The organism is Allobaculum sp. JKK-2023 (genome assembly GCF_034745455.1).
Taxonomy (GTDB): Bacteria; Bacillota_I; Bacilli_A; order Erysipelotrichales; family Erysipelotrichaceae; genus Allobaculum.
The window spans coordinates 1384117-1441787 of the sequence record NZ_JAYERV010000003.1; the positions used below are offsets into that span (position 1 = coordinate 1384117).

General features: G+C 44.9%; 47 protein-coding genes and 1 pseudogene (2 of these 48 only partly in view). 10 read left to right on the forward strand and 38 right to left on the reverse strand.

All coding sequences use genetic code 11. The features are described 5' to 3' along the window. Window positions 1-677 carry the 5' portion of a transaldolase family protein gene (locus U4956_RS05625; protein ID WP_323089580.1) on the reverse strand. The gene continues 7 nt to the left of window position 1, outside the view, so 677 of the gene's 684 nt are visible here — the first part of the coding sequence; the start codon lies at window positions 675-677; its stop codon lies off the left edge, out of view. A gap of 261 nt (window positions 678-938) precedes the next feature. On the opposite strand from U4956_RS05625, the gene U4956_RS05630 reads away from it, so the two are divergent. After that, complete coding sequence (locus U4956_RS05630) at window positions 939-1688, forward strand: DeoR/GlpR family DNA-binding transcription regulator (RefSeq protein WP_323089581.1); 750 nt, start codon at window positions 939-941, stop codon at window positions 1686-1688. A 299-nt stretch (window positions 1689-1987) separates the two neighbouring features. On the opposite strand, the gene U4956_RS05635 is transcribed toward U4956_RS05630, so the two are convergent. Next, window positions 1988-2890, reverse strand: coding sequence for a glycyl-radical enzyme activating protein (locus tag U4956_RS05635; protein ID WP_323089582.1), 903 nt, complete (start codon window positions 2888-2890; stop codon window positions 1988-1990). A 300-nt stretch (window positions 2891-3190) separates the two neighbouring features. On the opposite strand from U4956_RS05635, the gene U4956_RS05640 reads away from it, so the two are divergent. Continuing rightward, complete coding sequence (locus U4956_RS05640) at window positions 3191-5602, forward strand: glycyl radical protein (RefSeq protein WP_323089583.1); 2412 nt, start codon at window positions 3191-3193, stop codon at window positions 5600-5602. Between the two features lie 362 nt (window positions 5603-5964). Here U4956_RS05640 and U4956_RS05645 read toward each other — a convergent pair whose 3' ends face one another. Continuing rightward, the gene (locus U4956_RS05645; protein ID WP_323089584.1) at window positions 5965-7344 is read right to left on the reverse strand and encodes an IS1380 family transposase; all 1380 of its coding nucleotides are present in this window, start codon (window positions 7342-7344) and stop codon (window positions 5965-5967) included. 1074 nt (window positions 7345-8418) lie between these two features. Here U4956_RS05645 and U4956_RS05650 point away from each other — a divergent pair. Continuing rightward, a complete protein-coding gene (locus U4956_RS05650; RefSeq protein ID WP_323089585.1) occupies window positions 8419-9963 on the forward strand; it encodes a transposase in 1545 nt (514 codons plus the stop codon). 162 nt (window positions 9964-10125) lie between these two features. Here U4956_RS05650 and U4956_RS05655 read toward each other — a convergent pair whose 3' ends face one another. The 20 genes and pseudogenes from U4956_RS05655 to U4956_RS05750 all read right to left on the reverse strand — a co-directional run bounded on the left by U4956_RS05655 (window position 10126) and on the right by U4956_RS05750 (window position 32943). Next, window positions 10126-10428 carry a helix-turn-helix transcriptional regulator gene (locus U4956_RS05655; RefSeq protein WP_323091457.1) on the reverse strand — a complete coding sequence of 101 codons (303 nt, stop codon included), beginning with the start codon at window positions 10426-10428 and terminating at the stop codon, window positions 10126-10128. Window positions 10429-10433: 5 nt separating this feature from the next. Next, window positions 10434-10778, reverse strand: a complete 345-nt coding sequence (locus U4956_RS05660; RefSeq protein ID WP_323089586.1) for a type II toxin-antitoxin system RelE/ParE family toxin — start codon at window positions 10776-10778, stop codon at window positions 10434-10436. Window positions 10779-11631: 853 nt separating this feature from the next. Continuing rightward, on the reverse strand, window positions 11632-13173 hold the full coding sequence (gene guaA / locus U4956_RS05665) for a glutamine-hydrolyzing GMP synthase (RefSeq protein ID WP_323089587.1): 1542 nt from the start codon (window positions 13171-13173) through the stop codon (window positions 11632-11634). Between the two features lie 105 nt (window positions 13174-13278). Further along, a complete protein-coding gene (locus tag U4956_RS05670; protein WP_323089588.1) occupies window positions 13279-13866 on the reverse strand; it encodes a GNAT family N-acetyltransferase in 588 nt (195 codons plus the stop codon). Beyond that, window positions 13866-14867, reverse strand: a complete 1002-nt coding sequence (tsaD, locus tag U4956_RS05675) for a tRNA (adenosine(37)-N6)-threonylcarbamoyltransferase complex transferase subunit TsaD (protein WP_323089589.1) — start codon at window positions 14865-14867, stop codon at window positions 13866-13868. The genes U4956_RS05670 and tsaD overlap by 1 nt, the downstream gene beginning before the upstream one ends. Before the next feature lie 27 nt (window positions 14868-14894). Beyond that, window positions 14895-15314: a ribosomal protein S18-alanine N-acetyltransferase gene (rimI, locus tag U4956_RS05680; protein ID WP_323089590.1), complete on the reverse strand. Its 420-nt coding sequence runs from the start codon at window positions 15312-15314 to the stop codon at window positions 14895-14897. An 8-nt stretch (window positions 15315-15322) separates the two neighbouring features. Next, the gene (gene tsaB, locus U4956_RS05685; protein ID WP_323089591.1) at window positions 15323-15919 is read right to left on the reverse strand and encodes a tRNA (adenosine(37)-N6)-threonylcarbamoyltransferase complex dimerization subunit type 1 TsaB; all 597 of its coding nucleotides are present in this window, start codon (window positions 15917-15919) and stop codon (window positions 15323-15325) included. A 6-nt stretch (window positions 15920-15925) separates the two neighbouring features. Then, the gene (gene tsaE, locus U4956_RS05690; RefSeq protein ID WP_323089592.1) at window positions 15926-16375 is read right to left on the reverse strand and encodes a tRNA (adenosine(37)-N6)-threonylcarbamoyltransferase complex ATPase subunit type 1 TsaE; all 450 of its coding nucleotides are present in this window, start codon (window positions 16373-16375) and stop codon (window positions 15926-15928) included. An 89-nt stretch (window positions 16376-16464) separates the two neighbouring features. Continuing rightward, a complete protein-coding gene (locus tag U4956_RS05695) occupies window positions 16465-17964 on the reverse strand; it encodes a replication-associated recombination protein A (RefSeq protein ID WP_416347408.1) in 1500 nt (499 codons plus the stop codon). Between the two features lie 101 nt (window positions 17965-18065). Beyond that, entirely contained in the window at window positions 18066-19247 is a 1182-nt protein-coding gene (locus U4956_RS05700) for a hypothetical protein (protein WP_323089593.1), read from the reverse strand. Beyond that, window positions 19247-20029 (reverse strand): TPM domain-containing protein, encoded by a 783-nt coding sequence (locus tag U4956_RS05705; RefSeq protein WP_323089594.1) that lies wholly within the window; start codon window positions 20027-20029, stop codon window positions 19247-19249. The genes U4956_RS05700 and U4956_RS05705 overlap by 1 nt, the downstream gene beginning before the upstream one ends. A gap of 1124 nt (window positions 20030-21153) precedes the next feature. Then, a pseudogene (locus U4956_RS14395) lies at window positions 21154-21729 on the reverse strand (hypothetical protein); the annotation flags it as partial. Window positions 21730-22380: 651 nt separating this feature from the next. Next, on the reverse strand, window positions 22381-23001 hold the full coding sequence (locus U4956_RS05715; protein ID WP_323089596.1) for a hypothetical protein: 621 nt from the start codon (window positions 22999-23001) through the stop codon (window positions 22381-22383). Window positions 23002-23672: 671 nt separating this feature from the next. Further along, window positions 23673-25373 (reverse strand): M3 family oligoendopeptidase, encoded by a 1701-nt coding sequence (locus U4956_RS05720; protein WP_323089597.1) that lies wholly within the window; start codon window positions 25371-25373, stop codon window positions 23673-23675. Between the two features lie 772 nt (window positions 25374-26145). Continuing rightward, a complete protein-coding gene (locus U4956_RS05725; protein WP_323089598.1) occupies window positions 26146-26346 on the reverse strand; it encodes a hypothetical protein in 201 nt (66 codons plus the stop codon). After that, a complete protein-coding gene (locus U4956_RS05730) occupies window positions 26343-27320 on the reverse strand; it encodes an oligopeptide/dipeptide ABC transporter ATP-binding protein (RefSeq protein ID WP_323089599.1) in 978 nt (325 codons plus the stop codon). Before U4956_RS05730 ends, U4956_RS05725 begins: the two co-directional genes overlap by 4 nt. A gap of 14 nt (window positions 27321-27334) precedes the next feature. After that, entirely contained in the window at window positions 27335-28405 is a 1071-nt protein-coding gene (locus U4956_RS05735; RefSeq protein WP_323089600.1) for an ABC transporter ATP-binding protein, read from the reverse strand. Window positions 28406-28414: 9 nt separating this feature from the next. Further along, on the reverse strand, window positions 28415-29362 hold the full coding sequence (opp4C, locus tag U4956_RS05740) for an oligopeptide ABC transporter permease (RefSeq protein WP_323089601.1): 948 nt from the start codon (window positions 29360-29362) through the stop codon (window positions 28415-28417). A 20-nt stretch (window positions 29363-29382) separates the two neighbouring features. Continuing rightward, entirely contained in the window at window positions 29383-30369 is a 987-nt protein-coding gene (locus tag U4956_RS05745; RefSeq protein WP_323089602.1) for an ABC transporter permease, read from the reverse strand. Window positions 30370-31098: 729 nt separating this feature from the next. Beyond that, on the reverse strand, window positions 31099-32943 hold the full coding sequence (locus tag U4956_RS05750) for an ABC transporter substrate-binding protein (RefSeq protein ID WP_323089603.1): 1845 nt from the start codon (window positions 32941-32943) through the stop codon (window positions 31099-31101). A gap of 713 nt (window positions 32944-33656) precedes the next feature. Between U4956_RS05750 and U4956_RS05755 the strand changes: the two genes are divergently transcribed. From U4956_RS05755 to U4956_RS05765, 3 genes are all read left to right on the forward strand, one after another. After that, the gene (locus U4956_RS05755; protein ID WP_323089604.1) at window positions 33657-33878 is read left to right on the forward strand and encodes a hypothetical protein; all 222 of its coding nucleotides are present in this window, start codon (window positions 33657-33659) and stop codon (window positions 33876-33878) included. 951 nt (window positions 33879-34829) lie between these two features. Beyond that, complete coding sequence (locus U4956_RS05760; protein WP_323089605.1) at window positions 34830-36209, forward strand: IS1380 family transposase; 1380 nt, start codon at window positions 34830-34832, stop codon at window positions 36207-36209. 606 nt (window positions 36210-36815) lie between these two features. Further along, window positions 36816-38315, forward strand: a complete 1500-nt coding sequence (locus U4956_RS05765; protein WP_323089606.1) for a carboxypeptidase M32 — start codon at window positions 36816-36818, stop codon at window positions 38313-38315. A gap of 475 nt (window positions 38316-38790) precedes the next feature. Here the strand turns inward: U4956_RS05765 and U4956_RS05770 are convergent, their stop codons facing one another. From U4956_RS05770 to U4956_RS05780, 3 genes are all read right to left on the reverse strand, one after another. After that, the gene (locus U4956_RS05770) at window positions 38791-39402 is read right to left on the reverse strand and encodes an AAA family ATPase (RefSeq protein ID WP_323089608.1); all 612 of its coding nucleotides are present in this window, start codon (window positions 39400-39402) and stop codon (window positions 38791-38793) included. 258 nt (window positions 39403-39660) lie between these two features. Further along, a complete protein-coding gene (gene pyrE / locus U4956_RS05775; protein WP_323089609.1) occupies window positions 39661-40341 on the reverse strand; it encodes an orotate phosphoribosyltransferase in 681 nt (226 codons plus the stop codon). Window positions 40342-40582: 241 nt separating this feature from the next. Then, the gene (locus tag U4956_RS05780; RefSeq protein ID WP_323089610.1) at window positions 40583-40735 is read right to left on the reverse strand and encodes a hypothetical protein; all 153 of its coding nucleotides are present in this window, start codon (window positions 40733-40735) and stop codon (window positions 40583-40585) included. A 288-nt stretch (window positions 40736-41023) separates the two neighbouring features. On the opposite strand from U4956_RS05780, the gene U4956_RS05785 reads away from it, so the two are divergent. Together U4956_RS05785 and U4956_RS05790 are read left to right on the forward strand one after the other, a co-directional pair. Then, window positions 41024-41284: an FRAT-87 protein gene (locus tag U4956_RS05785; RefSeq protein ID WP_323089611.1), complete on the forward strand. Its 261-nt coding sequence runs from the start codon at window positions 41024-41026 to the stop codon at window positions 41282-41284. 307 nt (window positions 41285-41591) lie between these two features. Beyond that, window positions 41592-41852, forward strand: coding sequence for an FRAT-87 protein (locus tag U4956_RS05790; protein WP_323089612.1), 261 nt, complete (start codon window positions 41592-41594; stop codon window positions 41850-41852). A 703-nt stretch (window positions 41853-42555) separates the two neighbouring features. Here U4956_RS05790 and U4956_RS05795 read toward each other — a convergent pair. From U4956_RS05795 to U4956_RS05845, 11 genes are all read right to left on the reverse strand, one after another. Continuing rightward, a complete protein-coding gene (locus U4956_RS05795) occupies window positions 42556-43470 on the reverse strand; it encodes a hypothetical protein (protein ID WP_323089613.1) in 915 nt (304 codons plus the stop codon). A gap of 92 nt (window positions 43471-43562) precedes the next feature. Beyond that, entirely contained in the window at window positions 43563-44474 is a 912-nt protein-coding gene (locus tag U4956_RS05800; protein WP_323089614.1) for an ABC transporter ATP-binding protein, read from the reverse strand. A gap of 1 nt (window position 44475) precedes the next feature. Beyond that, window positions 44476-45840 (reverse strand): hypothetical protein, encoded by a 1365-nt coding sequence (locus U4956_RS05805; protein WP_323089615.1) that lies wholly within the window; start codon window positions 45838-45840, stop codon window positions 44476-44478. Window positions 45841-46297: 457 nt separating this feature from the next. Then, window positions 46298-46966 carry a fructose-6-phosphate aldolase gene (locus U4956_RS05810; protein WP_323089616.1) on the reverse strand — a complete coding sequence of 223 codons (669 nt, stop codon included), beginning with the start codon at window positions 46964-46966 and terminating at the stop codon, window positions 46298-46300. A gap of 102 nt (window positions 46967-47068) precedes the next feature. Next, window positions 47069-48067, reverse strand: coding sequence for a glycyl-radical enzyme activating protein (locus tag U4956_RS05815; RefSeq protein ID WP_323089617.1), 999 nt, complete (start codon window positions 48065-48067; stop codon window positions 47069-47071). Beyond that, a complete protein-coding gene (locus U4956_RS05820; RefSeq protein WP_323089618.1) occupies window positions 48054-50399 on the reverse strand; it encodes a formate C-acetyltransferase/glycerol dehydratase family glycyl radical enzyme in 2346 nt (781 codons plus the stop codon). The genes U4956_RS05815 and U4956_RS05820 overlap by 14 nt, the downstream gene beginning before the upstream one ends. A 275-nt stretch (window positions 50400-50674) precedes the next feature. Further along, on the reverse strand, window positions 50675-51421 hold the full coding sequence (locus tag U4956_RS05825) for a YczE/YyaS/YitT family protein (RefSeq protein WP_323089619.1): 747 nt from the start codon (window positions 51419-51421) through the stop codon (window positions 50675-50677). Beyond that, a complete protein-coding gene (locus U4956_RS05830) occupies window positions 51418-52044 on the reverse strand; it encodes a MarR family winged helix-turn-helix transcriptional regulator (protein WP_323089620.1) in 627 nt (208 codons plus the stop codon). Before U4956_RS05830 ends, U4956_RS05825 begins: the two co-directional genes overlap by 4 nt. A 293-nt stretch (window positions 52045-52337) precedes the next feature. Continuing rightward, window positions 52338-52931 carry an ABC-2 transporter permease gene (locus U4956_RS05835; protein WP_323089621.1) on the reverse strand — a complete coding sequence of 198 codons (594 nt, stop codon included), beginning with the start codon at window positions 52929-52931 and terminating at the stop codon, window positions 52338-52340. Next, the gene (locus tag U4956_RS05840; protein WP_323089623.1) at window positions 52928-53785 is read right to left on the reverse strand and encodes an ABC transporter ATP-binding protein; all 858 of its coding nucleotides are present in this window, start codon (window positions 53783-53785) and stop codon (window positions 52928-52930) included. The genes U4956_RS05835 and U4956_RS05840 overlap by 4 nt, the downstream gene beginning before the upstream one ends. Before the next feature lie 2 nt (window positions 53786-53787). Then, entirely contained in the window at window positions 53788-54159 is a 372-nt protein-coding gene (locus tag U4956_RS05845) for a GntR family transcriptional regulator (RefSeq protein WP_323089624.1), read from the reverse strand. 309 nt (window positions 54160-54468) lie between these two features. Between U4956_RS05845 and U4956_RS05850 the strand changes: the two genes are divergently transcribed. Next, window positions 54469-55236 carry a DeoR/GlpR family DNA-binding transcription regulator gene (locus U4956_RS05850; RefSeq protein ID WP_323089625.1) on the forward strand — a complete coding sequence of 256 codons (768 nt, stop codon included), beginning with the start codon at window positions 54469-54471 and terminating at the stop codon, window positions 55234-55236. Between the two features lie 242 nt (window positions 55237-55478). After that, the gene (locus U4956_RS05855) at window positions 55479-55745 is read left to right on the forward strand and encodes an FRAT-87 protein (protein ID WP_323089626.1); all 267 of its coding nucleotides are present in this window, start codon (window positions 55479-55481) and stop codon (window positions 55743-55745) included. Between the two features lie 301 nt (window positions 55746-56046). Here U4956_RS05855 and U4956_RS05860 read toward each other — a convergent pair whose 3' ends face one another. Next, window positions 56047-57671, reverse strand: partial view of an ISL3 family transposase gene (locus tag U4956_RS05860; protein ID WP_323089321.1) — the 3' portion only. The gene runs 235 nt beyond the window's last position; only the last 1625 of its 1860 coding nucleotides appear in the window; its start codon lies off the right edge, out of view; the stop codon is at window positions 56047-56049.

The following is a 57671-nucleotide window of genomic DNA, read 5'->3' on the forward strand; positions in this document are numbered from 1 at the left end:
CCAAGAATTTCAGCAATGCTGTCGCCATAGCCAAGTTTTTTAAAGTCATCCACGAAGGTATCGACAGCCTGATCAATGGCTACATTTTTCACGAGCGCTTCAATCACATCTGGAGCAGCGGTTGCTGCACCGACTCCATATTCACAAAGAGAAAGAACCTGCATGCTGTTTTTGAACGAGGCAGCCAGGACTTCCGTATCCATATGGTTGTTCGTCAGGATATTCTGAATTTCTTTAACGACACCGACGCCATCATATCCCATGTTATCAATGCGATTTACATAGGGAGCCACATAATCTGCTCCAGCTTTGGCAGCAAGGTAAGCCTGCATTGGCGTATAAACAACAGTCCCACAAGTATGAATACCCATTTTCTTGAGTTCACGGATGGCCGCAAAACCAGCTGGGATGGACGGAATTTTGACGATTGTATTCTGGCCAAATTCTTTGGTGATCGCTTTGGCCTCTTTGATCATGCCTTCGGTATCGGTTGGAACTGCCTGAACAAACAGCAGAGCATCCTGACCAATGATTTCACGGATTTCATGCAAAGTTTCGATTGGGTTTCGTTTGGCTTTGGCCAGAATGGATGGATTGGTCGTTACGCCATCGACCGGGTATTCCGCCACCAGTTTGCGAATCTTTTCTACGTTTGCATCGTCGATTAACAGTTTCATCTTATCCTCCAGATCGAACAGATCATTTTTATTAAATTTTCGAATGAAGATTTTATATCTTTCGTTCGCAAGTTCATGATAGACCGCACCCTTAAAAATGTCAATCGAACATCCATTAAATTTCATTTGAAACTTTTATCTTTGAATTTAAAGGCAATCTGGTTTATTTTATAGAGGATAAAGTTTCGATACTGCATTCATCGAAACCTGAATATCGAAAAGAGCGCAGAAAATCTACAGGAAAAAGGAGTGCCAGACCTTATGAAAAACAATCGTCAGAATCTGATTCTTGAATATTTAACCAGTCAGGAAAGCATGGATGTCACCGATCTTTCCAAAGCACTTGAAGTCTCCCAGGTCACTATCCGCAAAGACCTCAATGAACTGGAAGAAAAAGGCTTGATTCATCGTGAACATGGCTTTGCCAGACTGCGCAGCCGAGACGATATTGCTGGACGGATTGCCTATCATTTTGAAGCGAAAAAGCAGATCGCCAAAAAAGCCGCTGAGCTGATTCAGGACGGCGATACATTGATGATCGAATCGGGATCGTGCTGTGCCCTGCTTGCCCAGGAACTTGCCGAAACAAAAAAGGATCTGACAATCATTACCAACAGCGCCTTCATTGCGGATTATATCCGGCATTCTGATGGTGCCCAGGTGATTTTGCTTGGCGGTATTTACCAGAAAGACTCCCAGGTGATGACTGGTCCGCTGGTTGCGCAGGGGGCCGAAAACTATTTTGTCAAATATTTCTTTATCGGTACCGACGGCTTCAGCGAACGGACTGGCTTTACCAACAGTGACCAGATGCGAACGCAGGCAGTCCGGGATATGGCCAGACAATGCGACAAGCTTGTCATTCTGACCGAAAGCGAGAAGTTCAGTCAGCACGGATCCATTCCCATCAATATCAAAGATCAGCCAAAGCTGGTGATTACCGATTCCAATCTTCCCGATTCAACCCGCGATATTCTTGTTCGCAATGGCTGCCAGGTTGAAATTGCCTGAAACCGATCCTAAATCCTTCAAGCCAAACCGGCGTAAAAATCAAGGCCAGTGTTTCGTAGATTGCGAAACGCTGGCCTTTTTAGTTCTTTATCTGACTGTCCTCTTTTTCCACTTCTCCATGGATTGACTAGCCGGACCGCTATTTGTGAAACTCTTCCTGCTTCTTTCTTCCTTCATTTTGTTTCCTTCATTCTCCAAAAAAATCCGGAGGACTCCAAACAGCCAATCCGGATTGTTATGCCAAAAATAAAGTGAAAAATTCCAATCCAATACCATCTGTCCTTCAACAGACCATCTCATCAGACAAACGCATCGATCCCTTCCTCTTTAAACACCTGGATGTAATCCGACAGATCTTCCTTTCGAAGAGCCTGGGTGTCTTTGTAGGCATAATCACGTTCAAGCATTTCGTATTTTCGCTCGCCCATCTGGTGGAAGCAAAGAAGCTGAACCCGATCCAGACCGTTTTCTTTCAGAATTTTCGCAAATCCAAGTGCATCTTCCCTGGAATCATTAAAGCCAGGGATCACTGGAATCCGACAGAGAATCTCATGATTGTTCTGGCAGGCCCAGCGCAGATTTTCAAGAATCTGGCTATTCGAAACGCCCGTTCCTTTACGGTGCATGGAATCATCGGGATGTTTCAGATCGAATAACAGTAAATCTAGTTTGGCAGCCAGTCTTTGAAAGATTTCCGGGCTGACCACACCCGTGGTTTCAATGGCTGTATGAATCCCTTTTTCTTTTAAGGCATCGAGCAGTTCGCCAAGGAATTCTGGCTGCATCATCCCTTCACCGCCTGAAATCGTCACCCCGCCACCAGATTCTTCATAAAAAGGCTGGTCTTCCAGACAGGCGTTGACAATTTCATCGACAGCAGACTCCCTGCCTTCTGCTTTCCAGGCTCCATATAAGCAGGCTTTTGTGCATTTGCCACAATGGATGCATCTGTCTTGATCCTTATGGATGCGGCCAGCATGAGCATCAAAGGATAACGCCTTCTGGGGACAGGCCGCTACGCAATAGCCGCATCCTACACATTTTTTTACATCATAGAGGTATTCCGTCTCCATTCGCTGCGATTCGGGATTGGCACACCATTTACAACGCAGCGGGCATCCTTTTAAAAAGACGGTCGTGCGGATTCCTGGTCCATCATGGATAGAAAATTTCTGAATATTGAAAACAACTCCCTTGCTCATATCAATTTCTCCGTTTCTCTGTACGGTTTCGATTATACAGTCAAAATTTTCAATAACAATAAATATTTATTTCATTTGAAATTTTTCGAAGTCAAAGAAAGCGAATATCCATTTTCATCGCTTCCTGTTTTTTAGAGAGGACACTTTCTATATGCTTCCGTCCTATGCTTTCCTCCTATTCTTTCGTTTGAAAGAATAAAATATTTTATATGGAATTTTACATTTACAATTCAAGCAAAGTTGTTATAATGGATTTGCAAACGAAAGGCAATAAGTTTCATTTGAAACTTCAGGTACACTATGAAAAACGTTGAACATTTTGGAGAACTCTCCGAACGCATGGAATCTTTTCGCCAGAAAGTTCTGGATAAAGAACCCTGGATTGATGCCGAGCGCGCTTTACTGGCCACTGAGGCTTACAGAGAAAATATCAATGAACCCGTTGTCGTCCGCCGGGCGAAAATGCTGGAAAAGATTCTTGAAAATATGACAATCTATATCGAAGATGAATCCCTGATTGCTGGCAACCAGGCCTCCGCAAACCGAAATGCCCCTGTTTTTCCTGAATACACACTTGGTTTCATCGTCGACGAACTTGACCTTTTCGAAAAACGTGACGGGGATGTATTCAGAATTTCAGAAAAGACCAAAGAAGAAATCCGCTCCATCACCCCCTTCTGGGAAGGAAAAACGCTGCGCGAAAAAGGGATGGCTGCCCTGCCTGAAGAAGTTCAGGTCTATATGGAAACCGGCTTATTTGGAATGGAAGGAAAATTGAATGCGGGCGATGCCCATCTGGCTGTAGATCTGCCAACCGTTTTACAGACCGGTCTGAAGGGATATTATAAGCGCGCTGAAAAGCTCAAAAGTGAATTAGACCTTTGCGATCCGGCTTCCCTGCCTAAATACCAGTTTTACAAGGCATCCATGATCGCCTTAAAAGCCGTCCAGCACTTCTCAAACCGCTATGCCCTGCTTGCCGAAGAAATGGCTGAAAACGAAATCGGAAGTCGTCGAGAAGAACTGCTGGAACTGGCCGATATCTGCCGTCGGGTTCCCTGGAATGCTCCACAGACTTTCCACGAAGCCATTCAGGCTGTCTGGCTGATTCAGGTAGTATTACAAATTGAGTCCAACGGTCACTCCCTGTCCTTTGGCCGCTTTGATCAATACATGAATCCGTTCTATGAAAAAGATTTAGCAGAAGGACGAATTGATGAAGAAGGTGCTCTTGAACTGTTATCCAACCTCTGGATTAAAACCCTAACCATCAATAAAGTCCGCTCGCAGTCTCATACCTTCTCTTCAGCGGGAAGCCCAATGTACCAGAATGTTACCGTTGGCGGCCAGACACCTGATGGCCAGGATGCCGTCAATCCAACCAGCTACCTCGTTTTAAAATCAGTGGCCAGAACAAGACTGCCCCAGCCAAACCTGACCGTTCGTTATCATGCCGATCTGTCTCATGAATTCATGAAAGAAGCGATCGAAGTCATGCGACTTGGAACAGGAATGCCAGCTTTTAATAATGATGAAATCATCATCCCCTCCTTTATCAACCTTGGCGTTAAAAAGGAAGATGCCTACAACTACTCCGCCATTGGCTGTGTAGAGACCGCTGTTCCAGGCAAATGGGGCTATCGCTGCACAGGCATGTCTTATCTGAACTTTCCAAGATTGTTATTGGCAGTCATGAACGATGGAATTGACCAGACCACCGGCAAACGGTTTGTTTCGCCAACTGGTCATTTCGAAGACATGAAATCTTATGATGAGCTGAAAGCAGCCATCGATAAAGCAATGGTCGAACTGACCCGAGCCAGTGTCATCACCGAAAATGCCATTGATCTGGTTTCCGAAAAAGAAGTTCCTGATATTCTTTGCTCCACATTGACTCAGGATTGCCTGGGCCGAGGCAAAACCATCAAAGAAGGTGGCGCCATCTATGACTTTATTTCTGGGCTGCAAGTCGGCATTGCCAACATGGCTGACTCTTTAGCGGCCATCAAGACGCTGGTCTACGACGAAAAGAAGATCACACCAGAAGAACTCATGAATGCTCTTCATTCCGATTTTGAAGGCCCACAAGGTCAACACATCCGTCAGATGCTGATTCACGAAGCCCCAAAATATGGCAACGATAACGATCTGCCAGACCACTTAGTCTGCGATGTTTATGATGTCTATATCGATGAAATTGCCAAACATCCAAATACTCGTTATGGCCGCGGCCCAATCGGCGGTATTCGCTATGCCGGAACCTCTTCAATTTCCGCTAACGTTGGCCAGGGCTTTGGCACCATGGCGACTCCAGATGGCCGTAAAGCGCATGAACCATTAGCTGAAGGCTGCTCTCCTGCCCATGCGATGGACCAGAATGGTCCAACCGCTGTCTTTAAGTCTGTAGCCAAACTTCCAACTGATAAAATTACTGGCGGTGTTCTGCTCAACCAGAAAGTAACGCCAGCCCTGCTTTCCACCGAAGAAAACCGCATGAAAATTGAAATGTTAATGCGCACCTTCTTTAACCGTCTGCATGGCTACCATGTGCAATACAACGTGGTTGACCGGGCGACTCTGATCGATGCTCAGATTCATCCGGAAAATCACCAGGATCTGATTGTGCGGGTTGCTGGTTACAGCGCCTTCTTCAATGTGCTTTCCAAAGCGACTCAGGACGACATCATCGGTCGTACTGAACAGACTCTGTAAGATCAGAAAAGAGCAATCCCTTAATACCAACCGAACGACATAGCAAGGCGCACCACGTTTTAGAGGTGCGCCTTGTTTTAAAGGAAAGAAAGCCAGGGAATCAAAGTGAAATCCATGTCATTCATATCCCGAATAATTCATGGCTTTTTTCACAAAACTATTTTTCGTGTTTTGTCTTCGAAATGCAAACAAATATATTGCGATTAGGTTATCCACATCGTTTGCGGTGGAGGGGGGTACTTGATTTTTTCAAAAACGACGGACAAAAACAGGTCAAAATCGCATATAACAAGCTTTTGTGCATGACAAAAAGACAGTCCGAAGGCTGTCAATTTTAAAATTTTACTTTATTTAAAATATATTCAACACAAATGAGCGGCTATCCATCCGATTGTCCTGGACTTTTGCAGATATCGGGTGAATCTGTCGGCATGACGAAATGAACTGGCAATCTTCAAGTGAAAACTTCGCGCATGAAAGCTCAGCCTTGAAGCAACTTTCTGATACTTTTTCCGGAATGAGCCACATGTCATATTCTGATCAGCACCTTCCATCACCCGGAACTGGAAAAAGTGAAAAAGGTTATAGGCAAGGCATTTCAGAAGAAATTCAAAGGCATTGGCTTCAAATGAGCGATGCGAAAGCGTATTTGCCATGAAGTCACTTTTCAACTCCTTGGTGTAGTTTTCACTGTTGCCTCTCTGACAATAGAAGTCGATGACCTGTTTTACGGTCATGTCTTCGATATTGGTGATTACCGCAAAAACATGAGGGACCAGCAGAAGCTGAGCCTGCCCTTTCTCATCCTCTTCTTCGGTGAAATAGAGCTTAAAACAGACCCTTCTGCTTTTTGAAGAGTTGGACATCTGATAGCGGATTTCTCCATAAAAAGGCTTAGCTGAAGTATAAGTGCTGTCTTCTTCGTGATCGGAACTGTCGTAGTAGACATCCTGACATAAGCTTTCAAGTCTGTCTGTTCCTTTGGCTCTGATGGCATAACGAACTGGATTGAAACGGCCTTCAAACAGATCCATCAGGCTGCCCGAGTAAAAAGCAGCGTCTCCACGGAACATGATAATCCGTATTTTGCCAGCTCCAGTACAGTCAGGCAGTCGCTTGAGGACTTCAGCCATGATCGGTTCAGCTTCGTCGGCAGAATAAGTGGATCCAGGACGCAGCCATGCCCCCACAAGGGTTTTCGAGTTGTATTCGTTAATGACAAATGGATGATATCCAGTCTGACTATAGTGATGGATCCATGCAGCCCCTTCCTGCTTTCCATAGGTATCGGTTTTTGTCGAATCAGCATCGAGAAGAATATCGTCCTGGTTGCCACTGACAAACTGACAGGCCTGATTCATAAAAATCTGCCAGAAAGCATTATTCGTATCTTCACAGACACGGCTGAAAAAACGGCTGACAGAGCTTTGGGAAGAAATCCCCTGAAAGTACTGACAGAGAATTGGATCTTTGGCAAGAACCTCCTGATCAGCCTGAGATGAGTAACCAAGGAGATACTTGAAAACCTGCTGGCTCATCAAAGAGAAGTTGGAATTTTTCGGATGGCAGGATTGTCTTTCGTCCGAAAAAGGAAGGTTGGCATACGGCTGAAGAAGTGAATTAGAATTGATGAAATCGAGAGGGAGCATCGCACCGGTATCGGAAGAAAGATCCCCTCCATTAAATGAAATGTTGCATTCAGGAATAAAACCGGCCATACTGTTGTTCAGGGTGTGTGTCATTGTTCAAAATCCTTTCTTGGTTGTTTGTGCGAATAACATTGTATAGGAATGATGAACGATTTACACTCACCTGTTTGGTGAAAAGCAAAATGGCCGGAAACACGTTCTTTAAAGGTGTTTCCGGCCATTTGTCGGTTTTGATGAATTGTTCAGGTTCATAAGAATTAGGGGTGAAAGAACACGATCGCTAATTTTTTCGGTTACAATTATAACCAAACTTTGAATGTGGTTCTTGTAGGTAAAAGTGGACGTTTAACTTTAATAACACTCTATATAAAGTTGTTATAGAGATCTTTTATTTTGCTGTAAATGAAGTGTCAGGGGTCGGTTACAATTTTCTGAAAAGTTCAGGAATTCCATACAAGTTCAGATAGCTATATCTTCATATATCCGACTGCGGTGGTTCTTGAGCGATGTTTGTTCCGGATATTTTGTTTCATTACTTTGAAAGTTTTCATAACAATCTACTTGATGAATAATTGATTGATTTCTATATCAACAACCGTTATCAGAAGATTGAAAATTTTTCATGATCGTTTGAAAGCAGTACCTTGGAACAAGCATCGCTCAAGATCCACTGCGGTCTCTGTACTTTTCTTCTAGCAGAAGATCTTCCAGCATTAATCAAGATCCGCCATAGCCGCAGAAAAGCTCTTGTATCTCGTGGTATCAAGATCTTTGGTGATTCTTTTTGCCTCTTCCATAGCTTCAATAACCTACAGCTTATACCGGGGAACGACTACGCCAAACGATAGTCCGCGGCGCATAATAAATTGTCTAAGGAACCTATTCACTCCAACAAAAACAATCATAATTAAGAAATGCCCTTGATAAGGCTTTGATGTTCCTCGTTAGCTTTCTTGACGACTCTCATAAATTCGAAACACCTTTAGGTGTCATGGATTTTATATTCACCATTTTTCGTTTTTCCTACATTCAGAAGCGAAAGATGGTATTTTTTATTTGAATAAATATTAACTTTTTATTAAGTGTTGGATTGAGCGTTGAAAACTTAACACTTTTCTGCAGGCTCCTGCCGATCAGAAAAACGACTTTTAGAAAGGAGCAGTCGAGATGTTAACCGTTTCTAGTACTCACCAGGATTTTTTACAGGATCTGAATGGCCGGATAGCCATCATGCGCTCTTCGCAAATTGACAGGCTTAACGATCTGTCATACGCCATGGCTTTAGGTAAGGTCACTCTGCTTAATCTGGATCCAGTTATAGATGTGATTTCTCACCTGTATTCCTCCAGAGGGCGACCTGCTGCCGATCCACGGATGCTTATTCGTTCTCTGGTTCTTATGTATCACTTCCAGGAAACCAGTATTCAGTTATGGCATGACCGCCTTGAGTACGACTTTTTACTCCGGGTACTTTGCGGCATCAGTGGACGCAACCCAGCAGTCGGGACCTATTATTCCTTAATGGATCGACTTTATCTGTGGGATATTTCTGTGAACATCCTTCCCGCAGGAAAGAATAATAAGCCTAAGAAAGCTAAAAAGCCAAAAGGCAAGCCGGGACGAAAGCCAAAAAACTCTGCCAGTCCTCCAGATTCTGATATTGATCAGTCCGGGACACCAAATCCAACCAGAAAGGGAGAAAAAATGAACCTGAATCCTCCCGGGGCGACAACCTCCCTGGCGATTCAGGCTCAAATGGGCGAGATTGACCCAGAAAGGTCTATCAGGATTCTTCAAGCTCTCTTTAAAGAAATTGCGGTGGAACCATCTATCGCAATGGGCCTGATCGATCCGGGTAATCTCATTCTTTCGGGTGATGGAACCGCTGTCTATGTTCACGCAAACAACAGAGGTCATCATCTATTAGAATACACTGGAACCGAAAAATTTGATACCCTTCGTCGTTATTCTGATCCTGATGCCAGTATTGGTTTTGACAGTGATAAGGGAGATTACTATTTTGGCTTTACAGGCTATTTTAACGTTGTTCATAACTCCGATAAAAATATTGATCTGCCAATCCACTTTATGATCGAATCTGCCAGAGAACACGATTCAACCATTTCGATTAAAGCAATAAACCAGGTCAGGCACTTATATCCGAACATAAACATTACTCATCTCTGTCTGGACAGCGCCAGTGATAATGAAGCGACTTTTCAGCTGTGCGAAAACTGGTCTATCAATCCCGTTATCGACCTCAATAAAAGAAGAGGAAAAGGAACCGAAAAAGGCAGCGTAACCATTTCCTCTACCGGCAAGCCAATATGCAAATCAGGCGAAGAGATGTACTGTACTGGTTTTGACAAAACACATAATGCCTATAAATATCGCTGTCCGTATGTTATGAAGCGAATTCCGGAGTGCTCCCATCGTGACGAATGTTCAAAAGGTACCTATGGCCTCTCCGTCTACCTGAAGTGTAACAGTGCCAGAGAAAGGGCTATGCAGAAGCATGGAACCAAAGAGTGGAAGACAGTTTATAACAATCGGACAAGCTGTGAGCGAGTCAACAATCGTTGTCTGAATGATTACGGTCTCCATAAAACGAAAACACGTACTCAGCGCCGGATATCATTTGTAACCTTTCTTGTATGTGTAAACATTCATACAGATGCCTGGTTAAAAGAGGAAAAGGCAGCTAATAATTAGTGTAAAAAAACAAACTAGTATTCCTACTTTTTTTAGTGCGGCCTTTTTTTCAGATCGACTGAAACTGGCTTCTCAAAACTTTCTTTGAGAAAGGCAAAACTAATAAAAGCCGCTTAGCTAATATTTTATTAATAATTAGTTAATAATTTATTCAGATTTCTCCTAGAATTTATGAGAGTGCTCTTTCTTGTTTGGAATAAGCTCAATTTTAAGTGTTGCATCTAATGCCACCGCCAAGCGATTCAGCAAAGCAATACTTGGATTTCGCACTCCATTCTCCAATCGACTGATATCCGCTTGACTGATCCCCGTTTTCTCAGCCAGTTTTCTCTGAGTCAATCCTGCTTCTTTTCTCGCTTTAATCAAAGCCATAGTGATGTCTCTTTCCGGCTGAAGCGCTTCATATTCTTTCCGGAATTCAGGATCCTGCATAAATTCATTTGTTAAATCATCTAAGTCGCCCATTTTCACTATCCCTTTCTTTTTAAATAGATTTTTCTTCTTCGCTTTGCCAGCTCTATTTCACTGACAGGCGTTTTCCGTTGTTTCTTTATAAATCCGTTAGTGGCAATAATTATCTCATCACCATCAAAAAAGTATAAAATCCTAATCGTATTCTTTTCTGAGATAGATCGAAGTTCAAAAATTCCATTCCCTAAGTATTTACTTAATGGAGCTCTTGCTTCATTACCCAATATTTCTAATCTGTGAAGATCAGATACTACTTTTGCTTTTGTTTTTGCATCTAAGGTTCGAATAAAATCTCCAACAGGCTTACGTCCATCATCATTTCGAAAAAGAATTATACTAAACAATCTTCTCTCCCTATATGCTATATATAGCATATATTATCCAGGTTCTTTTTCCAATACTTTGCTAATCAAAAATCAGCTTCCAGTAGTTCTTTGAAGCCTTGGTATTCTTCGGCGCACTCAAAAGCAGCGCTTTTACACATTGTATGATTTCTCATTTTTGACCGATGTCTTTAAAATCTCCCTGAGCACTTATCTATGCTGTCTTTAAGGAAGCTTTCTAAGTCAGCATAATTCTGGGTATTGGACTCACAACCAACTCTTCACTTCTATATACGCAGTTTTCAAAAGACGTTTCTGTAACTTTGCAATTTTGAGCAGTTTTTTGAAAAATATAGCTGACTCATCTTCCATTACTGCGCGAACCTTAATTAGAATCACGAAGAGAAACAGCTGTTTTATCGATATGTAAAACGATATATGACTTAAACTCCCAGGAAAGTTGTACCTACAAGATTAATCAATATTAATAAGTGCTTTTCATAAAGTTGATAAACCAAATTTAGCTGCTAAACTACACTTCTCTTTGTAGTTATAAATATAACTGCATAAAAACTCCTGGATCCAATGTGAAAATAACTGTTTTTGTTTTTAGAAAAGCGTTTTTTATTGCCTTTTAATCGGATAGGTATACTTAGGATGGGAGTTTAGGATGTGAGATAAAATTGTTTGCCGGTTTTAAGTTAAATATCAAAGGTTTCAACCGATCAAATAAACCGTGTTGGATAAAATCATAAGACCAGATTACCTGGTATCTTTATAAGATAATCTTTCTAAGATTTTAATATCACGAGCTACTTTCCAAACAAAAAAATCCGCCTTATCTAGAGCGGATTTTTTTGCTTAGTTATTGATTCTATTCGAATTCGATTGTTCCTGGCGGCTTGGAAGTAATATCGTAGAGTACGCGGTTCACGTGTGGAACTTCGTTGATGATGCGATCCGATACACGGCCTAATACATCCCATGGAATGCGGGCCCAGTCAGCGGTCATGCCGTCAATGGAAGTAACAGCCCGAATGGCAACAGCATAGTCATACGTACGCTGATCGCCCATGACGCCAACAGAGCGCATGTTGGTTAATGCTGTAAAGTATTGCCAGATATCACCTTCCAGACCAGCTTTGGCAATTTCTTCACGCAGGATGGCATCGGATTCACGGACAATTTCCAGTTTTTCATCCGTGATTTCACCGATAATGCGGATACCCAGTCCTGGTCCTGGGAATGGCTGTCTCCAGACCATTTCGTGTGGCAGACCCAATTCTTCACCAAGGGCGCGAACTTCGTCTTTGAACAGAGTATTCAGAGGTTCGATAAGCTGGAAGCCCATGTCTTTGGGCAGACCGCCTACATTGTGGTGGGATTTAATGGTTTGCGCGGAGTTAGTTCCGGATTCGATGACGTCGGTATACAGAGTGCCCTGGGCAAGCCATTTTACGTCTTTATCCTTAAGGAGTTTTTTGACTTCGTCATCGAAGGTATATACGAATTCACCACCGATGATTTTCCGTTTCTTTTCTGGATCGCTTACCCCTGCCAGTTTATCCAAAAAGCGGTCTTTGGCATCGATCCGGATCAGGTTGATGTTCATGTTTTTGCCAAAGGTTTCCATGACTGATTCACTTTCACCTTTACGCAACAGACCATGGTCAATGAACATGGCGACTAACTGATCCCCGATCGCTTCATGAAGCAGGGCGGCAACAACGGAAGAGTCAACACCACCGGAAAGACCAAGCAGAACAGTATCATCGCCGACTTTTTCCTTGATCAGTTTCTTCTGGGTTTCAATAAAGTCATGCATCGTCCAGTTTGCCTGGGCATTGCAGATGTTGAAGACAAAGTTTTTCAGAATCTCATTTCCATATTCGGAATGACGGACTTCTGGATGGAACTGTAAGCCGAAAATATGGCTTTCTGTATTTTCGATGGCGGCATAAGGGCAAGTTGAGCTCTTGGCAATAACATCGAAATGCGGCGGCAGTTCACTGACCTGGTCGCCATGGGACATCCAGACGGTTTCTTTTTCTGGAAGATTTGCGAAGAGCTTGTTTTCTTTCACGATCTCGATTTCTGTCCGGCCATATTCTTTCAGATCACTGGCTTTGACATGACCGCCTAAGGCAAGGGTAAGCATCTGCATGCCATAGCAGATACCCAGAATTGGAATTCCGGATGTATAAATAGCCGGATCGCATTTTGGAGCGTTTTCTTCGTAGGCTGAGTTTGGACCGCCGGAGAAAATGATGCCTTTCACATCCTGAAGGGCAAGAATTTCTTCGAGGGTCATTGTGCCGGGATGAAGTTCGGAGTATACACCGAATTCGCGAATCCGTCTGGCGATCAGCTGGTTATACTGAGAGCCAAAGTCTAAAACGACAATCTTATCTGGCATAGTCTGACCTCACTTTTCTATCTTTCACTTCTAGCTTTTGCCTTATCTTATCGAACTTTCGTCCCTGAAGAACAAAACTCGAGATTTTCAGGCTTTTTTGATGATTCATTCTGTTTCATTGAAGCATTTTAACTGGTTTTCGTCGGATTCCATCCGCTGCTCAAATTCAGCGCGGATATCTTCCAGAGAAAGTCTTTGCGGATGGTCAAAACTGTTAATCTGTTTTTCCATCCACGCAACATCATACCACTGACCATTCTTGTAACCAGCTTTGGGCAGCAGGCCAAACTGCCTGAAACCATAGCTTTTCTGGTAGGCCAGACTGTGAGCATTGCTTGCCGTCGTACAGCTGATCAGGCGGACAATGCCCATCGCTTTACAGATGGCTTCCAGATTCTCATAAAGTGCTTTGGCCAGACCATGATGGCAGCCTTTCGCAAAGTAGATGGTCAGTTCCGCATCAAACTGATAGGACTCCTTGCCTAAAAAGGCATGCGCATAGCCAAAACCAATGACCTGACCTTCGTATTCAGCCACCAGATAGGGATAGGCACTGGCAATCGCCTGCTGGTCTGCCTCAAACTGACTGTATTCCGGATTGGACCAGGCAAGATTGGCGGCGGAGTGCTGGATATAGGTGCAAAGAATCGTATAGATTGCTGGCAGATCGGCCGGGGTCATAAAACGAATCATTACTGCAGCTCCAGACCAGCATCCGCACTCAGAGATTCATCCGCTCTCCGGCCATGTTCATAGGCAATTTCACCAGCAATGGCAATCATAGCGGCATTGTCGGTGCAGCAGCTCATCGGCGGGACATTGAAATCAATATCAGGATGCTGGGCTGCCAGTTCTTTCACTTTTTCACGCAGGCGGCTGTTGGCCGAGACACCGCCGCCGACAATCATCTGTTTGATTTCTGGATAATCAGCAATGGCTTTGCGCACTCTGGTAAAGATTTCTTCCAGGGCAGTTTCCTGGAAGCTGGCGGCTAAATCTTCCATCTTCCATGGTTCGTTGTTTCTTTCCATGCGTTTTACAAACTGGAGAACACCGGATTTCAGGCCGGAGAAAGAGAAATCATATTCACCAGGTGCTTTGGGACGCGGAAGTTTATAGATTGGTTTTCCCTGTTTAGCCAGCTTGTCAATTTTCGGGCCGCCTGGATAACCAAGGTTGAGCACGCGCGCGACTTTGTCATAGGCTTCGCCAATCGCATCGTCCTGAGTTTCTCCCAGAATTTCAAAGCTGTTTTCGTCTTTCATATAAATCAGCTCCGAGTTGCCCCCGCTGACCAGCAGGCCTAAAAGCGGAAACTGGAGGGTTGTATCCAGTTTATTGGCATAAATATGGCCAGCCAGGTGATTGACCCCAACAAACGGTTTATCAAAAAGCATCGCCAGCGTTTTCGCTGCCTGAACACCAACATGCAGACAGCCAATCAGTCCAGGACCTTGCGTAACGGAAATCAGGTCAATATCCTCCCAGCTCAGGCCGGATTCTTTGATCGCCTGATCAATGACCACCGAAATATTTTCAACATGAAGCCGGCTTGCCACTTCCGGAACGACGCCGCCAAATTGAACGTGGGTGTCAATCTGGCTGGAGACGACGCTGGACAGGACTTCTTTCTGGTCTTTGACAACGGCTGCAGCCGTTTCATCACAGCTGCTTTCAATCGCAAATACAATCATAGTTTCACCTTACTCTAAGTTAGATTTCTAGATTCCTAAGCCCATGACAAGGGCATCTTCGCCATCGGAATAATAGTGCTTGCTGCGATGGATCTCTGTAAAGCCATGGTTTTCATACAGCGTTTTTGCCGGAGTATTGGAAACCCGGACTTCCAGGGTAAACAGCTCGCAGCCCGCCTCCATTGCTTGTCTGATTGCTTCTTCAAGCAGCAAGCTGCCTTGATGTTGACGGCGAAACGCCGGATCCACCGCAATACTGGCAAGCTGGGCCTGTTCAAACAGGATCCAGAAAATCGCATAGCCGATAATCCGGCCTTCTTCTTCCAGTACGATGGCATGAGAATAGGGATTCTTGTCGAGTTCATATTCAAAGGAATCCCGGCTCCAGGCTTCTTTAAAGCTGGCCGTTTCAAGGCGGCAGATGGCGTCCAGATCCGCAGTATTCATCGGGCGGATCATACTTTGTAGCTGTCGCTTTCTTTCATATAGCGCGGAATGAGTCCATGCACATTTTCAACCGTTTCTGCCACGGGCAGCAGCAGCCGGATGTTTTCGACAAAGTCAGATGGACTGGCCTGTTTGTCGATCAGCCAGCCTTCGCCATATAATTCGCCGGGATTGTCTTTTAAAAAGCATTCAACCTGTTCTAAAGGCAGAATGCCCATCCAGGTCGGTTTTCCATTTTCAAGATGAGCCGCATAGACGCGGCCTCCCCTTGCATCCAGAATGACATTGGCCAATGGCGCTGCTCCGGCATAAAGCTGGAAAGTCGAAAGGGTTTTGACTTGAATATCAGCCTGGGTGCCAAGCAGTTTGGCGGTAGTCATCGCGATCCGCAGCCCAGTATAGGAACCCGGGCCATCAGTAATGATGACTTCATCCAAATCTTTCAGTTTCCAGCCAGTTTCACCAAGCAATCGTTTCAGTTCGACAAATAACGACTCACTCTGGCGTTTAAAGGCCTCTTCCACCAGGCTGGCTTTCACCTGGCCATCCTCCAAGAGAATGATCACCAGTTGTTTCCATGAAGTATCGAGCATCAAGCTTTTCATAGGTTTTTACTTCCATCCTTCTAACAGACTGGCACTTTTTGGTCCAGTGGCATTCATTTCTACCTCACGGGACGTTTCGCCAGTTTCTTTCAATGAAATCGAAATATGATCCGCTGGGATCTGTTCAGCAATATAGTCTGCCCATTCCACAACGCAAAGGCCTTCTTCGAAACATTCTTCAAAGCCAAGATCCTGATGGGCCCCTTCCAGACGATAGGCATCCATATGATAAAGCGGACTGCCATCTTCGGTCTTATACGATTTCATGATGGTAAAAGTTGGAGAGTTGATGGTTCGTTTGACGCCCAGAGCCTTGCCAAAAAAGCGGGTCCAGGCGGTTTTTCCGGCACCAAGATCACCATCGAGGGTAATGGTCATCGTCTGTCCTTTCAGACGACGCGCCATCTCGTTGGCGAAGGTTTCCGTATCGGAAAGTGAATTCAGATTCAGTTTCATAATATTTTCCTTATATTCAGGATATTCAGATATCCAGATACCCAGAGATCTGATATCCAGCTCAGACTCATTTTAAGATCCGTTTTGGATTACTTTTTTGTTGCTTCCAAATCTTTTGCAGACGGCAATGAAGCAGCAGGATCTGACTTTGGATCAGATGAAGCAGGATTTGCCTGCATTGGCGGCTGTTGTGCCCGATGTCTGGCCTTGAGCTTGTCCTGATGGATCATGGTTTTGATCTGCTGGATCTGTTCAAGCCGCTTGCCAACCTTAGCTTCACTTCCCTGAGTGGTTGGCTTGTAATAAACATGGTTCTTTAATTTAGGCGGCAGGCATTCCATATCCGTCATATGCAGCGGATAGTCATGCGAATACTCATATCCTTCACCATAGCCAAGATCAGCCATCATGTCTGTTGGCGCATTGCAGATGTGAAGCGGAACAGGTTCTTCCAGGGTTTCTTTGGCATCATCACGGGCGGCAAAGTAGGCTGTTTCCAGGGCATTGCTTTTCGGAGCCAGGGCCAGGTAAGTAATGGCATGGGTCAGATGGACGCTGCATTCCGGCATGCCCAGATACATGCAGGCCTGATAGGCTGCAATGCAGATTTCCAGTGCCCTCGAATCGGCCATACCGACATCTTCGCTGGCCATGCGCACCATCCGGCGAGCGATGTAAAGGGGATCTTCTCCACCCTCCAACATCCGGGCCAGCCAGTAAATACAGGCCTGCACATCAGAATTGCGCATGGATTTATGTAAAGCCGAGATCATATCATAATGAGCATCGCCTTTTTTATCGTACAGCAGCGTTCTTTTGCCCAGAACCTGCTTGATGATCTCTTCATCGACGTGCACTCCATGGATATCATCCGGTGAATTGGTGATGATCATCTCCAGCGTATTCAATGCCAGTCTGGCGTCGCCATGGGCAAAATGAGCAACCGCATAAATCTGCTCTTCGCTCATGTCGATGTTTTTTTCGCCATAGCCCTGCGGTGCATGAAGCGCCTGGAGGAGCAGTTTTTCAATTTCTTCTGTCGTCAGCGATTTCAAAACGAAAACTTTGCAGCGGGAAAGCAGGGCGGAGTTGACTTCAAAGCTTGGATTTTCAGTGGTTGCGCCAATCAGGACAATGCTTCCCTTTTCTACATAAGGAAGAAAAGCGTCCTGCTGCGCTTTATTGAAGCGGTGAATCTCATCGATAAACACAATGGTGCGCTCGCCTTTTTTGCGCGTCATCTCTGCCTGACTCATGACCGCCTTGATTTCCTTGATCCCGGACTGCACGGCCGAAAAATTAATAAAGCGGCTATGGGTGTGGGCAGCGATAATTGAAGCCAGCGTGGTCTTGCCCACCCCTGGCGGTCCCCAGAAAATCATCGAAGGAATCGTATCTTTTTCGATCATATTCCATAACAAAGACCCTGGCGAAATCAGATGGGATTGTCCATAGTAGTCTTCCAGACTTTGCGGACGCATCCGATCAGCCAGCGGGCGAAGCATATTGCTGCGCTGTTCGCGCTCTTGTTTTTCCTGTTGCTCAAGTTCATCTTCTTCGAAAAGATCAAATAACGAATTCTGCTTCATAGTCTTCCTATTATACAACAGCCAATTGTCCGGATGCATTTGCCAGAATCATCCCTTTACAGGACTCAAAAAAACCGCAGATTTCATACTCTGCGGTCTTCTTAATCAACCATCATAACCAAAGCAATTGTCAGGGCAATGAGGATTACGCTAAAAGTCAAAAACCAGCGTAAGAAAAATCGATTGCGTTTATGCTTATCCACCGGAATATTGCCGACAACTTTTCCAGTCTGCCCATTGATCGCAATCAGCTTATCCTCGTCATTGTCATAATCCATAAACAAAAGATAGGCCGGAAGCAGGGCGTAAGTGGACTGGATATCGGACGGTCTTAGATTGGAGGAAGTCAGATGAAGCCCCTGATAGCCGGTCATCGTTGACATCATCGCACTTTGAAAGGAATTCTCTGCCCGTCCTTTGGAAAACTCGGCCGTCTGGCTTGCATCCCGGTCGTAGCGCTGAGCCATATAGCCGGGAAGATAGCCGGAGTTGTAGGGCACCAGGCGGGAGTAGTCGAAAGGCTCAATGGAGTCCATGGCATCTTTTGGTGTCTTGGTCGTCGCAATGACTGGCACCTTATGGTATTTCTGATTGCCCGCGCGCAGGATGTCATAGACATAGTGATTGGTGACAATCCACTCTCCATACGGAATGGTCGTTGTATGTTCCCCGCTGGCATGAAGTTCTCCTGTCATGTTGACATCAAACAGCCAGAACGGCAGATAGATCGCCTTAATCTTTTCGATGACATTGGCCTTGGAATATTCAGGCGGATAAAATGGCTTATCTTTGATGTAGTTTTCGTAAATCTCTTCAATCTTCTTTTTATCGACCGTAAATGGAATCACCTTATCCGGCTTGAACTGTCCTTTGATCTGGGTATCAATGACCATTGGCGTGCCGCAGAAAACGCAGGCTGTGGCCACCGTATCTTTATCTGTTACAACCTCAGCTCCGCAATGGGGACAGCTGTATACCACCAGATCTTCCTGAATTTCCGTCGAATCATCCGTGGCCTTCGCAAAACCGGCTTCACTGGCTTTACGTGGCTCTTCCATATCGGTGTAAAGAAGATCCGAAGCTGGTTTCTGACCAGCATCATGGTTATGGTTATGATCATGGTTATGGTTATGATCATGGTCATGATGATGATCAGCTGAAATATCAGATTGGGTTTCATATTCACTCAGATCATACGTGCTTCCGCAGAAGTCACATTTGAGTTTCTCAATGGAGGGTTCATAGTGAAGTTCGCCTCCACAGTTACGGCATTTATATTCCATCAGAAATGACCTCCACTTCCGGTGTGACCTACCGATCCGCCGCCGCTAAAGCCGCCGCCTCCATGACCACCAGAGGTTGGTTTCGGTTTGCGCACCCGAGTCTGATAGGTGCGAATCAGTCGGTCATCCCGCGCCACCAGGTTCAGTCCATCCTGATAGGCATCAGCCCGCACACTGACTTTCTTGTCACGGTGCTTTCCAACCCGGCTCATGGTCATGATCCCTGCAATCAGCAGCGCCCCCACCAGGGACATGCCCGTCCCCAAAGCCAGAATGCCTTTATTGACGATCAGCCTGGTCAACGGCCCATAAGCATTGGTTTTAATTTTGAATGTTTTGTCCACCTTGTTCAAAAAAGTTCTGGCTGACTGGCCAAATTCACCATCCGCCAGATCATCATAAGCCGCTTCGGCAATTGAATCCGTCTTGGACTGGCTGAAATAGCTGCGTTCTTGATCCCCATAGGCATCCACCCAGTACGATCTGTCTGCCATATTAATCATGTAGCCGATATAGCCTTCGGGATAGTGCTGGGTTCCATACTCTTCAATGACATCCCGGGCATAATTATCGGAAAAGCCAGGCTCATAATCCGTCAGGATAAAGACATTGGTATCAAAGTCCTGTGAAATCCGGGCGGCAAATTCTTCTAATTCCTGTATTTCCTGATCCGTAAATAATGACGCCTTGTCATCTACATGCGAACTGGCCGCATGCACCGGCATCTGGATCATCAGCACCATGGCGCAGATGATCATAAGGTATTTCCAGAATTGTTTCATAGTAACCTCGTCAGGGACAGATCCAGGATTTCTTGCGCAAAGCATCCGATCTGTCTGATTCGTAAATTCATTATATCCAAACCCACTTCAACTTTTGAAATATCTTCTTCATTCCAACCTTACATCTTCATCGTCAGTAAAAGTCTTTTTGAGATTCGATGCTTTTATCGCCTTTTCGATATCCTTTTTGCACCCAGCAAAACAGAACAAATCTTCCAATCTGCCTTATTTCCAAAGAAACTTCATGGCTTGGCGGCCACATGCCAAAATGAGAACAGTGAATGGATAAGCGTTGTTTTCAAAGCAAAAAGGCAGACCCCCCAAAGGAGATCTGCCGTAGGCAGTTTTCGATGAATCAAATCTTTACAGGATTCAACCTGAAACCACGCCTGCTTCAGACCTTAAGCTTCGTCTCTTGGCCAGAAGACCAGGTTCTGGGGAACATAGTCGTAGTAAACGTTGATCGTATCCGAATGGCAGACATAGTAGTAGTTGCCAATCTTTTCATATTTTGGAACGCCGCGTTCAACATCCATGAACCATTCAAAGTCCATCATGCGAGTTACGGAAGACTTCAGATAGTGGGTATGTTTATCCACATGGCCATTCATGAAGTTATCCATGGAAGGACCGGTCGTCAGTTCTTCATAAGCATTGTTTGGATCCTCACTGAAGGTATAGCTGATGGCTTCACCATTGAAGAATCCATTGGTCAGGTTGCCGGCAGCAGCCTGGATTTTCTGTTTTCCAGATCCAGTTCTGAAGTACAGAGCACTGCCCTGTGGACGGGTATCCGTAATGGCAGAAGCTTTCTGCAGTTTTTTACGACGCGGCTGGAAGATCAGAATTTGACCTTCCCCAACACCGGAGGTTTCGACGGTATCATTTCCGACTGGAGAGTAGCCAACCAGGCGGCCATTCTGGAACAGGTAGTAGCGGTTTTCGAACTCGGAATACAGAGCGTTCACAAGATCAGCCAGAATCATCCCCTGCTCATGCAGACCGGTTAAATCACGGCTGTTGGCCGCCCCAGTGCGCATGGTGGATTCAAACGTATTCATCGTATTGGTAATTTCATTGACCAGGCTTTCAGGGGGACAGTTGACGGAAACGCCATACCAGCCGACCCCTTCCAGATTCCAGCCCAGCGTTCCAAGCGTATTGTTTTCGGTTACATCGGATGTGTAGTTATGGGATCCAGTTGCGGCATTTGGATTGTACTGACGATAAATTGGAACACCGTTTCCTTCGTTGGAATACCAGCCTACTTTTTCGTAAATCCAGCCCAGCGCCTGCAGACCGTCCCGTTCGTCCGCATCGGTGGTGTAATGGTGATCCCCCGCATTTGGATTGTACAGACGATACACTGGAGTCTGGCTGGTAGAAGGTGCATACCAGGCAATCCCTTCAAATTCCCAGCCAAGCGTCTTCAGTCCATTGCGTTCTTCAACGTCTGCAGTATAGAAATGCTCACCGGAGTTTCGGTTATATAATCGATACATCGTGATGGCATCTTTTTGGACCACCTGGCCAGAATCCGGTTCCGTCCGGTCTACCACGCTGACTTCATTTTCGCTTAAGGCAGTTTCTTCGACTTCCGGCGCTTTTACATCAAAAGACTGCTCATCGGCCATCACAGGAACTGTAAGCATCATAGACATCGCACTGGTTAAGGCGATTGGTGCAAATTTTGTCTTCATAAATTTTCCTCTCAATCAACAGACTGCTTATCCAGGGACACTCTTCTGAAATGGACTTTTCTTTTGAATACAGAAAAGGAAAAGAAGTGGATAAGCGCAGTTCTCGCTTGAGAACAGACCATCTGCCAAGAAATATCTGAATGCCCCGCTTTGGTGGGCTGATCCAGGCAGGACAGATGGATACGATCGGTATACAGGAGGTTTTAAATCTTTCAGGCATCGAACAAAACCAGAAGCCAAGTTCAAAGCCATAAAAAAGATCCATATCCTTATAGCCCGTTATTTATCCGTTATATTAATATAGATTAAGGGATTCAAGAGGAAAATCAACCGCTATCCAGAAAATGAATTGGTTTTTTCAGTTTGCAGCCGGGATTGAAAACTCTATTCAACTCTTTCATCTTTTGTCGAGATCTCTTTAGTTTTGTATCCTTAAGTCCAATTTCCCCACGCTATGCACATTTCTTATCTCTGCCTTCTGCCTGGGTCTGGATTTCTTTTTTTATAAAAAACCGCTAACAGATTTGACAGTCTGTTAACGATTAAAAGCATGATCCATCCATTCTATCCGGAAACTTTCAGAATCGAAAAGCAGAATTGAAAGGTGGACGTAAACGCACGTCTGGCAAGATAAATGGGAAGAAAACGATCTTAGAGCAGATCATGGATAACTTTGCGGGCATTCATTGTTGCAAAATCAAGAGTGTTGATTTTTGCGACTTTCTTGCCTAAATGGCGGGTAATATCCTGAAGACGATAGCCAACCTGAGGAGTGAGCAGAATCTTGTCATAACAGGAGAGGCAGATCTTGTCGAGCTGGGAAAAGGCTGCGGATTCGACCTTGGCAAGACTGCCATTTTCTTCAAGAATTTTCTGCATCATCTGAGCAAACAACCCCGAAGTGATGCCCGATGTGCATACCAGCAACACACGCTTGCATCCGGTGATGACTTGTTCAAGATCGTTGGTCGTTTTGAATTTTGCTTTTACAACACCCATAAAGGAAAGGGCCGCCTGGAACGTATCATCCGGATCCACTGGTTCCATATGCAAGTAAAAGTTGTTCTCGCCAGTCCGGGTATCCTCCACGCTCAGCTCCAGAATCCCGGTTTTCTTATAATCATAAAAATTTGCTGCAGCCAGATGAGATTCGGTATGAATCACAATCGAATTCTTGTCCACCTCTGCACCTTCAAAATTTGCAAGATAGCAATATACGCATCTCAGATAAGGATTAATCATCCATTCCGGGTATTTAATCTTGACATTCATCGTCAGCCCTCCTTTCCCTGGACTCTATCTTTACGCTTTTCTTCTGCGCTATACCTTTATGCTTTCTTTATTTTTCAATTTCAGTATAGAGAATCCAGAAGACTCCTGCAGAGCAAAAAACCATGTTTTTTGTGATACCGATTTCCTTTTTTGCCTGATAAGATTTGAAAGTGGTTTCCTTCATCCGGCCTCTTTTTTACGGTTCATGGATTGAATACACCAAATTGGCATTTCAGCTTTGCAGAGTATCTATTTGTTTTCTAAGCAGGCAAAAGTACGTGCTATTTATCCGGCTTCTTTTCGCTTATAGCCCTCTAAATCGTTGATGCATCCACTGAACCTGTGATGTGAATTTTCTGCCAGCAAGATTTCGGCTTTTTCCCCCTCTCATTCAATCTGTGATCCTAATCTGTGATCTTATAGAAAAACAGTCCATTTCCTTTCCGGCTTTTGGAAAAGAAATGGACTGTTTCTGGCTTTTGCAGGTTTTGGATGGTATTTAAATCTATACGAATTATCTTTTTATCTGTCATCCTGCTTATCTGCATCCTGCCGATCTTCCCCATTTTCGGATGTTTTTTAAACCTTTGAACCGCAAGAGAACCGGAACGCGTGATACGTCCCGGCTGAATTGGAAATCATTAGAAACCGTCAGATTAAAAACTAAAGGATCAGTAGCTGGACGCATCGTGGCCATCAAACCACTTCTGGACTTCTTCCATGGTTTCACCCAGGCAGCCTTCTTCAAAGGGAACTTTGAGGTTAGCCAGTTCGATCAGACCACGGAATGGCAGGGTACCGCCAGCCGCGCAGACTTTCTTGTAGTCTTCAAATGCTTCTGGATCTTCTTTCTGCATACGGGTCCAGAACTGTAAAGCGGCAACCTGGGCCAGTGTGTAATCGATGTAATAAAACGGATTGAGGAAGATGTGGAGCTGACGCATCCACCAGCCGCCACGCTCTAAGAAATCGATTTCTTCGTAGTCTTTCTGGGGAAGGTACTGTTTTTCCAGTCTTCTCCAGCAAGCCATGCGCTCATCCGGTGTCCAGTCCGGGTTTTCATAGACTTCATGCTGGAAATGGTCAACCAGAACGCCATAGGGCAGGAATTTCACACAGCCGCTTAAATGAGAGAAGTAGTATTTATCAGTGTCTTCTTCAAAGATGCTCTTCATCCAGGGCCAGGTGAAGAATTCCATAGACATGGAATCAATCTCGGCACTTTCCATCGTTGGCCAGGCCAGTTCAGGCGGGAAAATGTCTTTACTGGACCAGTACTGGAAGGCATGGCCGGCTTCATGGGTCAGGGTTTCCACATCATGGCTCGTACCATTGCTGTTGGCGAAGATGAACGGACGCTTATAGTCTGCTAAAGATGTGCAATAGCCGCCGGCTGCTTTGCCGGGTTTGGCATTGAGATCCATCAGTTCATCATCCACCATGGCCTGGAAGAACTCTCCCGTTTGTGGGGAGAGTTCTTTATACATATTCAGTGCTTTATTAACCAGTTTTTGGTCATGGTATTTTGGTCTTGGATTGCCGGATTCAAATTCAACCTTTTCATCCCAGACGGGCAGAGTGTTTCCATCATAGCCAAGACGTTCAGCCTGTTTTTTGTACAGGTCCATGCAGACAGGCACAACATCTTTCAGAATATTCTTACGATAAACTTCAACATCATCCTTGTTATAGTCCAGACGCATCATGCGTAAGTAGCCAAGCGGAATATAGTTTTCAAAACCTTTCTTTTTGGCCATGCGGGTTCTGATCTTGACAAGTTTATCGTAAATTTCGCCGAGCTCTTTTTCGTGCTCCGCAAACCATCCCCAATACGCTTTGTGGGCTCTTTTGCGCACTTCCCGGTCCTTGTCATTCATTTTGTCTTCCAGACCGGCAAGGGTATAGGTTTTGCCGTCGAATTCAATCTGGGCCGAAGCGACCAGTTTCTGATAGTCACTGGCATATTTGTTTTCTTCCTGGATGTCTTCAATGATTTCAGGAGAAATAACCTGAAGTGCAAATTCGTTGGTGGTAAAGAACGTTTCGGGAACATCCTTGCGAAGCTGTTCTACAAATGGGGAGTCAAAAATCGCCTTAATGATCTGGTTTTGAGCATGGCCGACGACGGGGTTGATTTCATTGAAGTAATCATCTTCTTTTGTATAAAAGTCGTCACGGGTATCGATGGTATGGCGGATGCTGGCGATATTCTGCTGTGTTCCGTAATGGCTGCCTAAAGTTTCGTAATCCACAAACGCCTGATAGAAATCCTCGTAATCTTTGGCGTTTTTCAGGCGGGATTCAATCTCGGCAAGTTCATTCAGCAAGGCATCTCGATCTGGGTGCTTATACTCCATTTCTGCAAATTTCATGTGAGTCTCTCCCTTTCAATTTCTGGGCTGGCCTGCCAACAAAGAAAATCCCCCTGTCCAGGCATTCTGTAAAACTGTTCCTGGAAAGAGGTGATTTGTCTGGATCGATCCGACCATTGTTTTCTGATTTCAATATCCATTCAATCAATCGGCTCTTTTATACTTTTGATTTTTGTTCCATTTGTTTTTCGTTTTTTTATCTACCCTGGACAGAAGAGTAAAAATATACTGATCACAAAAAATGAACGAACCAATTCACTCATGGTCGTTCTGACTCTCTGTCCATTTACAGGCAGGATCGATCCTCTTCACTTTCAGACATTGTCTTCAAATGCAGGCTACAAGTCCATGCATCGTGAACAGTATACAACCTTATCGCGCCTTTTTTCTCTTTTCTGTCTTTAATTTCAGAAAAACATTTCTTCTTCTCCCATAGATTCGGCTCATTTTTCAAAGATCTGAAAAGTCTGTCTGTCTTTTAAAATGATCGACCGGTTCTTTTCTACATGGCTCTGTTTGTTTCTTCTGTCTTCATTTGGAGGCTGCATTCTTTTCTGGTCTGCTCTCTATCTTCAATCTATCTTCAATCTGCCTTAAACCTACCTTCAATCGATGTCTGGTCTGTGCCGGCTTTCTTGCCTGGTGTTTGCTTCAGACTTTGAGAGTTGTCTTTCTGCTCTGTGATTCTTTGGGTACAAAAAAACCGATCATGCGACCGGCTTTTCGTTTCCTCGAATTCTGATTTTCATCAGATTGACTTTGTTTTGCTGGATTAATGGCCCCAGACCATGAGGATCAGGGCAATCACAGCGGTAAAGAACAACATGACCAGCAGCGCGGTTTTTCCAATGGTCGCCCAGGCAGCGGCACACAGAGCTTTGAAATCGTCTTTTTCCAGCACATCCACTTTATACGGCTGGACTTTCTTGACGGTCTTTACAGAGTCTGTGATGGATGTGAACCGATCGCTCAAAATTCACCTGCAAAGTGGCACTGAACGAAATGGCGAGGTTTGATCTCTTTGACTTCAGGCACCTCTTCGCGGCAGATATCTTTCGCGAATGGGCAGCGCGGGTGGAATTTGCATCCTTTTGGCGTATTGACGTTGGATGGAATTTCACCTTCAATCAGTTTCATTTCCGAACGTTTATCTGGATCCGGAACTGGGATTGCGCTCATCAGTGCACGGGTATAGGGGTGCTGCGGGTTGTTATAGATTTCATCTTTGTCGCCCAGTTCGACCATGCTGCCAAGGTACATGACACCGACACGGTCGGAGATATGCTTAACAACCGAAAGGTCATGGGAAATGAAGATGTAGGAGATGTTCTTTTCATGCTGCATATCCATCATCAGGTTGATGATCTGCGACTGGATGGAAACGTCCAGTGCAGATACAGGTTCATCACAGATGATGAAGGATGGGTTTAAGGCCAGACTGCGGGCGATACCGATACGCTGTCTCTGTCCACCAGAGAACTGGTGTGGGAAACGGTAGCAGTAGTAGCTTGGCAGACCGCATTTTTCCATCAGGTCTTTTACATAAGCTTCCAGTTCCGGCCCGCGCTGGAACTTGCCATGGGCAAGCAGCGGTTCAGCCAGAATGTTGAAGACGTTCATTCGCGGATTCAGCGAGGAATATGGATCCTGGAAGATGAACTGCATTTCTTCACGCAGCTTACGCATTTCTTTTTTATTCAGTTTGGCAATGTCCTGCCCTTTGAACAGAACTTCACCATCCGTTGGTTCATACAGTCGGATAATGGTTCGTCCAAGGGTGGATTTTCCACATCCGGATTCGCCAACCAGGCCTAAGGTTTCCCCTTCGTATAAGTCTAAGGAAATTCCATCGACTGCTTTTACGCAGGGTTTGCCAGGTTTGAGTTTCCCCTTGCCAAGAGGGAAATATTTTTTGACGTTGTTGACTTCAAGAATTTTTTCAGCCATTGATTTTCTCCCTCCTAAGCCAGATCTTTTTCGACGGACTGACGGGCAGCGTCAGCTTCCGCAATCGTTGACTCATAGTCCCCTTTGGCCTGATCTTCATACAACCAGCACGATACGGTGTGGCCATTGCCAAGATGAACCAGCGGTGGCTGGCCTTGCAGGCATTTTTCCTGACACTTGGTGCAGCGATCTGCAAAATAGCAGCCTTTTGGCAGATAAACAGGGTTTGGAACCGTACCTTCAATGACATTCAGTCTGGCTCCATCTTCTGTCGAAAGCGATGGCATGGAAGCCATCAGACCGGTTGTATATGGATGTTTCGGATTTTTGAACAGTTCATGTACTGCCGCACTTTCAACGACTTTACCGGCATACATAACGTTAACCCAGTCAGCGACCTGCGCTACGACACCAAGGTCGTGGGTGATCAGCATGATTGAAGTTCCGGTATCGTCCTTCAGCTCGTTCATCAGCTTTAAGATCTGTGCCTGAATGGTTACATCCAGCGCCGTTGTCGGCTCATCGGCGATGAGCAGTTTCGGGTTGCAGGACAGCGCCATGGCAATCATGACACGCTGGCACATTCCACCGGAAAGCTGGAATGGATAGTTGTTGACTACCTGATCCGGACGGGCAATTCCAACTTTTTTAAGCAGTTCAACCGTACGGCTCTTGATTTCGTCATCGCTGACGTTTTCATGAATCCGGATGTTTTCCGCAATCTGATCCCCAACTGTATAGACTGGGTTTAATGCAGTCATCGGCTCCTGGAAGATCATGGAAATTTCGTTACCACGCACTTCCCGAAGCTTATCATCATCCGCTTTGGAAAGATCCACATTGTAGCCGTTGCCGGTATAGAGGATCTTGGAATCAGGCATGATTTCACCTGGTTCAGCCACCAGGCCAAGAATCGACATGGCAGTTACCGATTTTCCGCAGCCAGACTCGCCAACGATGGCGAGGGTTTCTTTTTCATACATAGAGAAATGGTTGCCGTCAACCGCTTTGGAATCTCCCTTTTTGGTGTGGAAGTAAACCTTCAAGGTATCGACATCCAGAATTTTTTGTCTCTGCTCGCTCATACTGACCTCCTATTGAATCTCTTTCGGGTCAAAGGCGTCGCGCAGACCTTCACCCACCAGGTTGATGGATACTACAGTTAAAAGACACATGATACCAGCAGGTACCCATTGCCATGGGTAGTTCTGGAAAGCCTGGGCATTCTGACCCAGGTTCATCAAAGAACCCCAGGATGGCTGCGGCGGCATAATTCCCATACCTAAGTAGGAAAGACCTGCTTCGGTCAGAATTGCCCCTGCCATCTGCAGCGTGGCGTTAACAATAACCAGCGAAATAACGTTTGGCATCAGGTGTTTGAAAATTTTGGATGAATCGGAGAAGCCTAACGCTTCGCAGGCCTGCATGAACTCCTGTTCACGCAAAGTCAGGATCTGTCCACGAACCAGGCGGGCAAGACCCGGCCAGGAAAGAACACCGATCAGCATCGCTACGGTATACATTTTCTGCTCTGTCGGTACCCACAACATGGTCGCAGCAACCGCGATAATCATTGGCGTAAAAGGCAGAGAGTAAACAATTTCCGAAAAACGCATCAGCAGGTTGTCTACGATACCGCCATAGAATCCGGCGATGCCGCCCACCAGACAGCCTAAGACAACCGTCAGGACAGCCGCCAGAACGCCAACCAGAATCGAAATTCGTCCGCCAAGCATCAGTCGATACAGGCAATCACGCCCCTGGCCATCCGTGCCCAGCCAATGAGCACCTGAAGGCGGCTGGTTCATGATCGAAGTGTCATAGTGGTTAATATCGATTCCCATAAAAATCGGGACAAAGATGACAAGCAGCACGATAATGCCAAAGATAATCAGACCGGCCATGGCAACCCGGTTTGCCCGGAACTTGCGCCAGGCAATCATCCATGGGCCGACGGCGTCGATCTTCTCGTCGGCTTTTTTCTCATCAATGGCCTGTTGCTGCCACTTGTTGCGAGGTTCGGATATATTTTCTAAGCTCATTTTCTTTCCTCTCCTCTCGTTTAACCGTCGACCTTAACACGTGGATCGACGATGGAATAGCAGATATCCGATAACAGGTTGCCCAGAATCATCAGCACAGCTGAGAAGACCAGGCAGGCCGTTGTCAAAGAGTTGTCACGCTGGTTGATGGCGTTGATCAAAACACGGCCAATGCCCGGCCAGACGAAGACACTCTCCAGAATCGTTGCGCCGGAGAACAGCGATGGAATATACAGACCCAGCAGCGTAACCAGCGGGATCTGCGCATTTTTAAAGGCGTGTTTGTAAATAACCGTCTTTTCTTTCAGACCTTTTGCTCTTGCCGTGCGGACATAATCCTGGTTGATGACTTCAACCATGGAGTTGCGCACGTAGCGCGAGAAGGTGGCAAAGTTGGAGAAGGTTAAAACGATGGTTGGCAGCAGCATATGGGCCATGACATCGAGAATCTCCTGCATCGTACCGCCCGGATATCCAAAGTTTGCGTAAACCGAGTCACGCATGCCGCTGAATGGAATCCAGCTGACTTTCATGCCGACAAAATAAATCAGCACCATTCCGAAAAAGAATGTCGGTACGGAAATGCCCAGCAGTGAAAAGACCGTCCAGAAGTTATCAGTGAACGTGCCTTTCTTTACGGCCTGGCGGATGCCCACTGGGATCGCAAGCGCCAGGCCCAGAACCATCGAGACGATGTTCAGCAAAAATGAGTTCCATACATAGGTGCCGATCACCTCGCCAACTGGCTTTTTCAGCGTGAACGAAGTTCCCAAGTCACCAGTCAGCAGCCGGCCCATCCAGAAGACGTACTGTTCCGGAACGGATTTATCCAGTCCCAGCTTTTCACGCGCGCGCTGTTTTACTTCTTGTGTAGCTTTAGTTCCCGGTCCGAGATAGGCAGTAACCTCATCTCCAGGCATTGACTTAACAACACCAAAGATCACCATGGTAATGATCAGCAGCACCGGGATTGAGGTCAGTAAACGTTTTAAAATGTACTTTAACATACACACTCCCCTTTTCCCTTGGAACGTTTGTTTAAAATCTCTGTAATTATAACAAAGAGATTTCCATGAATGAAATGTGGCATGAAACTTTTTTCAGCATCCGGTGAATATTTTCATCCGTTTTCATGTATTCTAAAGATTTTTAACAAGCGTTTTCATTGCGAGAATAAACCCTCTGCAATTCCTTATTTATGGATGTTTTCGTGATTTTAATCCTGTTTTTTCATCACAAAGATTTATTCTCTGAAACGATCAGGATTATAAATGGATGAAAACGCAATTTTTTATTTCAGGCCCACATTAAACAGGGCGACTGCGCCTGTCCCTCATCCGGACTGGCTTTTCAGTCCGGATGATGGAAAGGCGTCCGCCATGGAAGCGTCAGCCTTTGTGAATGAATGAGTTTCAATGAATAAGTTTCAATTTTCCTCTGGTCGGTCTGGCAAAATTGCAGCCGGGCCAGTGGACAGACAAAAGCAGCCCCATTCAAATTGAAACACCATCCTGATCAGCCCTGGAAAGATCAAAAGTCAGGTTCAAAAGCTTTCCTGGCCTGATCTTGTCCTGGCCGATTTTTTCAATCGTTCTTTTTTCTATTAGTCTTTTTCAATTGATTAGTCTTTTTCAATTGATCTTTTTGATACCTGCCAACAAAAAACCGCAAGGATTCGCTCCCTGCGGTTCATTGATCAGTTTTTACAAAGTGTTTTGATGAAAACCAATTCAATTTTAAGCAGCTGAGGATTCAGTCGTTGCTTCGTCAGAAGCTGCTTCCGTTGTTGCAGCTTCGTCTTCGCCGGCATCAGAAGCCTGAATCTGAGCATCCAGGTTCAGAGATGCACCATCCAGAGCCTGAGACCAGTTGCAGACTGGACCAGTTACCAGACCTTCAACACGTTTGTTATAGATGTTGAACAGGTTGTTACCGTAGATACCAAGGAATGGTACGAGTTCAGAAGCACGAACCATCGCTTTGCGGTAGTTTTCTTCGGATACAGCTGGATCGCCTGTTTCTTTACCAGCAGTCAGATAGCCATTCAGTTCTTCGTCGAAAATCTTTGGATAGTTGTTTCCACCAGGAACTTTCTTGCCATTGACTTCAGTGTAGCCTTCAGCAGCGTTCATGGAAGTGTTGGACAGACCTGTGAAAGTCAGAGCCATGAAGAAGGCGTTCCAGTCTTCATTGCTGTCTTCGTTGGATGGATCCGTTGTCGTTACCAGGGTGTTGAAATCAACTGTGTTCTGCTTCAAATCAACGCCCAGTTCTTTATAAGACTTGATGATGATTGGCAGCAGCATGTCAAGAACGGAGTTATTTTCAGTGGCCAGGAATTTAATTTCCAGTTTCTGACCGTCTTTTTCACGGATACCATCAGCGCCAACGGTCCAGCCGGCGTCATCCAGAATCTGTTTTGCTTTTTCGATGTCATAATCGTAAGTAACCAGACCATCGAGCTGTTCTTCACCAGTTACGATCGAACCTGTTCCGGAACCAACTGGAGACCAGAAGATTGCTGGAACATAACCAGTAGAAACGTCTTTGATTTCATCGCTGGCTACACCATCAGGCCACTGATAGTAAGCATCAACGAATTCAGCACGGTTTGTCGCATAAGCCAGAGCCTGGCGGACAGCTGGATCAACGGTGGCACCACCAGCAGCGTTGAATCCAAAGTAGCCCTGGGCAGCACGGAAGTAATGGTCAGTCGTCAGGGTTTCAACCATGGAAGCTGGACCGATGACGGTTGGCTGAATTTCTTCAGGCAGGTAGTCGATTTCGCCGGATTTTAAGTTGGCGACTTCAGTACCATCTTCAATGGTGCGGATAACGATCGACTTAATCTTGTAGTCGCCATCACCCGTGTAATTTTCGTTCAGGACAACGGAAGCACCAGCGGACTTGTCATATTTGTTCAGTTTGTAGGGTCCGGAACCAATAATGTTTTCTGGAGCCAGGTTCTGGTATTCTTCCAAATTGCCTTTTGTATATTCAAACTGGTCATCGGGCATGATCATGATCGTACCAATTGTATTGGCTGCATCGATATCCGGTGTAGCGCACTTAAAGGTAACGGTCAGTTTATCGTCGGATACGGTAATACCAGATACTTCTTCGGCATCGCCGTTCTGGTATTCATCCCAGCCCTCGATGAAGTTGCAGGTGCCATCGTTGTAGCCGCCGATGTATTCTGGGTCAGCCATCAGAGTGAAGGTGTATTTTACATCGTCACCATCCAGAGTGGATCCATCAGAGAATTTCTGATCTGCTTTCAGCTTGTAAGTCAGAGTCATTCCGTCTTCTGATACTTCAGGCAGAGATTCAGCCAGGACAGGTTTAATTTCGCTGTCAGCTGTGTACGCCAGCATGGACTGATAAACCATGTTGACAACCCACTGGTCGTAGGCGGTACTGGAGTACATGGGGTTAAAGATCCCTGAAAGTTCCTGGGTTGTTCCAACTTTCAGAATTTCGTTGCTGGAAACCGAAGATCCGCTTCCTGAGCCGCCGCATCCTGCCATGGAAAGGGCCATGGCAAATGCTGCTGCTCCCGCAACATATTTGCGTGAGTTCATTTTTTTCTTTCCTCCTCATAAAAAAGAAACTACGTCTTGCAACCCATTTTAGCGAAGGGATTTTCTGATTTCAACGACATTTTGTGAAGAGTATCGAACAGAAATCTGTACAAGGTCGTCTTATTCAGACAATTTAGAAATTCTGATGGAATGAGTAGCCCGACTTTGAAAGATCTGATTCAGATAAAATATGGATTAGATCGCGTTTTTTGGATCGTATTTTTCCGGAGTTTCATTGCTTTTACGGCTGTTTTCTGCCGATTTCGATTCATTTTCCCTAAAAGCAATTCATTTTTAATTAAACGCTTGATTCCTATTTTCTTTCTTCCTTTATTGTCCGGCAGAAACTCACGATTCCGGTTCAACATGGTTTACCTGAATTTTTTCACCTTCTTTCTAAAATGTAAGAACTTTCATTTTCATTGTAACGGTTCAATCTTTTAAGTGCTCTGTCTATTCTCCCTTTTCAGCCCTGAACCTATATTCACTTGTTATTCCAGTCTTTATTCTCGTAGTTCAAATCTTGTTTAAATGTTTTTTTAAATCTTAAACTTCCGTATCCAAACCGAATTGGAATGCAACAGACAGTTGCAAATTTTACGAATTTCAAGATAATTGTTGCGCTATTTCTTCGGTTTCTTACGCAATGGGGGTGGATCTTTTCAACTTGCCATGCTCTTGGCGGGCATATGGTTTGTGATTTGGATGGATCCATGATCCAAATTCATCAAACATCTTTGTCCTTGCCTGCTACCACGGATGGCGCAATCCAATTCGGTCCGTTTTCACTATTCAGGCCTCTTGAAATGTTGATTGAAATGCTGATTTTTGATGACCAAAGAGAACTCTTTTTTGCCAATACGGCTGCCTGCCTATCTATCATTTTCATTCCAGCGTGTGTCTGCCAAGCCGAAAAGTTAACTTTATCTTTCTGATCCTTTTCTAGATCTGTTTATTTCTTTGTTTCTTCTCCTCTTCCCTTCATTCCTGGCTGCACAGTTTTAAAACAAGCATTCCAGACTCTTTCTGGCCGCTGAAAGTTCAAAGCATTCTCCTTCATATTTGTTTCAGAGTTTTACCATTTCAATGCATTCCTTTCTTTTTGCCTAAAACCACATCTTTTTTCTTTCCGCCCATTTTGGCCGGGTGATCGGCAGGCTATGGTCAGAAGATTTGAAATTGTCCTTTTTCATTGAACAGGAAGTGATCGTTTTTTTCTGGCCCTCGCCAAGCGCCCGTGTATCCGCTTACGTTGATCTTTATTTTTTCCTTATCCAGGTATGAGGATAGATAATCCCATCACCTGCCCAAGATTTAAACGAATCTCTCTAAAAAAGAGAAGTATACGGAATGAAAACACCTATTCAAAACAATGCTTTGTTGTGAAAATGTTTATATTTCGAAAACATTTTTCATGAAATTTTCAATTCCATATTTTCGGAAAATTCATTCAAAATTGTAAAAAATGTAACTCGACTTCCCGCTTGATCCCCCAATATCCCCTTTATATAATGGATATGCATGAAGGGGTAAGGCCCTATGGAGGTACGTTATGTTTGCTAAATTATTTACCATTTTTTCTTACTTTAATGCTAATGACTGGCTGAACGAGTCTGTTGTCTGCGCACAGTTAACAAAACAACTCCACTAGTACACACCTCGACACACCATCAGAAGTATTGAACCCCTAATCATTTGGAGCGGCTATCGCCGCTCCCTTTTTTTATTCACACCTGAACAATTCATCAAAACCGACAAATGGCCGGAAACACCTTTAAAGAACGTGTTTCCGGCCATTTTGCTTTTCACCAATCAGGTGAGTGTAAATCGTTCATCATTCCTGTACAATGTTATTCGCACAAACAACCAAGAAAGGATTTTGAACAATGACACACACCCTGAACAACAGTATGGCCGGTTTTATTCCTGAATGCAACATTTCATTTAATGGAGGGGATCTTTCTTCCGACACCGGTGCAATTCTCCCTCTCGATTTCATCAATTCTAATTCACTTCTTCAGCCTTATGCAGACCTTCCTTTTTCGGACGAAAGGCAATCCTGCCATCAGAAAAATTCCAACTTCTCTTTGATGAGCCAGCAGGTTTTCAAGTATCTCCTTGGTTATTCATCTCAGGCTGATCAGGAGGTTCTTGCCAAAGATCCAATTCTTTGTCAGTACTTTCAGGGGATTTCTTCCCAAAGCTCTGTCAGCCGTTTTTTCAGCCGTGTCTGTGAAGATACGAATAATGCTTTCTGGCCGATTTTTATGGATCAGGCCTGTCAGTTTATCAGTTCTAACCAGGACGATATTCTTCTCGATGCCGATTCGACAAAAACCGATACCTATGGAAAGCAGGAAGGGGCTGCATGGATCCATCACTATAGTCAGACTGGATATCATCCATTTGTCATTAACGAATACAACTCGAAAACCCTTGTTGGGGCATGGCTGCGTCCTGGATCCACTTATTCTGCCGACGAAGCTGAATCGATCATGGCCGAAGTCCTCAAACGACTGCCTGACTGTACTGGAGCTGGCAAAATACGGATTATCATGTTCCGTGGAGACGCTGCTTTTTACTCGGGCAGCCTGATGGATCTGTTTGAAGGCCGTTTCAATCCAGTTCGTTATGCCATCAGAGCCAAAGGAACAGACAGACTTGAAAGCTTATGTCAGGATGCCTACTACGACAGTTCCGATCACGAAGAAGACAGCACTTATACTTCAGCTAAGCCTTTTTATGGAGAAATCCGCTATCAGATGTCCAACTCTTCAAAAAGCAGAAGGGTCTGTTTTAAGCTCTATTTCACCGAAGAAGAGGATGAGAAAGGGCAGGCTCAGCTTCTGCTGGTCCCTCATGTTTTTGCGGTAATCACCAATATCGAAGACATGACCGTAAAACAGGTCATCGACTTCTATTGTCAGAGAGGCAACAGCGAAAACTACACCAAGGAGTTGAAAAGTGACTTCATGGCAAATACGCTTTCGCATCGCTCATTTGAAGCCAATGCCTTTGAATTTCTTATGAAATGCCTTGCCTATAACCTTTTTCACTTTTTCCAGTTCCGGGTGATGGAAGGTGCTGATCAGAATATGACATGTGGATCATTCCGGAAAAAGTATCAGAAAGTTGCTTCAAGGCTGAGCTTTCATGCGCGAAGTTTTCACTTGAAGATTGCCAGTTCATTTCGTCATGCCGACAGATTCACCCGATATCTGCAAAAGTCCAGGACAATCGGATGGATAGCCGCTCATTTGTGTTGAATCCTTTTTAAATAAAGTAAAATTTTATATTCGGCAGTCTTCGGACTGTCTTTTTGTCGTGGACAAAAGGTTGTTATATGCGATTTCGACCAGTTTTTGCCCGTCATTTTTGAAAAAATCAAGTACCCCCCTCCACCGGAAACAATGTGGATAACCGAATCGAGAAAGATTTGTTTGCGTTTTGAAGACAAAACACGAAAAATGGTTTTGTGAAAAAAGCCATGAATTATTTGGGTTCACAGATCTTCACTTTATGCGAACTTATGCAAACTTTATATAAGTCTTCTTCTTCATCCTCGTCCTGCCCAGATTGACATCGTCCACAATTTGTAAACAATCCAAGTTTTGCTTACAATATTTTGTGTCCCGGATTTGTTGAAGCCCAGCCTTTTGGAGCCTCATTTTAGAATTACCTGTTTCTGGCATTCTTTCTGTACAGAACGATCATGCTAGAATCCGGGCAGAGGAAGAGAATATAAATCTTTCTTTTCTGCGACATTTTTTGCTTTCCGCAAACGATTTACAGCGGATCGCAAAGACTTTCATGAAAGGAGAAACTGCCATTTTGCGAATGCTCTGATTCACTAAATGGCAGCCGTGAACGGAATGAAGCTGAATTTTGAACCGTTTTACCAGGAGCTAATCGACACGCTCGGTGCTTATGCCCTTGCTGCCTGCACCATCTATACCGATCAGGCCACAATTGCGCCCCGCAAAGGAGCATCCAGAAGCAATGAAGCCCTGGCTATTTTAAACAGCCTGGCTTTTAAGCTGGAACACGATCCAGAAATGTATGAACAGATCAAAGCCTATCAGGCTTCCTTAGAAGAAGGATCCCTGGAACGAAAAGAAGTCGATCTTCGTCTGCTGGATCTTGAAGAAACCAAAGAGGTTCCCGCCGATTTCTATCGCCAGGCTCTGCACACGCAGGCTGAAGGGGAAACCTGCTGGCTGGAAGCCAAAGAGAAATCAGACTATGAGATGTTCAAACCGTATCTCAAAAGCATCGTTGCCGATACCCTGAAAATCATTTCCTATTCCCCACGCTTCAACGGCAGTAATGCCTATGATCTGATGCTCGATACCTATGAAAGAGGCATGCAGCAAAAACAATATGATGAATTCTTTGAAGTCATTAAAGCTGAACTGATTCCTTTAATCGCCAAAGTCAACGCCGCTAAACCGATCGACACAACTCTGGTTGACGCTGATTACGATATCGATAAACAAAGAGAATTTGCCAAGGTTCTTCTCAAACACCTAAAAGCAGATCCAGAGCGGGTTTATCTTTCGGAAACCGAACATCCATTTACCAACTTCCACAGCCATGATGATGCCCGCATCACCACGCACTACTACGAAAACCGTTTCCTGTCCGCTGTCTTAAGTACAGTCCATGAATATGGCCACGCTCTGTATTCCTTACAGATGGATCCGGCTTTCGATAAAACCAAACTGGCGGATGCGGTTGGTTGTGCTGCCCATGAATCCCAGTCCCGCTTTCTGGAAAACCATATTGGCCGCACCACGGCCTTCTGGCAGCTGCTCTATCCGGAGCTGGTGGAAGCCTTCCCTGAATTCAAAGACGTCAGTGTGGATGAACTGGTCCGTCAGATCAATGCTTCTCAGCCTTCTTTGGTCCGCACCGAAGCAGATGAACTGACTTATCCATTGCACATTCTGATCCGCTATGAAATCGAAAAAATGATGGCAGATGGTTCCCTGGACTATGATAAGCTGCCGGAAATCTGGGCCGATAAATATGAAGAATATCTGGGTGTCCGCCCTCAGAATGATAAAGAAGGCGTCTTGCAGGATATGCACTGGGCAGGCGGCAGCATTGGCTACTTCCCAAGCTATGCCTTAGGCTCGGCTTATGCCGCACAGCTTTATGAGAAAATGGCTGAAGAAATCGATGTTGAAAAAGCTCTGCGTGAGGATCGTTTTGAAGAAATTCGGGACTGGCTGGAAAAGAATGTTCACCACTATGGTGCTTCCAAAACCATGCGCGAAATCGTTGAAGAAGTCAGCGGTAAACCCTTTGATCCGCATATTTATACCAACTATCTCAAAGATAAATACACAAAACTCTACAATTTGGATTAAGCAAGATACAGACCCTGACTGTCCCTTTTCTCCGGTATGTCCCCCATACCGGAGTTTTTTTTCTGAAAAAAAACAGTTTGATCATCTGAAACTGCTCTGCATAATTTCCCGATAATTTCCCGCGGAGCCGATTATTCTTGTATTCTTCTTTTCCATATATAGACAGGCGGATACAGATAGATAGATAGATAGATAGATAGATAGATAGATAGATAGATATGGAGAAATGAAACATTCAGCGAGAATGGAGAACGTTATTAAAAAGGGAATACAGAAAAAGAGATCGAAAATCGCTCGACTGTCCGGCGGCAGTCCCATTGCTCGCCTGGCTTGTCGCGAACAGACGGATCCCAATCCAGCCAAAGCGGTCTGAAAAGTGGTCTGCTAAAAAGATAGTTTCAGCAGCACTGAAAAAAGGGGAGACTTACTGGACTCTCCCCCATAAATGCAATCGAATAGTCAAATCTTTCTGCCGCTAATCTTCATCCGTGCGCAATACGCTCGGGGTGAAGTTCTGGGCTGCTGAAACGATCAGTGAAGCCGCTTCGTTTAAAGGAATCCGAGTCGTATCGATACATAAATCATAGTAGAAAGAACGGCCCCATTTCCGGCTGGTGAAGTACTGATAGTGTGCTTTACGACGTTTGTCTTTGTCTTTCAGACGTTTGCCAATTGGAATGTCTGTTTCGCCATATTCCTGCACAACGCGGTTTTTCCGGCTTTCTTCATTGGCATAGATGAAGCAGCATAAGGTATTCGGGTCATTGCGAAGCAGATAATCCGCGCAGCGTCCAACAATAACACAGCCGCCTTTTTCAGCCAGTTTGAAGATGACGTTACTCTGTGCTTCAAAAAGCTGTTCATTGAGGTTAAAACCAAAGCTGCTGCTGGTCAGCATCGTTGAGAACCGTCCCTGTTCTTCGCCGTTTTCTTCAATAAACTGTTTAGCAAAGCCGGTTTCTGTAGCAATCTTGTCAACCAGATTCCAGTCATAGAACTCATAGCCTAAAGCGTCGGCAACCATACGGCCGACGGTGCGGCCTCCGGAGCCAAATTCACGAGTAATGGTAATAACTTTTGCGGTCATGATTTCCCTCTTTTCTAATGACCTGCCAGGCTCAAAGTACGAAAACAATTTCTGATATTTGTATCCTTTTCATCCGTCTGTTTCATGGAAACAGGCTTTGATGAAATAAAATTCCAGGCTTCCCGTCTTAGGTCCTCCGGATCCAAAAGACGAGTTTTTCTGTGAGCGAAAACAAATGATGAAAGTCCAGGTCTTCTGGAAGGACAGTTTTTGAGTCCAGGCGGTCTTCTTGCCACAATTCGGGTTTCTTTATATTTATTATAAAAGAAGCGGCTTGTCAGAGGCACCATATTGTGCATAATAATCTTTCAGCCTGCCCAGCAGTTCTCCATCCAGCTGGCCTCGTTCTTTCAGACTCGCTACGATTTCAGGAACAGATACAATGGCAGCTGTCGGAAAGCCATACAGTTCGCTGACTTCAGCCAGAGCCGATTTTTCACCCTTTCCCTTCTCTGCCCGATCCAGGGAAACCATCAAACCCTTAATTTCGACATTCGCCGCATTTTTTACCTTCGGAACGGTTTCTTCCATGGATTTTCCAGACGTTGTCACATCTTCAATCATAATGACGCGATCGCCATCTTTGAGCTTTGTTCCCAGAAATCCACCTTGATCAGCGCCATGATCTTTTTCTTCCTTGCGATCGCTGCAATAGCGGATTTCTTTGCCAAACAAGTCATAGTAGGCTTCAGCCGTCACAACGGCTAAAGGGATTCCCTTGTAAGCCGGGCCAAACAGAACATCAAAATCATCACCATACTGATCATGGATTGCTCTGGCATAAAATTCACCGAGCTTGCGCAGCTGTTTTCCAGTTTCATACCCTCCCGCATTCATAAAGAAGGGAGAAATGCGTCCAGATTTGAGTGTGAATGTTCCAAATTTAAGAACACCACTTTCGAGCATGAAATCAATAAAGTCGTGTTTATAGTTTTCCATCGTCTATCCTTTTCTATCTTCTCAACAACATCGCCTTCTGCTTTTTCTATGTTTGGAATATCCTTTCAATCCAAAGATAGCTGCAAGCCAGAAAAAGAGGAAGCTGATGTTGAAGGCAGGCAACCCTGCTGCAAGAACATCATCTTTTTAACTATATCAAATCTGAAAGTTTCGATGTCTTTTTTCAGAATGCCCGTGGCTTGCTTGTTACAAAACCAACAAAAAAATCCGCCAGAGCGGATCAGTTTTTAAATTCGTCTTTGACGGCGGCAACGATGCCGACTAAAGCACTGAGAATCAGCATCACGGTAATGACAGTTGCCAGAATTTTATTATCGTTTCCCATATGGATACCCTTTCCTGTTCTGGCCTGAAAGCCAGTTTCTGTACTCATTTCATTGTATCTGCTTTTGCACGAAAGCAAACCCTCAAACGATAGTCAAATTTTGTTTCCAGCCTGAAGAAGACTTCACTGAGCGACTTCTGCGCTTTTGCATGCTCAGCATTCCAAAAATGGATCCGAAATGGAAATTCGTTCTTTCTGGATTGTCTTTCTATTCAAAGTCTTTGGCCTGACAAACCTTTGATGACACAAACATTCCGCAAATATTTTGAGCATCTCAAAAGGAAGATTATTGTTTGATGCGTATGATGTAACCATAAGAAACGGAGGTCATTAACAATGACTAAAGATGAATTCAAAAAAGTACTTGAAACTGCAGTAGGCGGAACAGCTTATGGCGATGAAATCATCGAAGACCTCGTAGCACACTTCGACGAAACTGGTAAATACGCTCAGACTGCTAAAGATCGTCTCGACGAGAGAATCGGATCTATGACTGGCTGGGAAAAGAAACACAGAGCTGAAGGCGACACTGCTAAAGCAGATGCTGAAGCTGAAAAAATTGCCATCGCTAAAAAAGCCCTGGCAGCTATCGAATAAACCTGAGCAGCTAGACCAACAAGCAATGAATGAGCGAGGAGTGTCCTCGCTTTTTCATTGCTTTTCTTTTTCTGTTTTCCCCGCTTTATGACTCTGTGCGGCAGGGATAATTGCTGAGGATCTAATCTGTCATCCTTTTGATCATCTTCAAATCCAAAGTGCATTTTTTCTATCCGATCATGGCTTATTCAATGGCATCTAAGGATTTTCTTCTCTAATATTCCGCAAAAAAGATGAGCGTTTGAAAAGGAAGATTATTTCTTTTTCTGTATGATGAAACCGTAAAAACAAGGGAGGCATGATTGCCATGACTAAAGAAGAATTCAAGAAAGTATTAGAAACTGCAGTAGGCGGAACAGCTTACGGTGACGAAATCATCGAAGACTTAGTAGCACACTTCGACGAAACTGGTAAATACGCTCAGACTGCTAAAGACCGTCTCGACGAGAGAATCGGCTCCATGACTGGCTGGGAAAAGAAACACCGCGAAGAAGGCGACACTGCTAAAGCAGACGCTGAAGCTGAAAAAATCGCTATCGCTAAAAAAGCCCTCGCAGCTATCGAATAATATTTCTAAAGTCCACAAAAGACAGGAATTCAAGTTCCTGTCTTTTCTGTTGGCTCATTCTTTTCAGAACATTTCAAAAGGCCGCTTTTCAAATTCTCCTGGTTGGAGAAAGATGCAAAAGCGGCCTTTTTCTGCTCACTTTCCCCCTCACATGGCGTCTCTTTCCACCCCTGAAGGCAGACAGAAAATCAAGGAGTGAGCTTTGTTTAATGGGGAATGAACAGAGGAATCACAAACATACCGACGATCAAGCCGGCAATAAAGACCAGAATGTTTTTTGTGGTTGTACTCATATGGACTTGTCAGCAATCCAAATCCCTTATGCCTTCTTCACCTGATGCCCGATTGCCTCAAATCCATACAATCAGCGGGGATGCTCCCTCCAAATTGCAGAACACTTTGGGCAGAGTCATTGACCTGAGGCCATCCAAGAAGTGGACATAAGAAACCATGGATCGGCTTTCTCCTTTCTGCTTATTTCAATCAGTCTTGTCTGGAGTCTTCTCGTCTATCTGAAAGATCCAAATAATGTGTTATCCAATGACATCTTTATTTTACTATCTATCGTTACACTTTTTTCATTCAGGCTTGAAAATCACTTTATCTGTCCTTTTTGGAATTCTTTCTGCCTGTCAGAAGAACCGGTAAATGCAGAAATCAAAAATTGGTTCGTTTTCTACGCTTCGTCTTAAATAATAAATCGCTAATTTTCAAACCCAAATTTTCTTCTTGATAGAACAGTGCTTACAACAATGCAGGCAAACACAATCGTCCATACCAGCCACGGCAGCTGACAAAAAAAGTGAACTGTTCTCAACAGAAAGTACAGGGCCATCATCATGACAGTCAGTATGATCAGCGAATCAGAAACCAATCTGACAAAAACACTGACCGCCATACTCATGCACGAAACCATCAAGCAGAGGATAACTACATAAGACAGATTCTGTAACGCGGCCTGTGAACAGGGAAGAATCTGGCCATTTTCAACAATCAGCAAAGGATCATTTCCACAAAGGCTTAACCCGGCCAGCCACAGAAAGCCGCAAACCGCTGCCAGAAACAGGAAGGAAATCCCCAGATTCAGGATCAGAAACGCTGTAAACAGCTGCCCTTTTTTATAAGGAAGAGCAAGCATCAGTCTTACAGATCCTGATTCATACATTCGCGCCCAGATCCAGACTCCGATCAGGCAGCAACCCGAAAGAACGATCAGAAGAATGATTGAAAAATAATGATCCATCGTATACACCATATACTCTGCACGGGCTCTGAAAGGATTGAACGGCTGCTTCCAGCCTCTTTGTTCGTAGGACTGCGCCAGAGCAATCCGCTGCTCAAGCTCGGAAGAGTCAAGTTCAAGAGCTCTCTGGCAAAAACCCGGATCCTGTATGGCCTTGCGATAAAAGGCGTTTTGTGTTTCCACAATCAGTTCCTGATTCTGTTCTGGATTTTTCCACAATACTCTGAGCATTCCAAGATCACTCAACATAGACCCAATATAGTTGTTCCAGTCACTGACTTCTCCTTTGTGCATCTCCATCCGCGTGCTGTTATACCAGGATTCAATCTGCTGGGGCTGCTCCTCTTGCCATCTTCTGGCTGACTGTTCCTGCACGAAGACTGCTCCAAAACTCAGGCAGAAAGAAAGAAGGAGAAGCACAAAGAGCTGCTTTTTTTCGACCTTCAGCCAGGAAAGAAAAATCCGCATCATTTTTGCTCACCATAGATCTGCTTGTAGAGGCTTTCCAGATCGCTTTCAATCCGATACACATCGCGAATCCCGGCCTTTTCCGTAAGCTGTTTCAAAGTCGCTTCAAATGTGGCAGTGTCCGGAAAGACCGCTTCAAAATAAGAACCGAATTCTTTTTGGAGAAAGGGTCGCAGAATCCTGCTGGCTTCACCCGGGTTCGACGCTTCCAAAGCATAAGTATGAAAATGATCCTTGATTTCATTTTTCGAAACCGAGCGAATGATTTTCCCCTCTTTGATAAACAGAAATCGATCACAGATTTTTTCCAGATCTCCCAGAACATGACTGGTCACCAGCATGGAAACACCCTTTTGCTTCTGTTTTTCCAGCAGACTTCGAAGTTTGAAGGTGCTTTCCGGATCCAGTCCGTTTGTCGGTTCGTCCAAAAGCAAAAACCTGGGGCTTCCTAAAAGAGCCAGTCCAATTGCAAGCCGCTGCTTCATTCCGATTGAATACGTTCCAGTTCGCCGTTTCAGGGCCCAGCCTAAATTACAGTAGTCAAAAATCTCTTTTGTTTCTGCATTTTCAAGAGAAACGCCCTTATATCCCGCATAAAGCTTGAAATGATCCATTCCATTCATTCCCGGGTACAGGGCCGGATTTTCAATGCACATTCCCACGCCCTGCATGGCTTTGGAATGATCCTTTTCCACTTCATATCCGGAAATATAAATGGAACCTTCGTCCTTTTTATAGGCGGTAGAAATGCACTTCATCAATGATGACTTTCCGGAGCCATTGGGCCCGACAAGACCGACTGCTTCTCCAGGAAAAACCTGTAGATTTACATGGTCCAGGATCTGTTTCTGTTTAATTCGTTTAGAAACATCCTCAACGCGCAGCAGTTCCTTTTCTTTTTCCAGTGCCATCTTATTGAACATCCTTTCTTCCAATCAAACCAAAATCAAGCGTCATGAGCAGAACCGCATAAATTACCGCCACCGCCAGCCAGACGCCCCACCCGACTCCAAATCCGCCATACAACAAATCCACAACAGACGGCCAGAACAGTGGAAGAAGGTTCAGCCAGCCAAAATGAAATCTTTGCAGGCAAAGCAAGACGATCCAAATCGCACATAGAAACAGGCTGGTATTCGGGCGAAAGAGAAAAGCGATCGAATAAACAGTCAGGCAGTCTAGAAAAATCAGCAGAATCTGTCCTCCCAGAATGATCAGGCACCACTTCCAGCACACTAACCATTGAATTGTCCCTGGAAGATAATCAGCCCCCGAAATGGTTGAGCTGAAAAATGGTTCAGTCATCGTTGCGGATGCAAATAGGTTCGAAGGAGAAACCCCCGTTTTCCAGACGGCTGGTTCAACAGGAACCAGTGTGACCAGATCCTGCCAGCCAAAGCAGAATCCAGACAACAAAAAGCCAAATAAAAACGTCGTCAAAAAAACAATCAACGCAGCCAGGAACGAAGAGAATACCTGAATCCAGAAAAACTTGCGCGAAGAAATCGGCAGTGTTTTTGAATAGAACAGGGAGCGGCTTCTGTGGAGTTCAATAGCGTTCATCAGAAAGAAAGCAATAAAAACAACGGGCAGAAGGAAACCGGACAAGTTAATCAGTGCAAAATAGTTGCGACTGAACATGCCTGGTCCTTTCGGATTAAAGTCCGCCTGCACTGTCCCCGTATTCAATTCCTGAAGAAGTCTTTCAATTTCTACTTTCAGGTTTTGAAAATACAAATGTCTTGGTTCTCTCAAATCCAGGTCAGCCTGCTGATATTCAGAAAATGTCTGATAGTCAAGAAGTTCGATATTCAGCCACGGCAGCTTTTGGGAATATTCCAGACAGAGATCGGGATCGCCAAGATCTTTAAGGCCGCATTGAAAAGCCCAGAGCAGCTCAATTCTAACCATCGCCTGAGCCCATCTGGTGTTCAGTTCTGAGCTGGAAATCTGGTTTTGCTCATACGCCTGAAAGTCTTTTTCGAAAGATGTCCAGATTTCTTCTTGCTGGTTCACCGCTTCAAGCTGGATGGACTTGGCCTGGATATCTGTTTCTGTTCCGTGGGTTTTGGCAGCATCCAGCTCTGCCTTGGTCGTTGAGCAGGAATTATCCAGCTGCCATGCGATGTTTCTGACTGTCTGATTGAAGTCACTGGCCGGCGCGAAAGCCGTCTGCGTGAAGGCCGCGGCTGTAAAGCAGACGAGTAGAACGGCTAAAATAAAAGACGATCTTGATTTAAGAATTCTAACTGTTTCTTGGGTACACTGTTTCCACATCCAACGCCTCCTTGAAAAGTTTAAATATTTACATTGCTTAATTTTGACATAAGAAAACATCTGAATCGTACACCATCGTTATGCTCGTCAGCTTGTTGGCAGTAGTAGTAATAAATTAATTTGCTAGAGAAGTTATTCTTTGTCTATATTTTATGAATAAAAAACTCTGGTGTGCACGTTTATCGAACGTATCACAATAGGTTATCCAATAGCGTCTTTATTTCACCATCTATCGTAACATTTTTCATTCAGAGCTAAAAATCACTTTATCTGTCTTTTTTGAAATTATTTCTGCCTGACAGTTAGAAAAATCGGTATACGCAGTAATCAAAAAGGCAGAAATCAAAAAGGCAGAAATCAAAAAATGGAAGTCGCTTCGTTCTTTTGACAGAAAGCGACTTCCATTTCTTATGCATTCAATTAAAATGCGTTTTTCCTATATTCAAATAGATTTTGATTATTTAAAGAACTCTTCGCGGCCGTATTCGTTTTTCCAGTTTTCACTGAATTCGTCGACCGCAATGGCTGTGGCTGGATGACCAACCATCTGATAAACCACTTCAGGTGGAACCGTTACAGCCTGAATGCCGGCTTCAATCAGATCGTTAACCTGGCCGCAGTTTTTGAAGCTGGCCGCAATGACCTTACTGTCGCTGCCGGCTTTTTCCAGCATTTCAAGCAGACGGATGACTTCTCCTACTCCGTCGCCATAATTGCACATGCGGTTTGTATAAGGAGCAAGATAATCCGCGCCATTGGCTGCCGCCAGAAAGCCCTGAGCCGCAGAATAAATCGCCGTGGCCAATGTATGAATTCCCTCTTCATGGCAGGTTTTGATGGCTTTTAATCCAGCTTTGGTTACCGGGATTTTGACATACATGTTTTTTGGACGAAGTTTGCTGATTTTGCGCGCTTCTTCCATGATGCCTTCATAATCGGTTTTGACGACCTGGACAAAAAATTTCTGGTCCGGATTGAGAATCTCAATGATTTCAGAAATGACTGTTTCCGGATCTTTATGCGATTTGGTCAGGATTGTCGGATTGGTTGTGACCCCGGCAATGGTCAGAAAATCATTCAAGTCTTTGATTGCATTTACATCTGCTGTATCTAATACGAATTCCATATCTATTCTTCTGCTCATCAAGAGCAGTCCTTTCCAACAGCTCCAAGCTGTCTTTTTCTATGTTTGTCTGTCCTATATTTGTTTGTTCTATATTTGTCTGTTCTATTTTTCGATAACCAGATTTCTGATCCCGTTCTCTCGGGCAATCTGGTAAAAGTGCTCCAATTGCGCTTTACTGAATGGTTTGGCATCTTCCAGTATCCAAATTTTGCCAGCCATTTCATATTTAGAAGGAGCAAGTGGGTTGTAGTTGAGCATTTCCCAGTGCACTTCAGGATTATGATCCGAAAGCCACTTCGCAATACCGGCAATATTTTCATCGGTCGCCGTATATCCCGGAATTAGTGGGGTACGGACAATTACCCGCTTGCTGATGTCAGGATCTGAAATCATCCAGGCAATATTTTTGAGAATGCGTCGGTTGTCTGTCCCGGTAGCTTCTTTATGTTTTTGCAAATCGAGAACCTTGAGATCACAATACACATGATCAAGCAGCGCTACGGCTTGCTTTACCAGGTTGTGATCGGCATAGAAGCTGGATTCAATGGCTGTATTCAGGCCTGCCTGTTTACAGGCCGAAAGAATATCAACTAAAAACTGTCCCTGTAAAAACGGTTCGCCTCCGGAAAATGTGACGCCGCCATCCTTCTGGAAGAAGACTTCATCCCGTCTGATTTTTTCCAGGAGCTGGTCAACGGTATAAGCCTCGCAGTCATAGCGGATTGCTCTGGCCGGACATCCATCCACAATCGCTTCAAAGCCGCCTTTGCTGGCATAGTTGATCACAGGATGATCTTCTTTCCAGTGGATCTGGTCCTGATCAGCCAGATGGAGACATGTTTTGCAGCCGATGCATTGCTTTTTTAAGAACACCGGCCGACGGTGACTTTCCAGCCCTTCCGGATTCTGGCACCATTTGCAGCGCAGAGGACATCCTTTGAAAAAGACTGTTGTTCTGAGTCCTTTGCCATCGTGAACCGCAAAGCGTTTGAGATCAAAGACAAGAGCCTTGGATGGATGAATCTCAAAGCCACCTGTTTGATCGCTTTTATCGAGACCTGGTGTCTGGTTGAGCGTCTTGTCAGAATTAGATGTCTTCATAAGTCGTCCGTTCAATAATTTCATTCTGTAACTTGGTGGCCAGTTCCGTGAAGTAAGCGGTATAGCCGGCAACTCGCACGGTTAACGACTGGTGGCGTTCGGGATGAATCTGAGCATCCAGCAGATCTTCTTTGCGGACGACGTTGAACTGGATATGTGGAATTTTCAGGTCCACAAAGCCGCGCAAGAAGGTTTCAAATTTATTGCGGCCTTCCTGGGTCTTGAAAAATTCAGGAAGAAATTTCATATTCAACAAGCCGCCATTGGTCGTGCAGCGGTTGTCCAGCCGGCTGACAGAACGAAGAACAGCCGTCGGTCCTTCAAGATCCCGGCCATAGACTGGAGACATCCCCCCATCAGCCAGCGGCGTCATCGCATTGCGGCCATCGGCACTGGCGCCGACATTTTCACCCATTGGAACATGGGCACTGACGGTATACATGCCGGTATGATAGGGTCCACCGCGATAATTGGTAAAGTCATCCATCCGGTCTCTGAAGTAGTCTGCCCATTTAACCCCCATGTCATCGACCCATTCCACATCATTGCCATATTTAGGCGCCCGTTTTAAAAGCTGGGTCTGTACAATTTCATAGCCTTTAAAATCATGACGCAGGGCTTCAAGCAAGTCTTTAGCTTCAATACGCTTTTCATCAAAAACCAGTTCTTTGATTGCGGCCAGCGAATCCGCCAGGTTGGCTGCCTGGATGATCTGGATGCCGGAAAGATTATAGCGGGCTCCGCCGCAGGTTACATCCAGGCCTTTTTCCAGGCAGTCATCGATTACGCAGGAAAGGAAAGCGGTGGGCAGGCATTGCTGGTGAGCTTTTTCCACAACAACTTCAGCGGCCATCATTTCATCGATGAAGTAGTCGATGGTCTTCTGGAAGCCTTCTTCCAGCTGCTCAAATGTCTGATAAGTATCCAGTCCACCATAATCAGGGCCGAGCTGTTCTCCGGTAAGCAGGCAGACGCCATGATTCAAAGCCAGTTCAAGCGCTTTGTTCATATTAAACATGGCGGCATCACTCCAGCCCAGATTATTTCCATGCGTTGTCAGTTCGACGCAGCCGACGATCGCATAGTTGCGTGCATCTTCCTGCGTAATCCCCAGATTCTGCATTGGTTCAATAATGGCTTCATCATTGAAGAACTGCGGCATACCGCTGCCTCGGGCAACAACTTCGATGGCTCTTTGCATCAGTTCATGGCTGGTATTCTGGTTTAAACGAACCGACAGGTTTGGCTGCGGCAAGCCCAGATCGTATTGGGCATCCAGGAAGAGTAAAGACAGATCATTATGGGTATCCCTGCCATCTGCATCGACACCGCCAATGGCAATATTGAATCCAATCGGGAAACCCGCAAAGTATTTGGCAGAGTGGGCATTGCGAAGATACACAATCTGGTTGAATTTCAGCCATAAGGCTTCAATCAGTTCCAGCGCTTTCTGTTCGGTCAGTCTGCCTTCTTCAATATCTTTCTGGTAATACGGATATAAATACTGGTCCATGCGGCCCGGCGAGAAACTGGAAGCATTGGATTCCATGTGCAGAACAGTAAATAAGAACCAGACACTTTGCAGCGCTTCGTGGAACGTTTTTGGCGGACGAACCGCAAGGTCGTTACAAATCCTGGCCAGTTCCTGCAAATCCTCTTGATATTCCGGATTTTCTTTAGCGGTCTGTTCGAGCAGCGTGCCATAGCGGCGCATGAACGTCTGAACGCCTTCAAGTGTCATTTGCACAGCCTGATAGAAGTCCGGATTTTCCGGATGCTTCTTTGCACTTTCTTTTGTCTTTTCAATCAGTCCAGCCGGTCCCAGTTTTAACCAGAGTTCTGTATCCGGGCAGATATGACCCTGGGCATGGTCTTTCTGGTTGATCTTAACGACTTTCGCCATGGCGCTGATTTCTGGTCCATATTCTTTCGAGATGACATCTTCCATGGACCGGCCATGCCAGTATGGATAAATCGACGTCCGGAATTCTTCAATGTCTTCCGGACGGACCTGGAAGCGGTCCTGCGCTCTGGTTGGCAGAGTTTCGAACTCTTCATTGACCCAGCGCAACCCACTTTCCGGAAAGACGATTCCGGCACGAACACCTTTTGAGCGGTTGCCGACAATCAGCTCTTCAGGCTTTATGGCAATTTCCAGCTCTTCCAGGCATGTCTTTAAAGCAAGTGCCCGTTTGAGCGGAGTGGAAAGTTCTTCATTTTCCTGATAAACACGAGTAATGATCCGTGCCTGTTCAATGGAGGCAAACCGTGGTTCCTCCAACATTTCCCGTTTGAGAATTTCAATGCGTTTTGAATCTTTCAGCTTTTCCATAGCAGCCTCCTTTTTTACTGGTTTCTTTCTGGTTTCAGAATATCATTCAAAAGAAAGCTATCCAATTCAAAAATAGGACAAAAGAAATAACCAAAATTTGACTCTGTATTCAAAAGCTTAAATCTTGTTTTTACCTTTTATTCAAAAATTATTTCGCTGTCCTGCTAAAAAGCCTGGATTTCAGGGGGGATGAAATCCAGGCTGGATTGAAATATTCTGGGTTTGTCTTTCCAAATATCTTATCTATATCTTATCTATATCTTATCTATTCTCTATTATTCGATCCTGGCCAGAAGTTCACTGTTGACGACCAGTTCATCGTCTTTTTCAGCGAGCTGTTCAAAGTATTCGTGTAAAGGCAGAATTTTCTTGAACAGGGCAATGAACCGGCCAACCAGCAGCGCGGATAAAATCGTTCCCAGGCCAACCCCGCGAAGTCCGCCAAAGAAAATACAGGAAAGAAGGACACCAAGCAGACAGAATGTGAGATCCTGCAGATTTTTAGCCATGCCTAAAGACAATGAGAATCGAACTGAAACCGCATTGGTCAGGCCATCGGTTGGAACTTTGAGCACATCAGGGGCCAGTTCAATCACCACACCCAAACCGAGCACTGCACATCCCAAAACAAAGATCACCAGACTGCCAAAGAAATCCATTTCAGGAATAAAGGACAAAACACTCATCCAGAAATCGGTCACCAGACCGAAAGCCAGGGTAGCCGGAATCTGGCCGATGCGCTGGGTCAAATCAAAACGGTTTCCAAGCAGAATCCATTCCAGGCCAAAGATCAGGACATTCAGCACAAACGTTGTCGTTCCAAACGAGAAAGCAGGATATTTCAGGGTGGTCACATACGCGACTGCAGAGGCTGGCGAAGTGCCAAGCCCGGCTTTGGTAATCAGACAGATTCCGCAGGCTACAATCATTAGCCCAAACAGAAAAACAAGATATTGTCCGATCAGTTTTCGGGCTGTATCTGGTTTATGAAGCGTTTTTTCCTGACTCTGTACTGGTTTCATTTTTCCATCTCCTTTTTCGCATTGGCACTCATCCGCGCCAGAAAATCACTGAGTATTGCTTTTTCTTCTTCAGAAAATCCTTCCAGAATAATCCGGTCTACTTCCTGACCGATTTTCAGAACCTGCAACGCCTGCTCCAGACCAAAGGGCGTCAGTTCAATGGTGCACGAACGTCGATCGGTCAGGCTTGGCTTTTTTTCGATCAGACCTTTCTGCTCCATCAGCTTGAGCAAGGTTGTCGTCGAAGATTTATCCAATACACACCAGGCCGCAATTTCTTTGGGGGTATTGCCTCGTTTCTCATACAGGCACTGCAAAATTTTGGGCTGACCGGGATCCAGATTGATCTTTGCGGTTCTGGACATATGAACCCGCCCCACCTGTCTTGAGGACTGCATGACCAGATAATGCATATCCAATGCTCCTGGCTGCTCTGCCATTCTTTGTTGGGTTTGGTCTCTTTTCTGGGTTTGGTCCTTTTGCTGGATTGATCCAGTTGGTTTGCTTCTTCCCTGATCTGGGTCTTTCACCTGCAAAGAAGACAATTCGATTTTTTCTGGCTGGGGATCATGTCCAGTCCGCTTTGGTTTCTTTTCCCTGTTCTGTATTTTCTGATCCTGCATGTTCTGGTTCTCCATCTCTTTGTTTTGCACTTCTTACTTTTATGTTTCTGATTGTTTTTCGATTTTCTTTTTGCGAGATCATCTTACCGAAAATATAGTTTGAATTCAAACTATATTTTCGGCTTTCTCCCTTCTTCTCGGCAGAACCGTGGGGTTTTCCACCAAAAAAGGCCGGAATTGGAAATTTCCGACCTCATTACAATTCTTATATTCATTTTGCAAGCTATTCCAGGCCTGCTTTTGATTCATCGCTGATCTTGAAAGACTTTCTTTATTCGTTGTTTTCTGGATCATCAATACGTTTTCTGGCGGATCCGGCTGAGGGATACCCCATACGATACCGCCAGACAGAGAACAATTGCGATGGCAATCAGCCACCATTGGCTCAAATACGGAATAAACTGACTGAAATCCACATCATCTGTAATCAGAACAGCACCGGACAGAACCACAGCCAGAATGACTCCGACATATACCCCTGCATTTTTCGTACCAAAAATCAGAAAAGCCGGGATCATGACACTGATCATGACCAGTCCTGCGCTCAGACTGCTTGCTGCCATGAGCAGGTGGACCTGCCATTGGGCTGGCGAAAGGACCAGTTCGATAAGCAGCTGAAGCACAGCCACAAGCATGCCGCCAGCCACCGGATAGAGGTAGAGTTCCGCCGCACAGGCTGAATCTGAAAATGGCAGCGTAAACAGAAACTTTCCGGTAGGCTCTTCCACTTTGACCACAGCGATTTTCATCAGCAGAGTCATCACCAGAATCACCAGCAGAGCTGACAGGTCCAAGAACAAGTAGAAAATGATCAACAGTCCAAACACCAGCAGCGTGCGTTTCATCTGCAAGGTAGTCTGAAAATCGTAAACAAACAGTCCTCTCATTTTGTATCCTCCGGCTGTCCTTTTTCAAACAGCTCAATCAAATCATCCAGACCGGCTCGGTCCAGAACCAGTTCTGGGTAGTTTTCCTGATAATACTGGCGGTCCTTGACCAGAACCTTCACTCCACCCGCAAAGGGCATCGTTCGGATGACACCGCGCAAGTCAACTTGACCTGCCTGGCCAGCATCCAGATGCAGCAGACCATACTCATCCAGTATGGTGCCGATTTCTTCATGCAGCCTCAGCTGACCTTTTTGAATCAGGTAGACATCATCGCAAAGTTCCTCAATATCAGAAGCAATATGCGAACTGATCAGAATACTGCGCCCTGGAGTCTCCATATACGTCTGAAGGATCTCCATCAGTTCATGACGGGCGAGAACGTCCAGGCCTGAAGTCGGCTCATCCAAAATGAGCAGATCTGGATGATGGCTGATTGCCGCGGCCAGCTTCAGGCGGACCCGCTGTCCTGTGGACATAGACTCCAGACTCTGATCCATTTTTATCTTTAGTGTTTTACACAGCTCCAGATACTCTTCGTTCGAGAAGTCCGGATAAAATGCGCCCAGAATTTTGCCGATTCCTTTCGCATTCAAAGTTCCATTGAAGCCAGAATCCGGAAAAACAACCCCAATTCTGGCTTTCTGCGTTGGATTCAGGCTGTCGATATCCTGCTCAAAAACACGAATCGATCCGCTATCGGCTTTTTCCAGTCCCAGAATCAGCCGAAATAAAGTGGATTTCCCCGATCCATTCACCCCAATCAGGCCAGTGATGGTTCCCGGTTCAATTTGTAAAGTGGCATCCAGACGAAATCCTGGATAGGTTTTCACGACATCTTTAAGTTGAATCATAGTTATTCCTCCAGCAGCAGGCTGACCATTTCCAGAATCTCCTGACTGCTCATTCCCATCAGCCTGGCTTTGGCGATGGTCTGGTTAAGAGCCTCTTCAATCTGGCGACGCGCCTGCTCCTGGCTGAACTGGGGATCAATCGCATTCACATACGACCCTTTCCCATGAACAGTCGTCACCAGTCCTTCACTGTCCAGCTGATCGTAGGCCTTTTTCACGGTCAATGCTGAAATGTGATAGTCTCTGGCTACTGCCCGGACACTTGGCAGCTGCGTGCCTTCTTTAAGTGTGCCGTCCTGAATCTGGCGGCGGAGCTGGGCGGTAATCTGTTCGTAAACAGGTGTCATTGAAGAGGATGAAATCTGCAGGTTCATTTGTTTTCCTCCACAAACACTATATAACAGTTGATAACAGTTGTAAACAGTGAGAAACAGTTTAAACAGTTAATTCTCTGTTCTTGTTCTCTCCTGCTGGTTTTACGATTTTACGGTTTTACGGACTTGCCTTCGAATTTCAGCCAAGGAATGAGTCAAGGAATCGCGGAACACGCAAAATAAAGGTTGGCAAAAGTGAGGAATTTGGCTGGTTTGATCTACAGGCAAAGCTACAATATCTGTAGTTCCTCCCTTTTCACTCACAGAGGATTGTGGATTTTCAATATCCGCAAAAGAAAGGATGGTAGCATGCGGAAATCAAAAGAAGCCAGACTCTCTCAAATTCAAAGCCTTCTGGAAGAACACGAATCCATGGCCGTTAAGGATTTAGCTGATACCCTGGCCGTCACGCCAGAAACAATCCGTCAGGATCTTAATATTCTGGAGCGCAAAGATGTCATCGTCCGTGAGCACGGCCTGGCCCGCATTGTCAAAAATCAGGTTGAAATTCCTTTTGAGGTGCGCAAAAGCATTCATTTCGATCTGAAACAACGCATCATGTTTGAGGCTATTTCCCAGATTGAAGATGGATCCACGGTGTTTCTGGACTCGGGAACCACCATTTATTCCGGACTCGACCTGCTTCGTTCGAAAAAAGACATTACCGTCGTGACCAATGCCATTCCGATTGCGGATGCCTGTCTGGATCTTGGCATTCAGGTTCTGCTCGTTGGGGGAATGATGATTCAACGCGGCAAACGGGCAGATGGCTACTTTGCGATGCAGCTGCTCGATCAGATTCATATCGATCTGGCCATCATGGCATCCGATGGCATCCGCAATCTTGGCGGGATCAGCGTCTATTCCATTGAAGAATTCGGAACCAAGCGCAAAGTCCAGGAACGGGCTGATCGTCTGATCGCAGTGATCGATCGCTCCAAGTTTGATCGTAAAGGGGCCTTTAAAGCCATTGACTTCAAAGATTTTGATCTGGTCATCACCAATACTCTCAATGACGAGCAAAGAGCCCAGATTGAAAACAAGACTCAGATTCTTGAAGTTCCTGATGATCAATGATTTATCCGCTTTCCAGCAGCCCAAACAATTACATCGAAGCCAATCCTTCAAGGACTGTTTTGAGGGAGCAATTGAATAGACTGTTTTTAAATCTCAGTGATTTTTTCTTTCTCTCATTCTCAGATTCAATCCATCCGAAGCGAATGAAGGAACCGTTAATATTCCGAAAAGTTTCTGAGCGTTTCAAAAGGATGTTTGTAGGCAGACCGGTATGATGAACGTGTAAAGAAAAGGGGGTCACGATGACCATGACTAAAGAAGAATTCAAGAAAGTATTAGAAACTGCAGTAGGCGGAACAGCTTACGGTGACGAAATCATCGAAGACTTAGTAGCACACTTCGACGAAACTGGAAAATACGCTCAGACTGCTAAAGACCGTCTCGACGAGAGAATCGGCTCCATGACTGGCTGGGAAAAGAAACACCGTGCAGAAGGCGACACTGCTAAAGCAGACGCTGAAGCTGAAAAAATCGCTATCGCTAAAAAAGCCCTCGCAGCTATCGAATAGTTTTCTGACCACGCACAAAAAAAACGGGAACCCCCATTCCCGTTTTTTTATTGCATTTTTTGGATCATTGATTTTCTGCTGATCTTTCATTCTCGATGCAAGGTTTCCCCATCCTGCTAACCGCATGATTCTGGATACCATTTTAATAAAAATCAGTCTTTTTTCAGCCCAATATTCAAAACACGAATCCAAAACTACCGAATTGATGGCCAAAATTCTGGATCTTACGCAAATGTAGTTTTTAACACTAGTGATCAGTAGAAGCCTCTCATTCTGACTGTTTCTCATTCATGATCATTGTTTAAATGACCGTTTTGTCTTCCCAACGTGATTTTTCAATCCAGTCTGCTAACAAAGTTCTGGCATTTAATCCACCACACGTTATACTAGATTGGGCATAAAACTTATGGAACAGGTGTTCAATGTTGGCTCTGCCAAACATGGTACGTTTGACAAGCTTATAGCGGCAGTTGCCGCCTTCAACGAACCCGCTGCTATGCTCATAGGATATTGCGTTCTTGACCGGCGCAATATCTTTTTTTATGCCGTTTATAAAGCCTTGGATTCTACTCTCCTCATATTTGGTACAGAACCAGTCAAGTTTATCTGGATTGTCTCCCATCAATGTCTCATGGAAATCCTTCCAGAGCTGATCGCAGAATCTCACTGCAGGATACTTATCCAGAATCTGTTCGTACACTTTCGCAACTTCAGTCTCCTTCATCTTGTCCCGATCGCTGGTTACCATGTATTTCACGATGTCGTAGCGTTTGACCTGAACCGCTTCAGTGCCCCTGTCATAGTCAAAAGGCTTTATGAGTTCGTCTTTGATATGAGTATTCTTCATCTGATGAATATAATGCAAGACCGTACCATAACAGGCCTTGCATCCTTTAGATTGCAGGTATGAATAGATGACAGCGGGTTTATGGCCATCAATAACCATTTTATAAATTATATTGATATAGTTATCCATGTCTGTCTTATACTTTGGTCGCTTTCTAACCTCTTTTATTCCTTCAACTTCCTCTTCCGTCATCTTCAGGTATTTTTTTAAAGTAGGATAGGAGATGTCATATTTCTCCTGAAAATCCTTGAACTTAGGCTTCACGGTCTCAGCCCATTCTTTTCGCAAAGAACAGATCATTGCGTACTTATCAGAACAGACTTTTGCCTGTCTTTCATACTGTTCTGCGTAAAAATCGTCACTTTTGGCTTTGTCTTTGATGATCTGGCAGTTTGTTTCGGCAACGGGTGTATTGTCATATTCCACTTTTTCTGCAACAGCAGGCGCGGCTTTCTCTGTCTCAGGTTTTACTGAAGTAATCTCTCCATCCTTTACATAGAGTGTAGATGGAATTTCACACTTCAAAATATCCTTAATACGGCCTACAAGATTCTGGAATAAGTGGAAACGGTCTGCTATCTGAGTACAGTCTGGCAAGATCTCAGAAATCGCTGAAGCAAAAGCGGAAGCACGATCACGGGTTACAATCTTAACCTTCTGGTGTTTTTTCAGCCACTCCTTAAGTGCCTGGCCATCTCTTCCATCAAGCAGCGCAATAACCTGGTGCGTTTTCAGATCGTAAATAGCTGTGTGGTAGGTTCGCCCTTTTCTGGAACTGACGTCATCGACACCAATGGCCTTGATATCAGGGTTATCTACGATTGTAATGTTTTTGTAGATTCTGGTGATGGTATCATGGCAGACATCAATGCCCATGGACTGGCACACGTGTGCTGCCACATTTGCCGAGCAGAAGAGTGAAATAGACAGCAGAAAAACAGTAAGTTCGTCACTTTTCCGCTGATTAAAGCGGTATCCCTTGACAGGAAGCACAAAAGTAACTTTCTTACCATGCTTATTGAAGTAGACAAGGCGTTCCTGGCGAATATGAACATAAGCAGTCTGGCCTCCAACAGGCA

Excerpts from the sequence above, each read along its gene's own strand:
- U4956_RS05630 (WP_323089581.1), top strand. The coding sequence starts at position 939 with ATGAAAAACAATCGTCAGAATCTGATTCTTGAATATTTAACCAGTCAG.
- U4956_RS05635 (WP_323089582.1), bottom strand. The coding sequence starts at position 2,890 with ATGAGCAAGGGAGTTGTTTTCAATATTCAGAAATTTTCTATCCATGAT.
- U4956_RS05640 (WP_323089583.1), top strand. The coding sequence starts at position 3,191 with ATGAAAAACGTTGAACATTTTGGAGAACTCTCCGAACGCATGGAATCT.
- U4956_RS05645 (WP_323089584.1), bottom strand. The coding sequence starts at position 7,344 with ATGACACACACCCTGAACAACAGTATGGCCGGTTTTATTCCTGAATGC.
- U4956_RS05650 (WP_323089585.1), top strand. The coding sequence starts at position 8,419 with ATGTTAACCGTTTCTAGTACTCACCAGGATTTTTTACAGGATCTGAAT.
- U4956_RS05655 (WP_323091457.1), bottom strand. The coding sequence starts at position 10,428 with ATGGGCGACTTAGATGATTTAACAAATGAATTTATGCAGGATCCTGAA.
- guaA (WP_323089587.1), bottom strand. The coding sequence starts at position 13,173 with ATGCCAGATAAGATTGTCGTTTTAGACTTTGGCTCTCAGTATAACCAG.
- U4956_RS05670 (WP_323089588.1), bottom strand. The coding sequence starts at position 13,866 with ATGATTCGTTTTATGACCCCGGCCGATCTGCCAGCAATCTATACGATT.
- tsaD (WP_323089589.1), bottom strand. The coding sequence starts at position 14,867 with ATGATTGTATTTGCGATTGAAAGCAGCTGTGATGAAACGGCTGCAGCC.
- rimI (WP_323089590.1), bottom strand. The coding sequence starts at position 15,314 with ATGAATACTGCGGATCTGGACGCCATCTGCCGCCTTGAAACGGCCAGC.
- tsaB (WP_323089591.1), bottom strand. The coding sequence starts at position 15,919 with ATGAAAAGCTTGATGCTCGATACTTCATGGAAACAACTGGTGATCATT.
- tsaE (WP_323089592.1), bottom strand. The coding sequence starts at position 16,375 with ATGAAACTGAATCTGAATTCACTTTCCGATACGGAAACCTTCGCCAAC.
- U4956_RS05695 (WP_416347408.1), bottom strand. The coding sequence starts at position 17,964 with ATGAAGCAGAATTCGTTATTTGATCTTTTCGAAGAAGATGAACTTGAG.
- U4956_RS05700 (WP_323089593.1), bottom strand. The coding sequence starts at position 19,247 with ATGGAATATAAATGCCGTAACTGTGGAGGCGAACTTCACTATGAACCC.
- U4956_RS05705 (WP_323089594.1), bottom strand. The coding sequence starts at position 20,029 with ATGAAACAATTCTGGAAATACCTTATGATCATCTGCGCCATGGTGCTG.
- U4956_RS05715 (WP_323089596.1), bottom strand. The coding sequence starts at position 23,001 with ATGAATGTCAAGATTAAATACCCGGAATGGATGATTAATCCTTATCTG.
- U4956_RS05720 (WP_323089597.1), bottom strand. The coding sequence starts at position 25,373 with ATGAAATTTGCAGAAATGGAGTATAAGCACCCAGATCGAGATGCCTTG.
- U4956_RS05730 (WP_323089599.1), bottom strand. The coding sequence starts at position 27,320 with ATGGCTGAAAAAATTCTTGAAGTCAACAACGTCAAAAAATATTTCCCT.
- U4956_RS05735 (WP_323089600.1), bottom strand. The coding sequence starts at position 28,405 with ATGAGCGAGCAGAGACAAAAAATTCTGGATGTCGATACCTTGAAGGTT.
- opp4C (WP_323089601.1), bottom strand. The coding sequence starts at position 29,362 with ATGAGCTTAGAAAATATATCCGAACCTCGCAACAAGTGGCAGCAACAG.
- U4956_RS05745 (WP_323089602.1), bottom strand. The coding sequence starts at position 30,369 with ATGTTAAAGTACATTTTAAAACGTTTACTGACCTCAATCCCGGTGCTG.
- U4956_RS05750 (WP_323089603.1), bottom strand. The coding sequence starts at position 32,943 with ATGAACTCACGCAAATATGTTGCGGGAGCAGCAGCATTTGCCATGGCC.
- U4956_RS05755 (WP_323089604.1), top strand. The coding sequence starts at position 33,657 with ATGATCCAAATTCATCAAACATCTTTGTCCTTGCCTGCTACCACGGAT.
- U4956_RS05760 (WP_323089605.1), top strand. The coding sequence starts at position 34,830 with ATGACACACACCCTGAACAACAGTATGGCCGGTTTTATTCCTGAATGC.
- U4956_RS05765 (WP_323089606.1), top strand. The coding sequence starts at position 36,816 with ATGAAGCTGAATTTTGAACCGTTTTACCAGGAGCTAATCGACACGCTC.
- U4956_RS05770 (WP_323089608.1), bottom strand. The coding sequence starts at position 39,402 with ATGACCGCAAAAGTTATTACCATTACTCGTGAATTTGGCTCCGGAGGC.
- pyrE (WP_323089609.1), bottom strand. The coding sequence starts at position 40,341 with ATGGAAAACTATAAACACGACTTTATTGATTTCATGCTCGAAAGTGGT.
- U4956_RS05780 (WP_323089610.1), bottom strand. The coding sequence starts at position 40,735 with ATGAGTACAGAAACTGGCTTTCAGGCCAGAACAGGAAAGGGTATCCAT.
- U4956_RS05785 (WP_323089611.1), top strand. The coding sequence starts at position 41,024 with ATGACTAAAGATGAATTCAAAAAAGTACTTGAAACTGCAGTAGGCGGA.
- U4956_RS05790 (WP_323089612.1), top strand. The coding sequence starts at position 41,592 with ATGACTAAAGAAGAATTCAAGAAAGTATTAGAAACTGCAGTAGGCGGA.
- U4956_RS05800 (WP_323089614.1), bottom strand. The coding sequence starts at position 44,474 with ATGGCACTGGAAAAAGAAAAGGAACTGCTGCGCGTTGAGGATGTTTCT.
- U4956_RS05805 (WP_323089615.1), bottom strand. The coding sequence starts at position 45,840 with ATGTGGAAACAGTGTACCCAAGAAACAGTTAGAATTCTTAAATCAAGA.
- U4956_RS05810 (WP_323089616.1), bottom strand. The coding sequence starts at position 46,966 with ATGGAATTCGTATTAGATACAGCAGATGTAAATGCAATCAAAGACTTG.
- U4956_RS05815 (WP_323089617.1), bottom strand. The coding sequence starts at position 48,067 with ATGAAGACATCTAATTCTGACAAGACGCTCAACCAGACACCAGGTCTC.
- U4956_RS05820 (WP_323089618.1), bottom strand. The coding sequence starts at position 50,399 with ATGGAAAAGCTGAAAGATTCAAAACGCATTGAAATTCTCAAACGGGAA.
- U4956_RS05825 (WP_323089619.1), bottom strand. The coding sequence starts at position 51,421 with ATGAAACCAGTACAGAGTCAGGAAAAAACGCTTCATAAACCAGATACA.
- U4956_RS05830 (WP_323089620.1), bottom strand. The coding sequence starts at position 52,044 with ATGCAGGATCAGAAAATACAGAACAGGGAAAAGAAACCAAAGCGGACT.
- U4956_RS05835 (WP_323089621.1), bottom strand. The coding sequence starts at position 52,931 with ATGAGAGGACTGTTTGTTTACGATTTTCAGACTACCTTGCAGATGAAA.
- U4956_RS05840 (WP_323089623.1), bottom strand. The coding sequence starts at position 53,785 with ATGATTCAACTTAAAGATGTCGTGAAAACCTATCCAGGATTTCGTCTG.
- U4956_RS05845 (WP_323089624.1), bottom strand. The coding sequence starts at position 54,159 with ATGAACCTGCAGATTTCATCCTCTTCAATGACACCTGTTTACGAACAG.
- U4956_RS05850 (WP_323089625.1), top strand. The coding sequence starts at position 54,469 with ATGCGGAAATCAAAAGAAGCCAGACTCTCTCAAATTCAAAGCCTTCTG.
- U4956_RS05855 (WP_323089626.1), top strand. The coding sequence starts at position 55,479 with ATGACCATGACTAAAGAAGAATTCAAGAAAGTATTAGAAACTGCAGTA.